Below are 57671 nucleotides of genomic sequence, written 5' to 3'. Positions count from 1 at the left end.
CCGCGATTCAGGCAACTGCTAGGAGACGGCTTGGATCTTGGGATTTCTTTGTCTTATGCGGTGCAGGCTTCGCCAGACGGAATTGCACAAGCCTTTATTATTGCCGAATCCTTTATTGGTAATGATCAGGTAGCCCTAATCTTGGGCGATAACCTGTTCTACGGGCAAGGGCTAACGCAGCTGCTGAAGCAATCCAGCAGCAGAGAGGCGGGGGCAACGGTGTTCGGTTATTACGTTAATGATCCGCATCGGTTTGGCGTCGTTGACTTTGATGATTACGGTAAGGTTGTATCGATCGAAGAGAAGCCTTCGGTGCCCAGAACGAATTATGCGATAACCGGGCTTTATTTCTATGACAACAAAGTCGTGGAGATTGCTAAGAGAATCAAGCCTTCCCCTCGTGGAGAGCTGGAGATAACGGATATTAACAAGGAATACCTGGCCCGAGGCGAGCTTCATGTGGAAATCCTAGGCCGCGGCTATACCTGGCTAGATTCAGGAACTCATGAGTCGCTTCTCGAAGCTTCACAGTTTATTGAAACCATCGAGAAAAGACAGAGCCTGAAGATCGCCTGTCTGGAAGAAATATCATTTCTTTTCGGGTACATTTCGAGAGATCAGCTGCTAAACCTAGCTGAGCCATTAATGAAAAATGAATATGGCAAATATCTCTCTAGAATCGCAACCCAAGAAAAATCGAAAAAGCCGATACATGCTTAATGGAGGGATTTAGATGAATGAAAAGATAAGAATCGGTGTCGTTGGCACAGGGTTGATAGCGAAGGGCTTAACTCTTGCATTAGAGAATCAGCCTGACCTAATCTTAACCGGAATTTTAACCCGGAGAGATATTGCAACCATGACCTCCCACCCAAGCAGCGAGCTGCTGACGAACTCTGTAGATGATCTTATTGATAAAGCGGACTTGATCGTGGTGAGCACTGGGGATGTTATCTATGGCACAGACGTTATCGATCTAGCGATAAAAGCCAATCTTCCTGTCGTTACAATGGACGCGGAGCTGCAAGTAACGACCGGTTCATATTTTGCCCGGTTAGGGCTTATTACCGAAGCAGAGGGCGATCAGCCTGGTTGTCTAGCAGCGTTGAAGGAAAATGCGGAGCAAATGGGCTTTAAGCCCTTGGTATATGGTAATATCAAAGGCTTCCTTAATCTAAATCCGGCTCAAGAGGACATGGAATATTGGTCTAAGCGAAACGGAACAAGCCCAGGGATGACAACTTCGTTCACGGATGGAACGAAAGTACAAATTGAGCAGGTGCTAGTAGCGAATGGCCTAGGGGCGGGTATTGCCCGAGAGGGACTTCTCGGATACGAATCTGAGGATAGTCATTCCGGCGGCGTACATCTTGCAGAGCAAGCCAAAGAACTTGGGATGCCTATCAGTGACTATATTCTTGCTCCGAAGGTGCCGCCGGGAGTATTCATTACTGCGGAGCACGACGGACGTCAAAAGGATGCTCTCCGTTATTACAAAATGGGAGAAGGTCCATACTACACACTATTAGTTAACTATCATCTTTGTCATCTTGAAATCCTCAAGACAATCAGAAGAATTATTAACGGCGGCGGGGTTCTTCTTAATAACAATACGGAACCTGCTTTCAGTGCTGCTGCAGTTGCCAAGCGTGATCTGAACGCTGGGGAGTTTGTTGAACGGGGAGTCGGAAGCTTCCAGGTTCGGGGAATAGCGGTGGAAATCGCCAGGAACTTAAATCACGTCCCGATCGGGCTCTTGTCCGATGCTGTTCTGCTTCGCCCGGTTAAGGAAGGCCAGACGCTTACGTTCGATGATGTGAAGCTTCCGGATAGCTTAGCGGTTCGGGCATGGAAGGAAATCATCGAGAGAGCATCGGTTTACTCAACGATCTAACAGAGTATCAGGGGGGGGCATCTTCATGAAGCAATACGATTATGTCGTTGTCGGCGCGGGAATTATGGGCTTGACCACTGCTAGAGAGCTAAAGGCGAGGTTTCCGGAGAGCAGTATCGTTGTGCTCGATAAAGAGCCGGATGTAGCCCGTCATTCTAGCGGAAGAAACAGCGGTGTGCTGCATGCGGGATTCTACTATACCGCAGACAGCTTAAAAGCTAAGTTTACCAAAGAGGGAAATCAAGCATTGACCCAATATTGCGAAGAGAATCAGCTCAAAATTAACAAATGCGGGAAAGTTGTTGTCGCAACGAACGAAGAGGAGCTGCGGGGTTTATACGAGCTGAAGAAGCGGGCCAATCGGAATGGAGTCGAGCTTCGGTGGGTAGATGAAAACGAGCTCCTGGCGATAGATCCCAATGTAAAAACCTATCAAAAGGCCTTATTTTCCCCTACTACCTCTACTGTAGATCCAGTTGAAGTATGCAACAAGCTCAAAGAAGAGATTGTGGCAAGCGGTGTGACTTTTCTCTTTAACTGTCCTTACCAAGAGGTCAAAGGAGATTTGGTTTACGCGGGAAATGAGACGATTAAATTCGGGTATTTGGTTAACGCTGCTGGATTATATGCGGATAAAATCGCTCATGATATGGGGTTCGGATTGAAGTACACGATAATCCCCTTCAAGGGAATTTATCTGAAATATGCCAAGAACAAAACAGATGTGCTGACGAATATCTATCCGGTCCCAAATTTGAAAAACCCCTTTCTTGGCGTACATTTCACAAAAACGGTGGACGGTGCGATCAAGATTGGTCCAACGGCAATTCCGGCCTTCTGGCGCGAGAATTATACCGGGTTCAAAAACTTCAAGCTTGGAGAATTTATGAGCATCGCCGGCTATCAATCGAAGCTGTTTTTTACGAACGCTTTTGGATTCAGGTCTTTAGCCTTCGAAGAAGCGAGGAAATATATCAAATCCTATTTCATTAACCTCTCCTTGAAAATGGTCAAAAATATCGATAAGGAAGGCTTTGGAGATTTTCTTAAGCCTGGCGTTCGCGCGCAGCTATTAAATAAGCAAACGATGGAGCTTGTCCAGGATTTCATCATTGAGGGGGATGACCGTTCTATGCACATACTGAACGCCGTTTCTCCGGCCTTCACGTGCTCCTTCCCGTTCTCTCGTCATGTCGTGGATACCATCTGCAGCAAACAAGGAGGTCAAAAGATTGAAGCTAGTTGAAACTAAATTAGACGGTGTACGGATTATCGAGCCAGATGTATATGGCGATTCACGCGGGTTTTTCATGGAAAGCTATAGTAAGCAGAAATTTACCGAACTAGGATTAGATTTCGATCTCATTCAAGATAATCATTCATTATCTGCACAAGCTGGCGTTATCAGAGGATTGCATTATCAGAGCAGCCCAAAAGCCCAAAGTAAAATCGTTCGTGTCCTAACGGGAGCGATTTACGACGTGGCAGTTGATATTCGCATAGGCTCTCCAACCTTCGGGGAGTGGGTGGGCGTCGTTCTTTCCGAGGAGAACAAAAGACAGCTGGTCGTCCCGAAAGGGTTCGCTCACGGTTTCTGTACAATTGTCCCGAATACTAATGTTCTGTATAAGGTGGATGAGTACTACTCCCCTGAGCATGACCGGGGGATCCTCTGGAATGATCCCGATCTGAATATTGATTGGCCGATAAGCAATCCCATTCTTTCGGATAAAGATAAGAACCAGCCGCTATTCAAACAATTGCAGCAACAATTCGAGGAGGTTAAAGCCTAATGAAAACAGTGTTGGTTACGGGAGCTGGCGGATATATCGGGAGCGTATTGGTTCCCAAGCTATTAGACAAGGGGTATCAGGTGATAGCGATTGACCGTTTCTTCTTCGGTATGGATAAGCTGCAAAGCCACGAGAATTTAACGGTCATTAAGGAAGATACAAGGCGGATTAAAGAGGAATATTTCGCAGGAGTGGATGCGGTCATTGACTTGGTCGCAATCTCTAACGATCCTAGCGGAGAAGTGTTCCATGAGGCTACTTATGAAATCAACCATCTCTCACGCGTAAATACAGCTAGCATTGCTAAGAGACTAGGTGTAAAAAGATATATTCTACCTTCCTCCTGCAGCATCTACGGCTTCCAAGAAACGGGAGTGGTCGTGAATGAACAGGCAACAACGAATCCATTAACGACATATGCGAAGGCGAATGAAAAAGCAGAGCTAGATATTCTTCCCCTTGCGGATGCGGATTTCACGGCAGTCATTATGAGGCAGGCTACCGTATTCGGATACTCCCCGAGAATGCGGTTTGATCTTGCGATTAATGGTATGACCTATGGGGCTTGGGAGACGGGTGTGATTCCTTTGATGCGTGATGGCAGCCAATGGAGGCCTATGGTGCACGTACAGGACACAACGGATGTTATGTGCATTCTCTTAGAGGCTGACCAGGAGAAAATTAATGGCCAGATCTTTAACGTAGGCTCTCATAACTATCAGTTGGGTCAGCTAGCCGAAGAGATCGTCAAAGCTCTCCCGATTGAAGTGAACATTGAATGGTACGGCGATGCCGACCATCGTTCTTACAAGGTTAATTTCGATAAAATCGAGTCAACCTTGCATTGGAGAGCCAAATATACAGCGGCAGACGGCGCAAAGGAAATCTATGACGCCTTGATAACCGGCAAGTTAACGAAGGATGACCAAACGATTACTTTGAAGTGGTATGAGGAATTAGCCAAATGGCACAAAATCATCAAAGAACGCGAGATGTATGGCGGCATCATTATGGGTATAAGCAGTTAGGATGTTTGTTCTCCAAGCTATGGAAAGGTTGAGGTAGATATGAAGCTTGTTCTGTTATCGGGAGGGTCTGGGAAACGTCTATGGCCCTTATCTAATGATACAAGATCGAAGCAATTTCTGAGACTGTTGAAAAGTCCGGAAGGGCAACCGGAGTCCATGGTACAACGAGTTTGGCGTCAGATAGGTGAAGCAGGCTTAACGAAAGATACGATGGTTTCGACGAGCAGCGCTCAAGCCGAGCTGCTGCAAAGCCAATTAGGCGATGTCAAGATTATGATTGAGCCGGAGCGAAGAGATACTTTTCCCGCTATTGCGTTGGCCGTGGCTTACCTGTACTCGAAAGATAACGTGGATTTGGATGAAACGATTGTAATAATGCCTGTGGATCCCTTTGTCGAAACTGATTTTATGAAAAAGCTGACAAGGCTTGATGAAGTTTTGCAGCATTCTCACGATCTTGCATTAATAGGGGTTAAACCGACCTTTCCGTCGGAGCAATATGGGTATATTGTACCTAGTCAATCTCGCAGGTCAGATGGTTCCATCATGCCGGTCCTGCACTTCCGGGAGAAGCCGGATTACAAAGAAGCCAACACGCTGATGGATATGGGAGCCTTATGGAACTGCGGCGTGTTTGCGTTCAAGCTGGATACCATGATTCAAATTCTAATGCAAAAAGGATATCCGATTTATTACGATCAAATGATAGAGCAGTATGGGAAACTTCCGAAGATTAGCTTTGATTATGAGGTAGTCGAGAGTATGAATTCCATAGGTGTCCTAAAGTATGAGGGATTATGGAAGGATCTTGGGACATGGGAAGCCTTGACGGAAGAGGTTCCCAACCACATTAACGGTGAAGTGAATATTTCGGCGGACTGTTGTAACACGCATGTCTTTAATGAGCTGGATATTCCAGTAACGGTGCTCGGATGCCCGAATCTGATCGTCGCTTCCAGTCCTGACGGAATCCTTGTCGCTGACAAAGCTCATAGCGATAAAATTAAGGAGATGATGAAGCATACTCACAAAAGGCCCATGTTCGAAGAAAGAAGATGGGGCTGGCACAAAATCCTCGCGATCTCTCAAAGCAACGGTCAGGATGTTGTGGTAAAGCAGGTGCTTGTGAAAGCGGGATGTCATCCGACCTATCATTATCATCTAAAGCGAGATGAAGTGTGGACGATAACAGTCGGAGAAGGAGAGTTCCTCATTAATGATAAGAGAAGCTACGCCAAGGTCGGAGATGTACTTGTTATACCCGCTGGATCAAGACATACAATTAGAGCGATAATCGATTTAGAGTTTATTGAAGTACAACGGGGAATTGAGATTACAGAGGACGACATAGAAGTGGTGCACTCAGAGTGGCCGGAAATCGTAAAACCCATTGCTAGGTAAGTTAGAGGATAAGGCATGCCCCTAATGATACTATATGTATCATTAGGGGGCGTATAGGAGGCTCGAAACCAATACGAAATAGTCGATTTTTGAAGCAAACAGCATTAACAAGTTTATAGGCAGAGGGGGTCAAGTAACATTTGAAATAACGTATTGACACGATACATAACGTATCTTAAAATGAGGATAAAAATGATACAAAACGTATCATGGAAAGAGGGATTTCCCTATGGGGTTAAGAGAAATGCTGAGTGTCGTATGGAGAAGAGCTTGGCTTATTGCAATTGTGGTTGTAATATCCTGTATTTCATCAGGATTAGCTTCCTATTATTTGATGAATCCAACTTATGAGGCCTCAACAAAACTGATCGTAAACAAGTCGTCAGAGGTTGAGGGTATCGGGAACATTGCTTGGGATGACTTGACAGTTAATATCCAACTAATTGCGACGTATAAGGAATTGATTCTAACGAAAGCGATCATGAATGTGGTCGTTCAAGAGAATCCAGACATCGGACTTACAAGCGAGGAATTGGTTAGTAAAGTGAATGTAAGCTCCGTCAACGATACGCAAGTCATGACTGTAAGTGTGATGGATAGCTCTTATGAGAGAGCCGCTCTGATTGTAAATGCAGTCTCGCACGTATTTCAAGCTAAAGTCATTGAAATCATGAAGGTGGACAATGTAACCATTCTTAATGAAGCTTCGGTAACGGTTGAGCCATCTCCAATTTCGCCTAACCCTGTAATGAACGTGATTATAAGTTTTATCGTTTCGACGATTTTTATCTTATGCGTCATTTTCTTAATGGCTCATTTGGACGATACGGTTAAGTCTGAGCATGAAATTATTCAAGCTATTGACGTACCGATTCTTACAATTATCCACCAAGTAAATAAAAAAGATTTATCGAAACACCGCGCATCACGATCAGCTAGAAAGGCGAGTGAGAAAACCTATGTCGCGACAAACTAGTGATCTCGTCCTCATCTCCGATCTTCCGGCATTTTCATTAACAACCGAATCTTTCCGTACTTTAAGAACGAATACACAATCTACCGCAACCAAAAGCCCGATTCGAATGGTCTGCGTTACCTCCTGCAATCAGGGCGAAGGGAAATCTATGACCGCGGCTAATTTGGCCATCTCTTACGCACAGCAAGGTATGAAAACTTTACTGATCGATGCAGATATGCGCAGCCCGGTATTACATAAAACCTTTAACATCGCCAACCGCGCTGGATTATCTTTATTCTTGTCACACCCTGGCGCGCTTGATCAGGTGTCGACGGAGACTAGAGTTGAGAACCTATCACTTCTCCCGGCGGGCCCCGTTCTAGCTAATCATATTGAATTACTATCTTCGTCTCGGATGGAAGCGCTTCTAAAGGAGGCTTTATCTGGCTTTGACAGAATCGTCATCGACACTCCCCCAATACTTCCGATAACGGATGCGCAAATTGTGGCGGCTCTATGTGATGGAGTGCTTCTAGTGGTCAAGGTCGCTAACAGTAGAAAAGCGGATTTGGTTAATGCCAAGAGTAAGCTGGAGCAAGTAAAAGCTAATCTCTTAGGAGTCGTACTGAACGGACAGAAGCGATCCTCGCGCGAAAAGCGGTATTCTGGCTATGGCGATAATCATTAGATGTTCGGCGAAGCGCCGCTAGTAAGGAGGACGCAATGGCAAAGTCGAATACGAACCCTAAAGTATCAATTATTATCTGTACTTATACGCGGGCAAGACTCCTGCGTCAAACGCTGCATTCCTTGGAACATCTGCAAGACATTAAGAATGCGGAAGTCATTGTCGTAGATAATGGCTCTAGGGATGATACATCCAGCGTGGTGAGGGAGTTTACTAGAAGGCTGACGCCGAAGGCCCATATTCGTTATGTATTCGAACATAGGAAGAGTTTATCGATTGCAAGAAACACAGGGATCGAACATGCTCGCGGTTCAATCGTCGCTTTTCTCGATGATGATGCTATCCCCACCGCAGATTGGCTGTCCAGCCTCTGTGCGGCATTCGAACGTTATCCGAATGCAGCGGCTGTCGGAGGAATGATTCAGCCGCACTTCGAGACCTTCAGACCTGACTGGCTAATCAAGCAATTGGAACAGCCCTTTGCCATTATTCATTTAGGGGACAAGGAACGTAAATATCCAAGGAAGCTATATCCATGCGGTGCTAATCTGGCCATTCGCAAGGATGCATTGGGTGACTCGCTCAGGTTCCCCGCATCGTTGGGAAGCAAAGGGAATTCTTTATTATCCAGGGAAGAATCGTGGTTATTCAGTCAACTCCGCAAGAAGGGAGGTGAGCTGTACTATATTCCCCGCATGAAGGTTACTCATTTCATCGGTGCAGAGCGGCTGTGTCCGGAATGGATTAAAAGCCGTTACTATTACCAAGGGGCCGCACTCGCAGGCGGCGAATTTAATTTGGTACAAAGGATAGGAATTAAATCTCGTTTAACCCTAAAAAAAATTAATATTGCTTTTAAAACCATGATAACAATCGCTCCGGGAGAGAAGCTTCTGAACGAATGCAGAATGGAAAGCATCCGGGGATCCATGGAAATGCTGCGGAGTGGGGGTACAGCACCCCTCCGTGAATAGATGGTCAGCACCTTATGTGCAGCCCTTGCCGCTGCTAACCTTACCCTTCTCTATCATTGCAGCGTTAGTTATTGGTTTGGCTATTGCAGGCGAACCGGTGCTCGCAGCTGCTGGTGTTATCGGAGTAACCTTATTCCTGTTTTCCGCCATGTCGCCAGAGAGAATGAGCTATGTCATCTTAATTACCTCGGTCATTTCTATTCAGTATTTAGTAGAAATAGAGCTTATGGGAATGGATATGCAGTCGCTATATAAAATCGGTATTCTTCTTATCAGCTTACCGGCTGTTATACGCTACGGTGTCTATCGCAGGTTGTCGGTTCCCATTCTTGCCTTCATGGCGATGGTGCCTCTGACCTATTTGTTTGCTGATATGCATCCCTTGCTCACCATGTCTGCGCCGTTAAAAGCTTTCATAGGACTTGCGTCGCCATTCGTCATCTTGATGATCCGTTGGCCTAGAGATGTAGCGGAGCTGCACATTCGTCTCCTTTGTTTTCTACCGCTTGTGAGCGTTGCATTCGGTGTAATGTTCGAGGTGACGGGAGTACAGCCGTTGTTCACGTCGGAATTCACGGGCGTATTGCGTCTGCAAGGAGCGAACATTCCGGCGCATCTTGCCTTTCTGGCCTTTATCGGCTTCGTTGTTTGTTTGATAGAAGTCAAGCGGAGTCCACACAGAATGACCTTCTCCTATATCATGATGGCGGTTAACTTTCTTATTCTCCTATTAACCGGTACGCGGGGGCCGCTCATCGCAGCATTAGCCATTATTCTTGTATTCTTGTTTGACCTCGCCAAACAGTTCTTGAAAGGGAAAACGGCATTATTTCTGCCACTTGTCGGATTTATTGTCATTCTTGTCGTATCCGTCTTTTTGCAGTTGGACAACATCAAAAAAAGATCGTTCGAGAGAGAAACGGAATCCGTCATAGATTTGTCGGGAAGGTCTGAGGCATGGGCCTTTTTTATAGACGGCGTTAAGGACTCCCCTTGGTTCGGCCGTGGACTTGGTTCTGTATTAGTTGGTAACGACGGCAGCCTCTATAAAGGATTTGTCGTTCCTCATAATGAGTACATCCGGTTTTACTTCGACGGAGGGATTGTCGGCGTTACTCTTGTTTTCGCCTCCCTGTTGTTCGTATTCGTCACCTTGTATAAACGACTCGCGTCAGGAATAAAGCTTTTCTATATCGCGTTTATATTAGGGTTCCTTATCTATTCGATTTCAGATAATACATTGTCAACCGTTCAGTTCATCTTGCCATTCTGTGCGTACTTGAACGCAATTGGTAATATGTCCCATGGGAATTATTCGGCAAAGAAGGGGATATGATGTCAAAGGTTCAACTATTTGAACTTCCGTTTGATAATTTCAATTACGAGGATTTGATGCTTTATATAGATTCTTTGATTCAAAGCGGCGAATCAGCTTATATTGTAACCTGCAATGTGGATCATCTGATCAAGCTAAAGAAGGATGAACATTTTCGCCGGGTCTATTCAGAGGCTGGCTCGATCGTGGCAGACGGGATGCCGATCGTGTGGGCTTCGAGAATTCTCCGTAAGCCTTTGAAGCAAAGAGTCTCAGGTGCGGATATGCTTCGCAAGCTCGGACGATCGCTTGAGGAGCGGAGCTACAGAATGTTTTTTCTGGGGGCGTCCGAGGGGGTAGCTGAGAAAGCTAAGCAGCAATTACTAACCGTATTCCCAAAGCTGCAAATTGTAGGTACTCATTCACCGTCTTATGGCTTTGAGAGGAACGAAGAGGAGAATGAACGGATTATTAAGATCATCCGCGAGGCAAAGCCGGATATTGTATGGGTAGGAGTAGGCGCTCCTAAGCAAGAAAAGTGGATCCATAACTATCACCGACGGTATGGGACATCGGTATCCATTGGCGTTGGAGCAGCCTTCGATTTTATCTCTGGAAACGTTAAACGAGCACCTTTACTCGTTCAAAAGCTAGGCTTGGAGTGGCTTTGGAGATTATTTCAGGAGCCGAAGCGACTATGGAAGCGGTATTTAATCGATGATATGCAGTTTCTAGGCTTATTGCTCAAGGAAATAAAAAAAGAGAGGGGAAGAAAGAGATATGATACCCAGGAGAAAGCGACGGGTACGGAGTGGGAGTCGGAACCTAGTCATAAGCAGCGGCATTAGGCTGGCGTCTAGGGAAAAGAAGTAGGAAGTGAATCTTTATTTAAGGGGAGATCGGAATGCAAAAGGTTAGAAAAGCAATTATTCCTGCCGCGGGCTTGGGAACCCGTTTCTTGCCCGCTACCAAGGCTATGCCCAAGGAAATGCTTCCGATCATCGATAAGCCGACAATTCAGTATATCGTAGAAGAGGCGGTAGAATCTGGGATTGAAGATATCATCATCGTTACGGGAAAAGGCAAGCGGGCGATAGAAGACCATTTCGACCATGCGTTCGAGCTTGAGCAACGGTTGTATGAGAAAGGTAAGCATGAGCTTCTGAATGCCGTGCAAAAAACTTCCAAGGTCGATATTCATTACATTCGGCAAAAGGAGCCCAAAGGACTCGGCCATGCCATCTGGTGTGCACGCCGCTTCATAGGCGATGAGCCTTTCGCCGTGCTGCTTGGGGATGATATCGTCTCTGCCCAAACTCCGTGCTTAGAGCAAATGATTCAACAGTTCCAGCAATTGGATAGTCCGATTATCGGCGTGCAGCCGGTTGCCGAAGAAGAGACTTCGCGCTACGGCATTATTGACCCCGGCGAGCAGCTCGGCAGACTGTTCTCGGTAAGAGGGATGGTAGAGAAGCCCCCATTCGGTCATGCGCCTTCCAACCTCGCGATAATGGGCAGGTACATCTTAACTCCCGATATATTCCCCTATCTAGAAATGCAGGAGATGGGAGCCGGTGGAGAGGTTCAATTAACGGACGCGATCCAAAAACTTAACGAGCTGCGTCAAGTGTACGCTTATCACTTTGAGGGCGTGCGTTACGATGTTGGTGAGAAGCTTGGATTTATTCTAACTACACTTGATTTCGCTCTGCAGAACCATGAGCTGCGTTATCCGCTGCTAGACGCTCTCTCGAATATTATGAAGCGTGAGAAATCCGTGAACAGTATGAGTCTCAATGGCTGAGATCAGGTTATCGGCTTCCGTTAAGCGGGTTACGTCTTCGTTCACAAGGCTATTCAGCGGAAAAGGCTTGATAAACGAAACGATCAAAACAATGTCTATCAGCATGGTGATTCTGGTCGTGAATATGGCGACTGGAATGTTGACGGCCCGTTTACTCGGGCCGGAAGGACGGGGAATGTTGACGGCCATGATTTTGTGGCCTCAATTCCTCGCGTTCGCCGGGACATTCGGCATACATGCCGCCTTGCTCTTCCATATGAAGAAATCACCGGATGAAGAAGCAGAATTATATTATTCTGCACTGGTGCTTACCGTCATAGCCGGTGTAGTTGCTCTGATTGCGGGTTATTGGTTTATTCCTTTATGGATGGCTGAACAATCACAAGAGATCATTAGAAGCGGTCAATGGTTTATGGCGTCCACGCCATTTATCCTGTTGTTCTTCATGCACAACGCTCTCTTCCGCGGGCGCGAGGAATTTCATCTGTTTAACCGGATGCGTTATCTTGTACCCGTACTTTCATTGGCTGCTATCGTATTGCTCGCAGGACTTGGCCAGCTAACGCCCTTTATAGCCGGCATTACCTATTTAGCACCCTATATTCCCGTCACTTTATTTGCTATGATTCGAGCTTTCAAGCTGTATCGTCCTAACTTGGGGAAGTTCAGGGTCGTAGCGAGGAAGATAATGAGATACGGCTTTGGATCCTATGGGATTGATTTACTGGGAAACCTTATTCTTTACATAGATCAAATTATTCTAGTCACTTTACTTGCGCCTGGTCCATTTGGGCTGTATGTAGTGGCTGTCAGCTTATCCCGGATGGTTAACGTGTTTTCCGCTTCTATAAATATGGTGCTTTTCCCTAAGGCATCGGGTCTTGAGAATAAGGAGGCGGCAGCACTCTCGCTGCGAATATTCAAAATAAGTACGGGAATTGCCATTATCTGCTCTCTCGTTATTATGCTTGCAGCGCCTCTCGTCATTCGTGTACTGTATGGCAGCCAATTTGTAGATTCCATTCCGGTGTTTCGCCTGCTATTGCTCGAAGTCGTAATCGGAGGAGCAGCGCTAGTGCTGGCCCAATCCTTCATGGCAATAGGCAAGCCGTTCATCGTTACAATTACGCAAGCTATCGGAGTGGTTCTTGTCATTCCGCTATTATATAAATTGGTTCCGATCTACGGGCCGCTTGGTGCAGCTATGGCGTTATTGATTCCTTCATTTATTCGACTGATCTATGTAATTGTTTCATTTCAAAGGAAATTCGGTGCGGGAATTCGTTCATTTCTCTTGACCGGTGAAGATATAGTTTGGGTAAAAAAAGCATTGATTAGCAGGAAAGGGAAGGTCAAGGTGTCAGGGGAATGATCTAAATCGAAAGGATGTGGATATGAGTAAACGTTGGAGATGGATTCTCGTGATTCTCATTTTATTCGGCATCATGGGTTATGTTAGTTGCGAGAAGGCAAAGGAAGTATGGAGAAACAAGGAGGCTGTTGCGACCCTCCCCATAAACGAAGAGGCTTCGGACGATGCGAAGAATCTATTAAAGTTTCTCTATGATATCAAAGGGAAATATACAATCGCAGGGCAGCATAGTTATTTGGAAGTTCCGGATCAGTACTCTGATAGACTTAAACAAATCACCGGTGATCATCCCGCGATGAAAGGTTACGAATTGGGTGGGATTCTGGATCAATCCGCGAGCCAGCTTGAGAAGGAACGGGATAAAGTGGTCACGAGCGCAATTAATTGGCATAAGACCGGCGGGATCGTAACGATGACCTATCATTTGCATCTGCCAGGAGACTGTTTCTGCTGGGGTAAGGTGAACAACGGCGGGATTACGAAGCAGGAATTTAAGGAGATTATTACTCCTGGCACGGATCAATACAAGAAGCATCTTGTAGATCTCGACACTGCGGCCGCCTATCTGAAGAAGCTGCGGGATGCCGGAGTACCCGTATTATGGAGACCTTTTCATGAAATGAATGGGGGTTGGTTCTGGTGGGGGAAGCAGCAGGAATTCGCCAAGCTATGGGATATCATGTATGAGCGATTTACCAGAGTGCATAACCTGAACAATCTGCTCTGGGTATGGAGTCCCAATGCTCCTGACGATTGGACAGACCCCTATGAAGCCTATTACGTGGGTCCTGACAAAGCCGATGTTCTTGCCGTCGATATTTATCACAACAGATACTATCAGGAGCATCACGACCAGTTAAGCGCACTTGCCAATGGTAAGCCGATCGCGATCGGCGAGAATGGCCAATTGCCCGCTCCATTCCGCCTGAATAACGAGCAGAAAAATTACGTGTGGTTTATGACGTGGGGCAAAGAACTGGAGGGGACAAACAGTCATCAAGCTATTCGATCTTTGTATGAGCAGGAGCGAATACTGACCTATAACAAATTACGTTCAATGGCAAAGTAGTCCGATAGAGAAGTATCTGTCCAATCGTTAGCGGTCAGGAATACACAGAACGCTTCTAACTTACCTTTATCTTAGAATCATAAAGATTTATCTGCTTTCCGTCTCTTGTTTGCAGGGGGGCGGAATTTCTTCTGATACTACCGACGAAGTACTTCCCGAATGAAAACTTATTTAATAAGTGTATAGCGATGATTGAACCTATAACAGATAACGGAAACATGATTATAACATTGAAATACCCCATATTTAATCCCAGCACGTTCATTACCTTTGATAACACTTGCAGGCAGAAAATATGGAGCAAATAAATACCGAATGAATAACGGCTGATGAAGCTAAGCATAAGCGGTTGCTTCTTTAACCTAGAAGTGACTAAGAATAGAACCAGGATCATCGAGGTTGTGAAAAGAACCATATCCATTCGCTTTGAGCCAAAGGGAAAAGAGTAGAATGAATTTATGTATGACACAATAGTGATAGCGAAAATAGGAGCTAAGAGAACAAGAAATTTATGCTTATATAGCACTTGAATGAAAGCATTGTAATTCCTGCCAATAGAACGAGCTAAACTAAAGTAGAAAATCCACCCGAAACACGGAATCCAATACCATCCATCCCAAAGGTAACTGATTAACCAGTTGTCGCTAGGGGCTTCGATTAGATTAAATAGGGCTAGATATGAAATGTTAATGACAATCGATATCCCTAACAGAAACGGTGCAGCTACATTGTTCAGGAATTTATTGAATAGATAGTGCAGGACATAAAACTGTAAAATGACCACGATAAACCAAGGAGCAGCGCCGCGATAATCACCTAATAAATTAAGGGAAAACTCCCGTACTAGAATAGGAAAGCTATTGTGATATTCGATAAAGGCATAAAAGAATGAAATAAAAACAAATGGAGCTGCCAGCGGGATTACTCTTCTCTTAAAAAATTGGTTAGGCATTCGATCTGGATAAGTTCGTGACAGTAGAAGTTCGGAAAGGAAAACGAATGTCGGTGTTCCAAAAGCGAGAAGTCCTACAATCGTCGCTAAACTTCTATCTAATGATGATGCGCCTTGCGGGAGTAAATAATCGGAGGAAAATTCCAAAACGTACATGATTGTGTGCAGCAGTACCACACATAAGCAAGCGATTGCTCTGATTGAATCAACTTCAAGAATTAACTTCTTTTGCAATTGCATACACTCCTAATTTGTCGGACTCCTGAAAAATCCGGAATAAATGAATGAACCGGAAGCGCCATGTGTCCATGGCGGCAACTGCGAACATCGTTCTTAGAAATGGAGAATAGGTGCTGCCCCCGTTGCTAATTTCTAGAAGGAATGCTTCATTCCAAAATCGGTATTTACTTGGGAAAGGTAATTCTAGAAATTTGTTTAGATTCGGGAAAAGCTGATAAGTGATGGATAAGGCAGCGATAACGCGATTTATCGTACCATCGGCTTTCGCTCGTTCCAGCATTTGCTCCATTCCGATTCTACCTGCATGCAAGCGAATGAATTGACATAAATCCAACGCATAACGAATAGAGTCCATCTGATGACTGACCCCGTGAACACATAAGGCGTAGAACGTATAGGTCGTGTCCATCATTCGTATATGGTTAAAGTTATTAAGCGCCTCAGAAGTAATCCATGCATGCTCCATAGCGATCTGAGAGCTCCCTGACGGAGCAAGGCTCCAGTGAAGCTCCACCACAAGCGGCTCCGGTTGTTCGGGTGCTTCCTTAATCCATTCAAAGTGATAATGAGCAGGATTAACCTTCAATAGCGTACGATATCCTTTGCTTTGAATACATTGAGTGGCTGCTTCCATATGTTCCGGCCGAATAAGCAAATCGATATTTGATGTGCCGCGCGCTGCAAAATGCTCGAAATAGCGTTCCGCGAGGCAGGTGCCTTTCATCGGGATAGCGGGTATGCCCATTTTGTCGAATTCCTGAAGAAGGTTTTCCGTCTCGTGTTTAATTAGGAGGTTCTGAACAAAGCAAGCATAGTAGATTTTTTGCAACTTCTCTCGGAAAAAGCGAGGCAGCTCCATTTGATATTTATTCGCTTTCATTAAATGATACACCTGAGCCCCGATAGAAGATTTCCTTATTTCGTTATAAAGCTTGGGGTAATTTGCTTGTGGTTGATCAAAAGGAATGCCTGGGTTAAGTAAGGAATTCAGGAAGGGAATGATCATAGAGGTTGCTTAGTCTCCTTTACGAGAAGCCATTTCTACAATCACTTTATGATACAACTTGTATCATGTCAAGCGAAATATGACCAGTCAATGCCTCTTGCAGCAACGTATTTTTCCACTTAATAATCTTACTTATATTTTCTTGACTGGATACAATATGTATCTTATAATGCGGTGTATTGATATACGATACAAATTGTATCATTAGGAAATATAAGGTTAAAGGAAGCAGGGAGTATATGAAGAGACCGAATCTGAAGCCGCAAGTGACGATTGTGATTTGTACGTATTCGCGGGCCAACATGGTAGGGCAAACACTGCTTTCACTCAAGCAGTTAACGGGCATCGATCAGGCAGAGGTGATCCTGGTCGACAACAATTCACCAGATAATACGGCTGAGGTCGTTTCACAGGCTATCGAGCAATTAAAGAATACGGTGAATATCAGGTATGTTTTTGAGCCGCGGCAGGGCTTGTCGGTAGCCAGAAATACTGGAATTGATGTGTCGAATGGATCAATCATCGCTTTCCTGGACGATGACGCGATACCAGCGATTGGATGGTTGTCCAATATTCGCGAAGCCTTCGACAAGTATCCGGAGGCCGCGGCAATCGGAGGGAGCATTAAACCCGATTTTGAAATCTCGAGGCCAGAATGGTTAGTGAAAGGGTTAGAATTACCTTACGGAATTATAGACTTGGGTAAGCAAGTGCGGCAGTATCCGCGCCGTTTACATCCGTTTGGCTGTAATTGTGCGATACGCAGGAAAATTCTTAATGAGCTTCGATTCCCTGAATGGTTAGGACGTAAGGGGCAATCGCTCTTATCCGGAGAAGAAACATGGTTATTCGGTCAGATAAGAAAAAGAGGGCAAAAGCTGTATTATATCCCGGACATGAAAATCAGCCATTTTATTCCCGTTAATCGTTTGAGCCCGGAATGGATCAAGAAGAGGTACTATTATCAAGGGGTTTCAAATGCCCTAGAGGGTAAAGGGCTGCCAGCACTGATACGACTTATAGCCGAATTAGCATTAAGGAGAGTCTACATTGCTTTCACTTCTCTTTCTGTGAAGGCTCCCAGTAAGCGGTTGGTGAGAGATTGCAGATTGGAAAGCATCCGAGGTTCAGTGGAGACGTTACGAAGCCGCGGGGCTGCCCCCATTCATGAATAGATCGCGCATGTTAGGATAGGGTAGAGAAGAGGGGAATTACGGTGAACCCAGACAATCATAGGCAAGGCCTAGTTAGCGTAGTCATACCAATCTATAACGGTGAAAAATATATTAGCGAAACAATACGAAGCGTAATGGATCAGACCTACGCCGATTTAGAGGTGCTGTGCATTATTGACGGTACCAAGGACCAATCCCTAAATCTAATTAAGAAGCTGGGTGATGAGAGATTTAAGATTTTCGAGCATGAGAACAGAGGAGCGACTTATACCCGTAATCGCGGACTGTCTTTGGCTGCAGGTGAATATATTATTTTTCTTGATCAAGACGATGTGATAAAGCCTGAGTTCATCCAAGCTGCAATTCAAGAGATGATTCGAACGGCCAGTACGGGAGTAGCAGTTAACGGTCACGTTATTGATTCAAAAGGCCAGATTATTCGGCGGATGTATCGGGTTAACAAACCAAAATTAACGCTTGGTTCACTGCTAAAGGGGAACCAAATGTATACGCCCTCACAAGTGCTGCTTAAACGCAAATCTGTTTCCGAGACGGGGGGGTTCGACATACAGGCGGATCAAGCGGATGACTGGGATATGTGGATCCATCAAGCCCGCAGCGGAAAGCTTGTTTTTCTAGATCGCGACTTGTTACGCTACAGGTTACATGATGCCAATCAGCACTGGGATCATGATAAGATGCTGCGAAGCGAGCTGCATATTGTTGAACGGAAATTGCTTGGCGAGCGTAATCCGCAAGCGATCAAAAGCTATAGCTATTTACGGTATTCGGAGCGTACCGCCGATTGGAGCGCTTTGGCTAAAGCCTTGAAGCTTAATGCCTTACTTATCTTTCAGCCTAGGTTTTACTGGACTGCTCTTCACATTGCCTGGACAAGACGAAAGTCAAATGCCAAACAAAATGGAGGAACCGGACTGTCCCAGAAGTGACCTTCTGGGCAGTCTCTTTGCTATTAACGATCATCATAATAAAATATTGACCTGATACGAAATGTATCATATATTGAGTATGATTAGGCTAAATTGCGAGGGAAATTCGGTGCGGGAATTCTTTCATCCTCACGACCGGTAAAAATAAGCTTGGGCACTAAAAATGCATAACAAAGGTGAAAGGAGTATACGATGAGGAATTACTTGAGATTTATATTAGCGTCATTGGTTCTCCTCTATCTCACAGGGTTTGTTGGATTCGATAAATCTCAGGAAATGATACGTAATCAACAATCCGAGAAACAGACGGTGAATAGAGGCTCTTCGAATAACGCTAAGAAATTGTTGAAGTTTCTTCATGAGATTAAAGGGAAGTATACGCTCACGGGAATGCATAGCTTCTTGGAAAAGCCCGATCTATATGCGGAAAAAATTAAGCAAATAACGGGTAATTATCCAGCGATAAAAGGGTATGAATTAGGTGGCATCTTGAACCAGCAGCCAAGCCAATTACAGAAAGAAAGAGATGGGGTCGTCAAGAGTGCGATCGGATGGCATAAATCCGGAGGCATCGTGGCAATGACCTATCATATCCATCTTCCGGGAGAGTGTTATTGTTGGAAAAAAGTTAATAATGGTGGAATTTCTCAAGAGGAATTCAAGAAAATAATAACTCCGGGTACGGAGCAATACAAGAAACACCTAAAGGATCTTGACGATGCGGCGATTTATTTGAAAAAGCTGAGGGATGCCGGGGTTCCAGTCTTATGGAGGCCTTACCATGAGATGAACGGGGGTTGGTTCTGGTGGGGCAGACAACCGGAGTTTACTAAGCTATGGGACATTATGTACAAGCGGTTCACCGAATATCATGATCTAAATAACCTTCTCTGGGTATGGAGTCCTGGAGCCCCTGACGAATGGTCAGATCCCTTTGAATCCTATTACGTTGGTTCGAAGAAGGCTGACGTATTAGCGCTGGATATTTACCATAACAAATACAAGAAGGAGCATCACGATCAGTTGATTGCGTTGGCTAAAGGCAAACCTATTGCGATCGGTGAGAATGGACATCTTCCTACTCCGTCGCTACTGAATAATGATCTAAAAAGCTACACTTGGTTCATGGCTTGGGGTAATTTGCTAGAGGAGACCAACAGTAAAGATGTTATTCAAACGTTATTCAAGGAGGATCGAGTATTGAATTTAAACGAAATGCTTACGAAGAGGAAAGAGACTAAATAAAGGGTTAACACTAGGGCTAATGCAAAAAAAAGTGCTTGCAGCTTGTATTGCAAGCACTTTTTTTGCCGTATTTACTCATCAATTTCAATTTTGATAGCCATTTCATCGATACGTTTTGTATTACACTATTTCGTAGCATTCGAGCCTTAGACCCTTTTTCTTACAAAAAACTAGTTGACAGGCACCTAATTCTATAATAAAGTGAGAAACAAATGATACAGTTAGTATCATTTAAACAATTCAAGAACGCTTCACTTGGAATTATTAAGCCATGCAGGATGCACGAATTAGTGTGAAGTGCTTGCGCAGCAGAGAGGTGTAAAATGAGTGCAATTCATGGCATATGCCACTTTAATCATGAACCTATCCCTCTAGAGCATGGGATGAATTTAATGAAGTCTCTTGACCGATACTCATTCGATGACACACATTGCTGGCTGCAAGGTTCTATATTCCTCGGCTGTCATGCGCAATGGATTACACCTGAATCTATTGGCGAAAAATTGCCTTACTATGATGCGAGCAGACAGTTAGCCATCACAGCAGATGCGATAATAGACAATCGGGAAGAGTTATTCGAAAGATTGCAGGTGGAGTATCCATATAGAAAAACCGTGACAGATAGCGAGTTGATTATGCTTGCTTATGATAAGTGGGGAGAAGATGCTCCGAAGTTTATTATAGGCGACTTTGCCTTCATGATCTGGGACGAGAGAAAACAGCTGCTTTTTGGAGCAAGAGATTTCTCTGGAAGCAGAACACTCTATTACTATCATAACTCAGAGCGTTTAGCTTTCTGTACGACGATGCAACCGATGTTATCGTTACCCTATATCAGCAATCAACTGAATGAACAGTGGCTGGCAGAGTATCTGGCCAATCCTGGAAGAATTGAAACAGTTGATGTTACTTCGACTGTATACCACAACATTAGGCAAGTACCTCCCTCGCATTCGATTACTGTAGAGAACGGTAAAGTTAAGCTTTCAAGGTACTGTACCTTTAATGAGGATAAGCCATTAAAGCTGAAGACCAATGGGGAATATGAAGAGGCTTTCCGAGATGTTTTTCGAAGAGCAGTCCAATCTCGATTGCGTACTCACCATCAGGTGGGATCATACTTAAGTGGCGGGCTCGATTCAGGTTCTGTCGTCAGCTTCGCTGCCAAAGCCTTGCTTAACGAGAATAAGCGATTGCATACATACAGTTACATCCCGGAGGAAGATTTTGTTGATTGGACACCGAAAAGCAGGATGGCTGATGAAAGGCTATTCATCCAATCGACAGTTCAGCATGTTGGCAATATTAACGATCATTATCTCGATTTTAGAGGGAAAAGCCCCTTATCTGAGATGGACAAGTGGCTGGATACGATGGAGATGCCCTATAAATTTGTTGAAAATTCATTTTGGCTGAGCGGCGTATATGAGAAAGCCAGACAAGAAGGCATCGGCGTTCTATTGAACGGGGGCAGGGGCAACTATTCGATTTCCTGGGGACCTGCCTTGGATTATCAAGCAACTCTCCTAAAACGCTTTAATCTCTTTCGTTTATATCGTGAGATGAGTATGTATAGCAGAAACAAAGGAATCGGCAGACGGCACTTGTTGATGGAAGTAAGGAAAAGGGCATTTCCCAAGGCCGTTAACTCCCAAGAACAATATTTATCACCTATGCTAATCAATCCAGAGTTTGCCGAACGGACGGAAGTCTATGCGATGCTTCAAAGACACGGTATCAATAGGACAGGGTTGAAATTATCGAGAAGCAACCCTATAGAAGAAAGGGGAAAGCAATTTGATGAGATCATCAATTGGACCACCAGCGGGGTTAGCGGGACGAAAATGTCTTTGCGTCATGGAATGTGGTACCGGGATCCTACGAACGATTTGCGGGTAGTCCGATTTTGCTTGTCCGTGCCAGTAGAGCAGTTCGTGCAGAATGGAATGGACCGAGCGCTAATTCGGAGATCTACTGCAGATATGCTTCCGGATAAAGTTCGATTGAACTATAAGATTAGGGGGATTCAAGGCGCCGATGCGATCCATCGGATGAATCGGGTATGGCCATCCTTTATGGATGAGGTTAGGCATCTGTGTACGGACACCCGCATGAAGGAGTATCTGAATATCACTGCCATCAAGGCTGCCATTTCCAAGCTAGGTGATAATCCGGATCCCAAAACGGTGTACGATGGAGATTATTCAATGTTAATGCGAGCGCTTATTGTTTACCGATTTATCAAAAATCTTGAGAGGAGGTGAATAAAATGAACAAAGAATGGAAAAAACCATCGCTGGAAGTGCTTGATGTAAAAATGACCTTTGCTGGTCCTGGCGTCTCAATCCCTGATTCTTTTGATCCAGATGAAGCAACTCAACATCACAGCTAGAACATGAATTTCTAGGGCCCTTATACGTAATCTGTATGAGGGTCCTTTCACTAAAGAAGACACTTTGGAGGATAATAATGATTCATACTATACATAAGTCCTTATACAGAGCATTTGGATTTCGAGTGGCAAGCGATATTAAACTACCGGAATTGCAGGGACTAGAGGACGAGAATATAACGGCGGATATTGTCATCGAAAGGGCGGATCTGTCCGAGGATTGGAGCCGTTTAGCCGTACCGAATCGAAAGACATTCGTGACAGTAAATCGGGTTATGTTCCAGATTGCGGATACTGCGACCTACTGCATCCAAGACGGCAATAAAATTATCGTTTCTCCAATGGCGGGAGCCGATGAGGATCAGATTAGGCTTTATATTCTGGGTTCCTGTATGGGTGCATTGCTATTCCAGAGAAGGGTTCTGCCCTTGCACGGAAGTGCCGTAGAAATCGGTGGAAAAGCGTATGCGTTCATTGGAGATTCCGGTGCCGGCAAGTCAACGCTTGCGTCTGCTTTCATCCAAAGGGGTTACCCGCTAGTAAGCGACGATGTAATTGCAGTCTCCCTTGCTCATGATCAAACCCCGATGGTTACACCATCATATCCTCAGCAAAAGCTATGGCAGGAAAGCTTGGATGGCTTTGGAATGGAGAATGCATCGTATCGCCCCATCTTCCAAAGAGAAACCAAATTTGCGGTTCCTGTACCCGGCATGTTCCATAAGGAGCTGCTGCCCCTCGCTGGAGTATACGAGTTGGTCAAATCAGATAAGGAAACGATACAAGTGGATCGCATTCGAAGCCTGGAAAAACTGTCTATTCTGTATTGTCATACTTACCGAAATTCTTTTATTTCTCGATTAGGGCTGATGGAATGGCATTTGAATATGACAGCCGGTATGGCGAACAAAATCGGCGTTTTTCGAATACAACGTCCTGTTACAGGATTTACTGCTCCAGAGATGGTTTCATTTATTTTATCTACTACATAAATAAGGAAGGTTGATTTTGATGATTACAAATCAGGTACTTACTATGGACCATATTCTCATTCAGGCGGAGGGAAATATCGTAAGCGACATGGATGGAGAAAAGGTGATGCTCAACATCAATAAGGGTAAGTATTTCAATCTTGGCGATGTGGGTGGAAGAATATGGGATGCCTTAAGCGCTCCGATATCCGTTCGTAAGCTCGTCCCGATTCTAATGGCTGAATATAACGTCGAGCAGAGTGTGTGCGAGGATCATGTTCTATCCTTCTTGGAAAGTCTGCTCAAGGAGAATCTGGTCTATGTCAATGTAGAAGGAAAGCGGCAATGAATGCGGTTAAATATATTCGTAAGCTTTCATCCTTAGATAAGGGCATGCTGCTGTTAATGATGGAGTCGTTCCTTTACTTGGCTTGGGCACGGATTCTCGTTGGGTTACCGTTTGCTAAGATAGCTCCTTCTCTAGGCTCTTGGATGGAGGAGACTTCCCATGCGTCCAGCATGCAGGAAACAATCCTCATCAAGCAAATATCAGTCGCTCTGCACAGGATGAGCAGACATACTCTATGGGATAGTAAGTGTCTTGTCAGGGCAATTGCGGTCTTGAAGATGCTTGAAAGAAGACATATTGATAGTACGCTTTATTTAGGAACCGCTAGAGATGCCAATAAGGCAATGGTTGCCCATGCTTGGCTTCGCAGTGGTATCTTCTATGTAACAGGGGCGGAAGAGATGAGGAAGTTTACAGTGGTTGGAAAGTTTGCTAAACGGATAGATAAAGCCGGACAAGAGGGATCATATGATGAATAGTTCTTTCCTGTATGATTTGGATTCCTTACCTAAGGAATTGAAATTGTTACTCGCCTTTATGCGAATTGAACAAGATAACAGGTCCATTAGCATTCAGCGTATTCTATCTAAAGACGTGGATTGGGATCATTTCATTCTTTTGGTCAGACATCATCGGGTTTCAGCTATTATTTATAGCCAATTAAAGAAAATGAATCCTACCTGGGTCCCGTCCTATGTTCTTGAAACGTTGCACCAGGAATACCACAAGAATGTATTCCGAATGCTGCACTTGAGCGGAGAGTTAGAAAGGATTTGCAAGCTGTTCGACGAGCACAGCATTCCTACACTGTTGCTGAAAGGACCGGCTCTTGCATTTGATTTATACGGTGATATTTCACATAGAACTTCAAGAGATTTAGACATCTTGGTAAATATAAATCAACTAACTGAAGTGATGCAGCTGGTCCTGGATCAAGGCTATGTGGCAGAGGATATTGAAATGAACGTGCTAGAGGGCTGGAGATGGAGACAGCACCACTTTACCTTTTATCATCCTCACAAGAAGATCTGTCTTGAAGTGCATTGGCGACTAAGTCCGGGGCCTTCGAAGGAACCAAGCTTCCAAGAATTATGGGAACGAAGAAGAATCAATTTACTTACTAGTTATTCTACATACTACTTAGGTGAAGCGGACATTTTCTGTTATCTGATTACCCATGGCGCAAGACATGGTTGGTTTCGGCTGCGTTGGTTGGCAGATATCGATATCCTAGTAAGACGACAAACGAATTGGAGCAATGTGAAATTATTGCTGAAAAAATATCATTCGTTAGCGGTGGGCGGACAAGCTCTGATTCTGGCATCCCTGCTTCTGGACACTCCATTAAACAAGGACATGCACAGCATTGTAAGCTATAGTGGTTCAGTGAAATTAGCACAGACAGCGCTTCAATTTGTTCGAGAAGTCGTAGACATGCATTCCAATCCGCCAGAAGATTTAGAACGTCATTATAGACGTTATTTATTTGCCGCGAAATCAAGACGGCAGAAGTTCGTATACATCCTCAGTCATTTTTACCCTTACCCCATCGATGCTCAGACTCTGCCGTTGCCAAAATATATTAATTTCTTGTATTTCCCACTACGTCCTATATTATGGACCTGGAGAAAAGCGAAGAAATTTGCTGTAACCTAAGGGGGCGTTTAATCTGAAATCTATTCTTTACTTTACAAAGCGATTATACGCTCACTCAGGAAGAAAATTACTCGTAAATCTCATTGGGATGGTATTGATTAGTTTCCTTGAGGGTATTGGAATCTTTCTATTAATTCCGATGCTCAGTATGAGTGGATTTGTAAGTGTTAGTTCAGAATCAATCCCCTTGTCTGGTATGTTTAATGTATTCAAGTTAATACCCGCAGATTGGGTATTGCCGCTTATATTGGGGATCTATGTGTTGCTAGTTATCGGTCAAAGTTTTTTGAAACGCGGTATTAGTATACAGAATGTGAAAATCCATCAGGGGTTTGTATTTTATTTAAGAGCAGAAACCTACCGGTCCATCTTACAATCCAATTGGGATTTCTTCATGAAGCGGAGAAAATCTGATTTCATTAATTCCTTAACAGCTGAATTAGGACGAGTCAGCAGCGGGGTGAATATTTCCCTGCAATTAATAGCCTCTATAATTTTCAGCCTCATCCAATTGGGCTTGGCATTCTGGCTGTCTGTTGAGATGACGATATTCGTCATTGTATGCGGTTCCCTTCTAGCGTTCCTATCTCGGAAATTTATTCGCCAGTCGAAAGATCTAGGTAAACAAACGATAGAATTATCTCAGCAGTATATGGCTGGGATCACGGATCAGATGAATGGAATTAAGGATATAAAAATCAATATGCTTGAACATTCCCGATTAACCTGGCTTCGTCTTCTTAACATCAGAATGCAGAAGGAGCAGGGCGAGTACATTAAGTTGAGAACAACATCACAGTTTTATTATCAAATGGCATCTGCGGTGCTCATAGCTGCTTTTATTTTTTTGTCGGTACAGATGTTTCAGGCTAGATTAGAGCAGCTCTTACTCATCATTATTATCTTCTCGCGATTATGGCCGAGATTTACAGGCTTGCAGTCCAGCCTGGAGCAAATAGCCTCTACTATTCCGGCGTTTAATAACATCATTAAATTGCAAGATGATTGTAAGGAAGCCGAAGAGTTTACCCTAAGCGACAAACATGATCAAAATATAAAAACTCTCACAATAGAGAAATGTCTTGAGGTTAGCAATGTAAATTTTCGATACAATCGGGAGGAAACGCAATTTGTACTTCAAAACATCAATGTGCAAATTCCCTCTAAACGAATGACTGCTATTGTTGGTAAGTCCGGCGCTGGAAAAAGCACATTAATTGATATCATAATGGGACTTATACAACCGGAATCCGGACAAGTCATTATTGACGGTATCCCACTGACAAGCGATCGGTTATTATCCTTGAGGCGATCCATCAGCTATGTTCCGCAGGACCCTGTTCTCTTTAATGCAAGCATAAGGGAAAATTTATTGTTGGTTAAAACGAATGCTAGCGAAGATGAGATTTGGGAGGCGCTAGAGTTTTCGGCTTCTGCTGAGTTTATTAGAAGGCTTCCACAGGGTCTCGATACGTTCATTGGTGATCGCGGGGTCCGATTATCTGGAGGAGAACGTCAAAGACTGGTTCTGGCCCGGGCGATCTTACGCAAACCCTCCATCCTTGTTTTGGATGAAGCAACCAGTGCATTAGATACGGAAAATGAAACAAAAATTCAAGAAGCGCTGGATAACTTAAAGGGAAAAATGACCATTATCGTCATTGCTCATCGGCTCTCAACGATACGCAATGCCGACCAAGTGATTGTCATCGATCAGGGGATTATCGTTCAGAAAGGGATGTTCAGCCAGCTAGCAAATGAAAAGAAAAGCGTGCTGAACCATCTGCTGCAATCTCAAGTCGTCGTTTGGCCACATGCTATAGAGAAGGTTGGAGAGTAATGGTTATAGCATTTTTGCAATCACTGTATCACCCTGAAACTGAGTTACCCCGAGATAACGATGATTATCATCGGCTTTTACAGGATATCGAGCTATTTATGATCTCCTCTCAGGTTTATCATTTGTTGTACGAGCAAGGACGGCTGGAGAAAACCCCCCTTTTCTTCCAACAGAAGCTTAAAGCCGATTACACGCGCGGTGTGCATCATAATTTCTATATGATGCAAAAAGAGGGAGCATTGTTAAAGGCTTTCGAACAGAGGCAAATCGATGCCATCCCTCTTAAAGGAATTCAATTTGCAGATCGCTATTTTGGTCATTTCGGAGCCAGAATCACCGGTGATATTGATATTTATATTCCGCTTAGCAAGCTAAACGAAGCAATTGAATGTGTTAAAGATCAGGGTTATAGGTTCCAGATCATAAAGGATCATCACGCCCGGCTGTATAAACACGAGCTGTCTGTTGAATTACACTGGACGTTTGATAAACAATATTGGTCTGATCTGAATCCGGCTCCTTTTTGGGAGTCATCAGAAACCTTTAAAAAGTACAATTTTATTAGGCAATTATCCACGCAATATACCTTTTACTTTATTTGTTTGCATGGTGCTAGACATCAGTTGGAGTCACTGAGATATCTGTTGGATATTGTTCAGATGTTATATACATGCAGTGAAAAAATAGACTATGACTTATTATTTCAACAAGCGGTTCGCGACAAAACATCAAGGAGAATAAAAACCGTGCTTTCCATTGTTTATCAGCAATTTCCTCATTTGCACGTGTTGAAGCCGCTCAACATTCCTTTGGTGAAAAGTCGTTGGAATTATGATTCAATAAGAAAGGCTAAGCTAGGAATTAAGGATCGACAATATTATGTTTATAAATTTTTTTTCAAGCATCTGATATTCGATTCTTGGAAACACACCTTGAAGTCAATAAGGAAGTCCTATTGAATAATAATCATAATGGACCACTTGGCTAAAGGTTAGCTAGGTGGTCCATTTAGAAATGATTAAGAGCTTATGGTCCCAAAAGTCTTAAACTGAACTGCATTCCCAACAAATTGCCAAGTAACGGTTCCATCTATAGCTGAGCCCGAAGTATGAGTAGGGGCTGCGGATCCTGAAGTGCCGGCAAGAGTGCTTTTGTATACTCTAGTTCCAGAGTAAACAAGCTTATTCAATGAGTAGGCTGTTTTTGCTGTCCAGGTTGATTCTGCGGCATATCCTGCAGTTGTGCATACCCATCCAATCGTCCCGCCAGCTGTTGGGGTAATATTAATTATCCTATCCCCTACAATAAACATGCCCTTGGTGGGTAGAGATGAGCTTTCAAATTCACGCCTGCCTGCATTTGGCACACCCGTATTATTGACAACAGTTGATTCGAAGTTATGAAGAAGCGGATAATTAGTTGTTGAATTTGTTATTTGGTTACCGCTAATAACATTATTTCGAGCGCCGCTTCCTTCATTAATTGCCGCTGTGGAGGTATTAAAATGATTCTGCATATCGATTTTGTTATTAGTAACGATATTATCTGAACCGCTGATAAAAATAACTGCTCCCCATGTATTAGCCCCGGAAACAGGAACACCAGATACCGTATTACCTGTGACTATGCTTCGATCACTGACACGTATTAGCCCTGTTTGATTTGCTGTCACGATAGAGCCGCTAGGAATTTTAACAACTTTATTTAAGGTGATATTATCTGTTATTACCCACCTATGATCCTGTGTATTGTTCGTCGCTATATCCAGAGCCGTATCCATATTTGGATTATCCGATGTTATTGAATTTCCTGAAAAAATAAGTTCTTTCAGATACCGCAATTCAACTGGCCGTTGAGTTACATTTTCATACTGATTAATGGAGTTATTCGTTATTCGAACTCTTTTGACATTTTCAAAGTTATTTGGATTAACAGAGAAACTAATGCCGCTAGAGCCAAATCCAGTTGTGGGATCAGAATAAATTGAAATGGCATTGTCACTAATGTTTAAGTCTGAACACGATTGCCCTACGGCAGGTAGTTCGAGTTTTATCGCATTGCCGCCATTCAAATAACCCAAGCTCTGAATCTTGATTTGATTACCTATAACATTAATATTTTCCATTATCCCGCCTAATCCTATAGCATTGTCATATCCTAAAATTTTGTTGTAGGAGATATTTATGTGTTTGTATCCATATTTCGCGCCTCCAAAATTTATTGTTCCGTAATTATTAAATGTGTTAAAGCTGATGTCGCCATAGGAGGTGACGTCGGTATTGCCAAAAGTTAAACTCCGCATGATGATTGCTTCCGCCCCGCCTACTTTTGTACCGCCATATCCCAGAAAAATATCGGAGAAAAGATTGTTATCTACACGATAACGATGCCCCCCAATACCTAAAGCATTGGAACATCCATGATGAAAATGATTTCCAGTAATTCGATAGTCCGAACAGTTTCCATCGTATGTGCTTATAAACTTGCCCCGAAAATATCTAAATTCACAATCCTTTATTAGGAAGTATGAATGTCCTTTAGTCCCCAAGGGATTAATCATAAGCTGCGCAAATTCAGTAGTATAGGTTCGATTGCCGCCATCCCAAATAATGCCTTCGAATGACCAATGGGAAGCACTGTTTCCTTTAGATACAAAGTAATACATATTGTCATTACAGGGGTTAACATGCATTAAAAATAAAGGTTTGTTTATCCCTTTCGTAGTAATGTTTGATGTGAAATATACTGATCTCGCTGTCGCCGGATCAAGTCTAAAATGGTAAACGCCTGAATCGACTTCTATCGTTCCGCCGCCGCATGTTTCAAGGTAATTATAGGACTTGTTATATGCATCTGCATTATCCATCATTACGACTCCGTTGCCGTTTAAGGTAGCTCCAGCATTGTCTTTGAGTGTAAGGGTTGTTGTTCCACCGCCAGAAACAATGGTCGTTACTAAAATGTTATTCAGCTTTACATTAGGTGCGGTTAATGGTATCCAAGGCGGGGTGGAAGCCGCAATTGAACCGTGCCCTCCATCTTCCCAATATGCGGTTACATCCCGAATAAGTCCAAGGATTCCACGAGAATTTGCTGGATTGCTCTCTTCGCCATAAATGGCATAACCATGACGTGATCCGCCGACAGGCATAGTAATTCGAATCTTATTTCCAGTCTTGAAACTCAGAATATCAGGTGCGTTGGTTATTGTCGTTACCGCACTTGCAGAGGTTATGCCGCCATATTTATCGAGAATAGCAATGCGATAACGATAGGTGGTTGATCCAGCCGTTCCAAATTTCGATAGAGTGGGTTGAGGGGCCGGGTTTGGGAAGGTGGAAGTAATATTGCTGCCTCCATGTAAGACCATTACAGTTTGTCCATCCCAGTATCTGAATTTATCCGTCTCGGGTATGCTCAGAAGATTTGAACCCTGGGTAAAAGACGCCTTTGTCGAAACAATTCCTCTTTTTTCATCCCCTTCGTTAGAAGCACCGAACCATTGAGGTTTAATCGTTCTCTTGTTAATAATGTCGCTAATAACCGTACCCTCTCCAGCAAAAAGGGGAAATGGCGCGGCTATAATTTTGGAGTTTACTGTCAGCTTGATCCCCTGCGACATATAAAGATAAGCATTCTTATCGAAAATAAGAGTTTTTTCCTCCGGGAATATAGTGTTTGCTGAGATATTATAACGACCTTCAGGAAAGTATATTGACGATTTGTCGCTAGCCATAGCGTTTTGAATAGCCTTTGTGTCATTAGCTACACCATCTCCAACAGCACCGAAATCGACAATACTGCTAGCATTAGACATTGATTATCCCTCTTTTCTCCATGTGATTTCTCAACCTTAAATCAACTAGTGTTTATTAGCTTATGCCAGTTATAAACAAGAAGTGTGGAGTGTTGACGGAGAGGATTTGACCAATTATCCCGCTTTAACATGGTTCAAACTACCTATAATACGATACAAAATGAAACAAATTGATGATTTTGTGACTAAATCACAATTGACATGTTACAGTATGTATCGTAATATGGGTAAGACAAAACATTAATTCTATGGAACTACTGGAGGGCACTGATGGAATTTGTAGATTACTTTAGAATCATTTTCAAACGTTTGTGGCTGATCGCTCTTATTGTATTCATTTCTACAATTGTTACGGCATACTACAGCGATGACCAATACAGACCCGTTTACGGAGCGACGGCCAAGTTAATCGTGAGTAAGACTTCAGACCAGGATCAATTAATCAATACCTATAAGGAAATCATTAGAACACCAGCGATAATGGATATTGTCGTCGAACGTTATCCTGCTCTACAAATTAGTTCAAAACAACTAATCAGAGATGTGCAAATCAGTTCGTTAAATGGTACTCAAGTCATGGCAATCTTCATTCAGGATTCTTCTTATGAAAGAGCGGCGAAGATTGTAAATGCAGTTTCTGCTGTTTTTCAATCCGAAGTTCGTAAGCTAGTAGAGGTAAATGATATCAAGGTATTAAATCTCGCAAATGAAGCAGAAAAATTTGCCTTACCGCTTAATGAAAAAAGTAATGAAGCTACCATTATAAGCTTTCTGATCTCCATCCTCTTTGGAATAGGAATCGCGTTACTGCTGGAGTATATGGACAATACGATTAAGTCGGAGAGCGATGTTTTGCAAGTCTTTCAATGTTCGACATTAGCTAAGGTAGCTAAAACAAAGGACAAAAGGCAACAACGCCCCTCAAGTAATAAATCAAGAAAAAAGGTCGGTGAAGTAGGTGGATCATCCTATACAGCTCTTAACCGGTAAATCAAAATCTAAAAAAGCATCAAAACTGAATTCAATTGCAACAGATTCCTATAGAGCCTTGAAGATTAACATCGAATTTAAGGCAATTGGTAAGGATATCAAGACATTAGTAATAACATCGTCCATGCGAGGCGAGGGCAAAACAATAACCTCACTAAACTTAGCCATTGCCTATGCCCAGTCAGGTAAGAAAGTACTGTTAATCGATGCTGATCTAAGGAAACCTGGAGTTCATCTGCTATTCGAGGGTGATTACGGTCGCGGACTAACCCATTTTCTTATCAACGAAAGCACGCTAAGTGAAACAATTCAGAAAACGAATATTCCAGACCTCTCTGTTATTACCTCAGGATCAACTCCATCCAACCCATCGGAATTACTCACCTCACCACAAATGGATATTCTCATAAATGAAGTAAAGCAGAATTACGACATTATATTGATCGACACACCACCTATCTTGGGATTCATTGAAACCAAGATGCTGGCAGCCAAATGCTGCGGAGTCGTCTTTGTAGTTGAACATGGCATAGTAAAAAAGTCGGTTGCTAGTAAGGCGAAAGACGAGATATTGAGTGTGAAGGCTAATCTACTAGGTGTCGTAATGAATAAAATGAAGAAAAAAGAGGCGTCTATTTAACCCTGCTTTACCTTCATAGGTCTTAGGTAATGTCTACTAACCTTTATCAATGTAGGCACTCGGCTATGCTGTGGGTGTTTGATACCTTAGACGTAGATCGTCAAGGGTGTAGCGTGAGGAGGGGTTTAATGCCCCTGAAATATTCTTTTCGAAATCAAGGAGGATAATAGATGAATAGAGTTAGGAAAGCGATAATTCCCGCAGCGGGCCTTGGAACAAGATTTCTTCCAGCAACTAAAGCGATGCCTAAGGAAATGCTTCCAATTATAAATAAACCAACCATTCAATACATTGTTGAAGAAGCAATAGAGTCTGGGATTGAAGATATCATTATTGTTACCGGCAAGGGAAAAAGAGCGATCGAGGATCATTTCGATCATGCATTTGAGCTTGAAACCAATTTAATGGAAAAAGGTAAGCATAAGCTGCTAGAGGAAGTAAGAAGATCTTCAAAGGTGGAAATTCACTATATTCGCCAAAAGGAACCGAGAGGCTTGGGTCATGCGATCTGGTGTGCAAGGAGATTTATTGGGGATGAACCCTTTGCAGTTTTATTAGGTGATGATATTGTTGATGCCCAGGAGCCGTGCTTGAAACAATTAATGAAGCAATATGATCTCACAGGAGCTTCCGTAATCGGTGTGCAGCCAGTTGCCGAGAATGAGACGCATCGGTATGGGATTATCGATCCAAGCGGCCGAGATGGAAGGTTATTTCAAGTGAAGAACTTTGTTGAGAAGCCTTCTTCAGGCCAAGCCCCATCCAATTTAGCAATCATGGGACGATATATTCTAACCCCTGAAATCTTTCGATTCCTTGAGCTTCAACAGCTAGGTGCTGATGGAGAGATCCAATTGACGGATGCTATTCAACAGCTTAATCAAATTCAAGACGTTTTTGGTTATCATTTTCAAGGTGTTCGTTACGATGTAGGAGATAAATTGGGTTTTATTCTCACTACATTGGACTATGCATTAAAGAATCCCGAATTTCGTCGTCCGCTGTTGAAGGTTATAGAAGAGATACTTATAAAAGAGAGATTGCAAGAAGTAATTGCATGAATCTTGGATATCCTCGCTTGTGCTGAGGGTATCCTTCTTCATTTAAAACATTATTACGAGGAGACGTTATATGAAAGTTGCTGTCATTGGTACAGGATATGTGGGGTTGGCTACAGGGATATCTCTGGCATTTCTTGGCCATCAGGTTAACTGCATCGATATCGCAGCAGGAAAAATAGAGCTGCTTCGGCAAGGAAAGCTTCCGATCTTCGAGCCGGGTTTAGAGGAGCTATTCCACAAGGCCAAACCTAATTTGCACTTTTCAACTTCCTATAGGGAGGGTCTAGTAGATTCGGATGTAATCTTTCTGGCTGTGGGAACACCTGCTAATGTCGATGGGTCTCCAAATCTTAAATACCTGTTCTCCGCAGTTGATGAAACAATTGCATGTCTCCGTAATCGTGAAGGGCTAACTGTATTAGTGAATAAAAGCACTGTTCCTGTAGGGACTGCGGATCAAATATTAGAAAGAGTAAATTCAGCATCGTTACATTCCTCTGTAACCATTGCTTCTAATCCGGAGTTTCTGAGTCAGGGTCGGGTGGTAAGTGATACCCTGTACCCGGAACGAATCGTAGTAGGTGGAAATGAAAGAGCTATTCATGTTCTACAGGAATTATACGCACCCATTATTTCTCAGACTTTTATATCGCCTGAGCAGACTCCTCGTCCAGAGACTACAAAGGGAGCAACCTTTATTAGTGTAGATACGAGGAGCGCTGAATTAGCCAAATACGCGGCAAACGCATTTCTTGCTATGAAAATTAGTTTCATTAATGAAATGGCCAATGTTTGTGATCGGGTCGGTGCTGATGTGACAAAAGTTGCAATGGTTATTGGCAAGGATCCCAGAATAGGTTCATCTTTTCTTCAAGCTGGCATCGGTTACGGTGGAAGCTGTTTTCCAAAGGATACAAGGGCCTTACAATTTATTGCGGATACAATCGATTACGATTTCAAGTTGCTTTCAGCTGTTATTGAAGTGAATAACAATCAGAAATATCGAATCATTGAGAAGCTTCGTGAGGAGATAGGAACCTTATATGGGAAGAAAATAGCTGTTTTAGGCCTTACATTTAAGCCTGGAACGGATGACCTGAGAGAAGCGCCAAGCATTCCAATCGTCAATGCCTTATTGTCTGAGGGAGCGGAGGTATATGTCCATGATCCGATTGCTATAGATACAGCGAGGGCAATACTGCCGAGAACAGTACATTTCAAGCATCAGTTATCGGATGTGTTGTTAGATGCGGAGGCTGCACTTTTAATTACAGAGTGGCCCGAATACCTAAATCTTAAAGCTGAACATCTCATTTCGGTTATGCGCCGGCCTTTATTTATCGATGGACGTAATGCATTGAATGCAGGAACTATGAATGGAATCGAATATATAGGATTCGGCCTAGGTGATCGCATCGGTTCGAAGCCTCTTCATCTCGTATGAAGATAAGTGTATTAATTCCAACATTTTGCAGGGTGGCCGATTTAGATCGCTGTCTGCAAGCTGTTATTTCACAGACTGTAAAGCCGCATGAGATTATCGTAATAATCAGAGAAGAAGATATAGAAACTTTACAGTATATCAGGAATCTCAATCCCTCAAGTATCCATCTAAAAATAGTTGAAATGAATATACCTGGTGTAGTTCAAGCAATGAATAAGGGTTTAAGTGTTGCTACAGGTGAAGTTGTGGCAATTACGGACGACGATTCCGAGCCGTTTCCCGATTGGTTAGAACGAATTGATAATGTCTTTGCAAGTAACAAGAAGGCCGGCGGAGCTGGAGGACGTGATTGGATCCATCAGGACGGTAACATTTTGGATGGAGAAGCTGCTTCTGTAGGGAGTATTCAATGGTTCGGCAGGAGGGTCGGTAATCACCATCTCGGAATAGGCGCAGCACGAGAGGTCGATTTCTTAAAAGGGGTAAACTGCGCATATCGTACAGAGCCATTAAAGAAAATTGGCTTCGATAATCGATTGTTGGGCAAAGGAGCACAGGTTCATTGGGAGCTTAGTGTCGGATTAACTATGAAAAGGATGGGATGGAAATTAATTTATGATCCCTTAATCGGAGTTGGCCATTATCCTTCTCAGCGGTTTGATGAGGATAAGAGGAATGAGTTCAACCCTATAGCATTAAGAAATGCCATACATAATGAAACATTAGTTATCCTGGATCATTTACCATCTATAAGAAAACTATTTTTTTTGATATGGGCGCTGCTGATCGGTTCAACTAGTTCACCAGGACTACTTCATTTACTTCGGGGTGTATTAATGAGAAAGGGAAAGGTAATATCAGCCTATTGTGCAACCTTGGAGGGTCGTTATATGGGGATTATCGGGTGGAAAAGAAACAAACGTATGGGAGGTGTTGAACAATGAAGGTCGGTATTGTCATGCCACTTGCGGAATTAGGAGGTGGAGCCGAATTTATGTTACTTCATCTTCTGCGCGCAAATAAACACACAAAAAATAGGGAATATACGTTATTTTTTTTTGAGAATGGTCCGTTAGTTAGTGAGGCTGAAGCACTAGGTTACACTGTGAAAGTAGTTCCATCCGGAAAGCTTCGACAAATAAGCAAATTATTCATGACAGTATACGCCCTATTTCGATGGATAAAAAAGGAGAAAGTTGACATTGTTTTATCTTGGATGAGCAAGGCACATCTTTATGCAGGTCCTGCGGCATGGTCGGCTAGGATTGACGCGATTTGGTTTCAACATGGGGCACCTGAAAAGAATTTTATGGGGCAATGTCTTAAATATATACCTGCAAGAGCTGTGTTATGTCCTTCGCAGTCAGCTAAGGAAATTCAGTGTCAATTTACACCTAATATTCCAGTAACTGTCATTTATCCCGGCGTGGATTTATTAGAGAACAATCCAATGATGCTTCCTCCGACCGAAGAGGTTAGAGTGTTGCTGGGTTTACCCACAAAAAGCATCATTGTTGGCATAGTTGCAAGGCTTCAAAGATGGAAGGGAGTGCATGTATTTGTCGAAGCGGCAATACGTGTCATTAAAGACCATCCAGATGTACACTTTGTAATCGTTGGAGGCAGTCATCATTCTGAACCAGAATATCGCACTGAACTAGAAGAACAGGCTATAGCTTCGGGGATTGCAGACAACATTCATTTTGTTGGTTATCAGCCGAAAGTATCAAGTTGGATTCAATCATTTGATATTCTCACTCACTGTTCAATTGGCATAGAGCCCTTTGGGATGATTATCGTTGAAGGATTGGCTTTAGGGAAAGCGGTAATTGCGTCCAAAGCAGGGGGGCCGCTTGAGATTATCAAGGATGGCGAGAATGGATTGTTAGTACCTCCTGATAATGTTGCACATTTGTCATTTGCAATTCTTAAGCTAATCGAGGACCGGGATTATTACAATGTATTATGCAAGGCTGGTGTGAAACGAGCAAAAGCATTCAGCACAGAGCGTCTATCGGATAATATGGCGGAGTTTATAGAATCATTGCGGATAGGAGCTTGAATAAGAGTATGCTGATTCAAAAAATTCATGACAATAAATGGTTTAGGATTATGGGAATCATACTCCTTGTTATGCTGATGGGCTACTATCTTGGTACTATGGCGCTTGATCCTAGCAAAACTAGGCTCTTAATAGCATCTTCGATTATTTTTATACTCCTTGTGCTTAGCATTCGTAAACCCACTTTAGCATTGTATTTGTTGCTCTTATACTTACCATTCTTAGGTTTTCTAAGGAGAGTATTAATTCCAGTCGCAGGTTGGAATACTCTCGATCCTTTAGTAATCGTCGGACCTGCGGTAATTTTGATTCTTGTGTCCAAGTGGTTTTATCGTAAGTATATTGATCGGGAAATGATAGCGAATGATACACGATTATTTCAGCTTATCCGATGGATGCTTATGGTAGACATTATTCAAGTATTCAACCCCTTACAAGGTGGTTTATTTACAGGATTCGCGGGAGTTATGTTTTATATTGTTCCTGTCTGTTATATGATACTTAGTCGTGAATACATTGACGAAAAAAAAATAAAAGTGATCTTCGCTTCCATATTTGTAGTTGGTCTAATAGCTGCACTATATGGGTATAAACAATATTTTTATGGATATTACTCATTTGAAGATATGTGGGTTGAATTATCCGGATATACGGCTTTAAAAGTTTACAGTGTTATGAGGCCCATCTCGTTTTTTACAAGCGCTTCTGAGTATGCCTGCTATCTTGGAGTAGCAACGATTATTTCTTGGGTATACGTACTTCGCAGCCGAGCGCTAGTTAAAGTAATAGGGCTACTGGGTTTGTTTTTGTTATACTCGGCTCTCTTTATCGAATCAGCCAGGGGAGTAATCGTAACCGTAACAGTGGCTTTAGTTATTATTTCTATACTTAATGCCAAAAAAGCGGCTAATAAGATAGCCATATCGATTTTAGCATCTATCGTAATGACGGGTCTATTCTTGGGAATTTCTAAGCTAAATGTAGAGAATGATTTGATTCATCACTCAGTCGTCGGATTAACAGATCCGTTAGGTGAAGAAGCAACTACAATCGGGCATTTAGAGCTAATGATTGTTGGATTTAAGAAAGGAATAATGAATCCGCTAGGGCATGGGTTAGGTGCCACAACAATAGCGGCAGGTAAATTTGATGGAGCGGCAGTAAGCTCGGAAGTGGATTTGAGCAATAAGTTTTTAGCTACTGGCATTCTAGGCGGCGGTCTTTATTTATTAATCATGATAAGGATTCTGTATATCGCATTTAAGCAAGCTAGTATCAGCAGTGTTCATCTAGCAATATTGGGAATTCTTATTGCCCAAGCAGCACAGTGGTTAAATGGAGGACATTATTCTACGGTAGGACTCATCTGGATCATGATCGGATATCTTGATAAAACTTATCTACAGAAAGGGGTAAAGCAATGAGAATAGCATGGATTGGCCCTATGCCAAACAATGATGGTGGAGCCACAGGTGTTGGCAGGCAGATTTTACAGGAACTATCTAGACAGGGGGTAGAAGTCGAATGTTTTTTTCCGGGTAAAGAGTCGGCTCTGCCTGAGGTTCTAGTAAAGGCGGAAAACTTGAAAATCTACAGCCAGCCCTCATCATGGAAGTGGAATCGATGGTACAGCCGTAATAACTTTTTAGCGTTTATTACAGGGCAAATCGCTAATCTGCGATGTGAAATGAAGCTTGTCGAAACATTGGTTAGCCTGCATAAAGCCAAGCCTTATGATCTGGTTTATCAATTTTCTCATATTGAACTCCATGCCTTAAAGCGGTACAAAAAGCAATTACCTCCGATCATACTTCATCCAAGTGTTCACGCAGCAGGAGAGCTCAAGTGGCACCGAAAGGAAACACATCTATCTAAGTTATCAGAACCATTTTTCAAGCGTGCAGCGGTCCGGATTCTATTAATAGCACGCGCAATTGTTCAGAAGCGTCATATAAAAGAAGCGGATTATGTGCTGAGTTTAAGTCGTGATTTCGCAGAAGAGGTCAGTAAAGACTATCAGCTGCAACCGAACAAAGTTTCCTACATTGTACCCAATCCAATTGATATCGAACGATATTCTCCAAAACCGGGTATTGGTAAATATGGGGCTGACGATCGAATCACCTTTCTATTCGTGTCCCGGATCGCGGTCCGAAAAGGCGTTGAAATGATGGTTGAGCTTTCACACCGATTAACTGACATATCGGATAAAGTACGTATTCTTATCGTCGGTAATCATTCGTTATGGTCTGACTACCGGGGTCTCCTGGGTCAAATGAACACAAATGTAGCTACATATGTGGGCCAATTATCCGGTGGAGAGATGGACAATCTCTACAATTCGGTTGATGCACTTATTCAACCCAGTCACTATGAGCCCTTTGGCCTTACAGTTGGAGAAGCATTAGCCTGTGGGGTTCCTGTCATCGCCAGCGATAAAGTCGGTGCTGCGGAACAAGTGAATAGAATATGTTGCAGAGTTTTCCCTGCAGGAGATATGGATGCGCTGGAGGTCAATGTTAGGAATCTTTTAAATGATCTAAGCTCACCTAAGCGGAAGGAAATTGCTGAATTAGCCCGATCAGAGGCTATACGTTTATTTTCTAATCCGGTTATCGTTACTGGTTTAATGACAGTACTTAGTGAAATTATCGATGCTCAAACGAACCCGAAGTACAAGGAAAACCCAGTCACCAAACCTAAAGTGGCAGTTGGTGGATAAGAATGGGGATTATTAACAGGGATGACAAACGCAGATCGTCCCTCTTGGCCAAAACGCTTCAAACCTTTGCAAGTATGTTCGGTGTTCTAGGCATCGGGGTGATCTCGGCAATCATATTATCTCGGGGCTTAACGCCTGATGATCGAGGAGTTTTTCTGGGGATTTCGATGTGGAACGGCTTTATTCTCGGACTTTGTGATGTTGGAATTTATATGGCTACGGTCTACCTTTGGGGAAAAAGCTTAGAACACGAGCGAAAGGACATCTTTAGGACACTTTTGATATGGGCGTTAGCAACCGGTGGAATTGCCGTTTTTGTTGTTATGTTAATAACCGGGTGGATGATCAAGGGGCATCTGGAAGGTGACGTAAAATTAGCCGCCTATCTATTCTTTCTATCAACGTTTACCGGTCCGCTTACAAGTATGCTTTCCGGAGTGCTGGCAGCGCAACAGCGCTTCTCGTTAATAAATATGGTTCGTATTGGGATTCCCGCCGTGTTAACAGCAATATGGATGATATACTTCCTACTCGGAATTCTAAGTGTCAGTTTGTGTCTGATCACATCAGCCATTATCGCTTTTTCCAGCGGAATTCCGTTTATCTGGCAGGCTCGTTCATTCCTTATGTCTTCCGGGCATTTTCGTCTACCCATTTTGTGGAGTGGTGTATGGTATGCCCTCAAGGGCTTTGGAGGCTCAGTGATCCAAGTGTTAGGAAGCGGTGGAACTCAGATTTTACTCTTCTCCTTAACACCTTCTGCTCTTGCTATGTATCAGACGGCAAGCAGTGCGACGGGTGTTCTTTGGGCAATTCCTAAGGCGATAGGAATTACTAGTTTTCCTAATATGGTGAATGAGGCGCGCAATCATTTACATGCGAAGGTATGTAAATTCATTAGACTTACCACCTTGGGTACGATATTAGGAGCTATTGGGTTGGGAACCGCAATGCCTTTTCTTATTCCATTGCTATTTGGACAGGAGTATATAGCTGCAATCTGGCCAGCTCTGCTGCTGCTTCCGAATGCTTTGTTTGGCGGATTATCAGAAATATTGGGGAATGCGCTTAACAGTATCGGACGCACCTTGCATAGTACGGTAGCTACAGCTGTTTTAGTAGGCACTACACTCGGCAGCATGACACTGACTATAGATGCTTGGGGCATTAGTGGAGCAGCAATTTCCTCTGCTATCGGTTTTTTCATGAGTTTTCTAGTGAGATTCTTGTGGTATAACATTAGCTTCCAGAGAATTTCATTTATGGAGTTATTACCTGGATCCTTAGATGTGAGAGAGATCGTTAACTTAGGAAAAGGGATTCTTAAGAAGGTTGATTATTTTATAAAAGGAAAAATTCCCATGAAGGGAGGATCGGTATGAAAAAGCTGAAAGAAAACCTCCAGAACATTCGCTTCTCAGTATGTATATGTACTAGAAACCGTCCAGATGATCTAAATCAAGCTTTGCAATCTTTGGAATACTCCGATACACCCATAACCGAAGTAATCGTATCCGATGATAGTACAGATGAAAGAACAGAACAGCTAGTAAAATCACATTTCCCAAGTGTGAAATATCTGAGGGGACCCAGGATCGGATTATCAGCAAATAGGAATAATGCTATAAAAGCCGTATCCGGAACACACCTCTTATTCATTGATGATGATGTAAAGCTATCGAGAGACTATTTCGTCCAAATCTTTAATGTTATCAAGAAGAATAATGAGTTATACGGAAACAAATTAATTGTTACTGGGCTGGAGAACAAGAATGGTTCAATCATTTTTCCACATGATCAAACCTTCTTAGGCTTCCAAAGTAGACCCTATAAAGACGGAGATACTATTAAAACCATAGTGATTAACAGTACTGTATTCCCAGTATTCTTGTTCAAAGAAATCTTATTTGATGAACAGTTAATCTATGGGTATGAAGAAGTGGATATTGCTACCCGAGCTGTACAGAAAGGGTATGCTATTGTGCTGGCACAAGAAGCCATTAACTTCCATTATCCTTCAGAAATTAATCGCGATTTTTATAAGCCGCACATTGTTACATCACGATTGTATGCAACCTTTAAACGTTATCTATTTACAGAAGGAAAGTGGCTTAAAGCCCTTTCTTTTTTTATTGCCGCAATTATTCATACTACGCTGCATTGTGCAAGGGTAGAAGGAGTAAGAGGAGTTTTAAGCGCGCTCCGTACGATAAGGAAATCTATTAATTACATCATGATAGATAGGAAGCAATATACTCTCTCTTTAAGGAGAAAAATGTGAGATGAATTGGAATGCGATTCGATTATTCCGTCTTTCGAATTTGTTTTATCGAAAAAATTTCAAAAAAATTGCCGCGTTTATTTCAATGTTTAATAGAGTGATAACAGGTGTAGAGATTTCCCCGCAGGCACAAATCGGGAAAAACTTTTTCATTGCTCACGGAAATGGCATCGTTATTGGAGCGGGCTCAAAAATAGGTGATAACTGTATTATCTATCACCAGGTAACCATGGGTGTGGGTAGAGATAGCAGATTTAATCCAAATGGAGCAGCAGATGATAAATTCCCTGAAATCGGAGACGGTGTTGTGATTTATGCAAGAGCAAAAATTGTCGGCGGTATAACCATTGGAAACAATTGTGAAATAGGGGCAAACGCAGTTGTATTAACGAATATACCAGATCATGCAATTGCTGTTGGTATACCGGCAAAGGTTGTGGAGATTAAAGCTCATTACCGTGATGGAAGGCACTATCCATGCTTGAAACTACGGAATTTCTGCCATTGGAATAGGGCTTCTTCTTGGTAAATACGGATTGCTATTATTTCTGATCTGGTTGCTAGGTACTGCTATTATCTTTCTACCTCGGATGAGAATTCCTCGAAGTAAAATTAATAGAATTATGGGTCTGGGCGGCCCTTGTATCCTGTTTATCGCAGTTTTAGCAGGCAGTGGTAGAGATAAAAGCTTTCTTATCAATTTTACTGTGGGATTAACCTTTGCAGCAGTCATTTATATGTTTCTCGTGTTATTTGATTACAAAGACATATCCAGGAATTCAATATTTAGAAGGTTCTGCTTATTGCTCGGGGGATTCTCTTACACTCTTTATTTAACCCATTATCCCGTACATAACTTTATTAAATCATCGATCGGTGACAACAACTGTTTCAACCAACTATAACAGGTGATGCTATATGCATGGTTGATCTCCCTCCTAACAGAGACCAATACCGAATATGTTAGGTCAATAACTGCCAAAGTGTTGAATTCCATTCAAGTAAAAAGACTTAAGACTAGCAAAGTCAAAGTAAAAACCAATTAAAAATACAATAATCAGGTGGGGACCAGATGAACATTTGTATCGTTACTCACAAATTACTAAAAGGAGACGGCCAAGCAAGAGTCAATTATGAAATCGTGAAGGAGGTACTTAATCGAAATCATAACGTGACTGTATTTGCTAGTTATGTAGCTCCGGAATTACTGTCGATGCCCAACCTCAATTGGATTAAGGTTCCGATAAAGGGATGGCCAACCCAGCTGCTGAAAAATCAGATTTTCGCCCTAATCAGCACTGTTCTGTTGTTAATTCATAGGAGAAAATTCGATTTAGTTATGGTGAACGGATTTATTACCTGGGCCAAAAGTGATGTTAATGCCGTTCATTTTGTTCATAGCTCATGGTTGAAGTCGCGGGCTCATCCATTTCGATTGAAAAAAAACGTGTTCGGATACTATCAGTTGCTGTTTACCTATATCAACTCTATTTTTGAGAAAATAGCTTTCTCACGCAGCAAACAGCTGGTCCCTGTCTCTGAGAAGGTAAAAACTGAAATTCAAGAATTCGCTAATTATCCTAATCTTCGTGTCATTATGAATGGTGTCGATACCCGGGAGTTCTATCCAGATCAGAGCATTAGTCGCGGGCAATTGGGTCTTCCAGAGAATGTAACTCTTGCCTTATTCGCAGGAGATATTAAATCATCCAGAAAAAATCTGGATTCTGTATTAAAAGCAATGGTAGATCTTAAAGATATACATTTAGTAGTGGCTGGTTCAACCAATGGCAGTCCCTATATTAAACTAGCAGAACAATTAGGACTCAAGGAGCGAGTACAGTTTTTAGGTTTTCGCAAAGATATGGCGAGCCTAATGAAGGCTGCTGATTTTTTTGTCTTTCCTTCCAGATATGAAGCTTGCACGTTAGTAGTAATTGAAGCTCTAGCCTCAGGATTACCGGTTATTACAACGTATCAGTCAGGTGTATCGGAGCTGATTACTTCCGATTTAACGGCCGGAATTGTACTTGATGACCCTGAAGATGTCGAAGGGCTGGGTCAAGCGATGAAGCAATTATCCGAATATCCAGAACTACGACAGCAAATGGGCATCAACGCTAGGAAAGTATCCGAGAGGCAGAGATGGGAAGATGTAGCAGGGGAGTACATAGCCTTATTTGAAGAAGTGGTGGAGGTTAAGAAGAAGAAAAAGGATCCTTATAAATTGTTGGGCTTCGCTACTCAAGGGAGCAATGGGGATGATGAAAATCGATTACGAGCTTTGTTATCTAATTTCTCTGTCAACTTTTATCCCTTTGGTCGCCAAAGGAAGCTGTTAAACACATGGAAGATATTCCGTTATATTTTTCGTGAACGTCCGAATCTGATCATCATGGAGGGAACAGGGATAGCGGGAGGAATGGCGCTGATAGCGGGAAATCTATTAACAAAGGTTCCCTATGTCGTCAGCAGCGGCGATGCTGTGGGGCCTTTTATTTCCAGCCAATTTCCGCTGCTTGGTCCCCTCTTTAATTTATATGAAAAGCTGCTTTATAAGCGTTCAATCGGTTTTATCGGCTGGACACCTTATCTTGCAGGCCGCGCGCTGACCTACGGTACAACGTTCGGGATGACTGCGGCGGGCTGGGCCCCATTCTCGTATTCGGAGGAGGAGTTAAAAAAGTCTAGAAGCAGAATCCGCAGTAATCTCGGAATACCCGAAAGCCAAATTGTAATTGGAATCGTTGGCACGTTGAACTGGAATCACAGAATCGGATACTGCTATGGGTATGAGCTCGTTATGGCGCTATTAAAGCTAAAGCGCCAAGATGTTACAGTGCTAATCGTAGGGGATGGCAATGGGAAAGCAAAACTGGAGGAATTATCCGGAAATCATTCAAACATCATTTTTACAGGGCGTGTGCTTCGTGAAGAGGTGCCCGCTTATTTGTCGGCAATGGACTTAGCGAGCTTACCACAAAGTGTAGATCAGGTAGGAAGCTTTCGGTATACGACGAAGGTAAGTGAATACTTGTCGGTGGGTCTCCCGATCGTCACAGGAAATATTCCTATGTCTTATGACTTGGATAAGAATTGGATTTATAGACTTCATGGGAACAAGCCTTGGGATCGAACATATACGCAGTCGATGGTTGATTTCTTAGAACAGGTTACTCTAAAGGAAGTGGAAGAGAGAAGGTTAAGAGTCCCGAGAAACCTATCGCTATTTGACAAAGAAAAGCAAATAAATAATGTAAGTGAGTTCATTAAGGATATTCTCATGTATAAAAGAGGAAGTTGAAACACTAATTCTATAAGGAGAATGGTAAATGGGGTCTATTACTCAGGGGGACAGCAAGTCGAGAATAGCATGGGTTGATATTGCTAAAGGAATTGGAATTATTTTTGTCATAACGGCCCACACCTCATTGGATTATACCTGGCTAGGAAAATTCATCAATTCCTTTCATATGCCGCTTTTCTTTTTTTTATCGGGTTATTTCTTCTCCTTAGATAAATACCAAAACTTTAGAGCTTTCCTAGTAAAAAAAGCGAATACGTTATTACTTCCCTATGTTATTTTTGCTGCCGTTTCCTATTTGTACTTTTTATTGAGATTTCATTTAGGGGACTCAAGCTATTATCAGGATCTCAATATATATCAGGTGTTTCTAGGAATCTTCTATTCTGCAGGAACAAGAGAATGGATGGATTTCAATCTTCCTCTATGGTTTTTGACTTGTTTATTTGTAGTCGAAATCATTTTTTTTGCCCTAAAAAAGGGGTTAACTAACAAAAAACACATCGTATACGCATTAATCCTATGTTCCTGCATCGGCTATTTAGATGGGGTAATGAATAGCTTCAAGTTGCCTTGGGGTATTGATGTAGCTCTCACTGCAATCGTGTTCTATGGACTGGGGAATTTACTGAAAGCCCAGCTTCAGTCTTTATTATCAAAACCCGCTTGGCTGAAGATAATGCTAGTAGTTGCATTAATCACTATAAACCTGGTTGTTAGTCAAAATCGGGTAAACTTAAATATGCAATTGCTTGGCAATTATTATGACTTTTATATTTGTGCTTTTGCGGGTGTCGCTTTTTGTATATTGATTGCGAGTTTAATCCATTCAAAGATACTGGTCTACTTAGGGAAGAATGTATTGATTATTATGGCGGTTCACATGCCGATGCTTAATATTACATCAAAGATTGTTGATCAAATTGGCATAATGTCGACTGAGTATGCAAGGGAAGGAATAAGGGTCTTATTAACGTTGCTTCTTCTAACCCCCATCATCTATCTCATCAATGCTTATATGCCATTCATTTTGGGCAGGAGCAGAAAACGGGCCAACCGAGCTTATGTGCAACATAACCAAATTTCTGAACCGACAATTCATAGCATGAAGCAATCCTCAAAAATATGATAGAGATAGGGTGGGTATGAGAAAAATGAAAATACTAGCAAGCGGCATGGAGTGGGCGAAACATCGGCCAGGCGGATTAAATCATTATTTTGCAGATTACTTGATGGCGATGAATCAATGCGGGCATACGGTGGAGGGGCTTATATCAGCTGAACGAAAAGAACTCGAGGCGCCTTCCTATATCCGGGATGTCATTACCGGCAGTGCAAAATTAGGCACCTATCAGCGGATGAAATTCTTTCATACTTCTATAAGAAATCGGACCTTGGCATTTCAGCCGGATGTATTTAATCCCCATTTTGGATTGTATGCTTCCCTGGTCTCAAGAAGAGTCATCCCCGCACATGTGCCGATTGTCAGCCATTTTCACGGTCCCTGGGCTCAAGAGTCACTAGTGGAAGATTCGGGAAATCAATTGACGAAATTTATTCGATACCAACTTAAGAAAAAAGTAGAGCACACCACTTATCGTCGATCCGATGCCTTTATCGTGTTAAGCAACAGTTTCAGAGACATATTATCACGAGAATTCGATATTCCCAAGGAAAGTGTCCATCGCATTCCTGGGGCTGTAGATATCGAAAGATTTCGGCCTTCAGAGGATCGGAGTTCTTTACGGGAGCAACTGGGCATCCGTAAGGAACAGAAGGTCCTCTTCTGCGCCAGAAGGCTGGTTCGCCGGATGGGGATTGATCAGTTGATTCTTGCAATGACACAGATTTTAAGAGAGGTTCCCGATACTTTGCTCTTCATTGCGGGACAAGGAGCGCTTAAAGATGAATATGAACGATTAATAGACGAGCATCATCTGCGTTCCTCTGTTCGTCTATTGGGAAGGGTATCCGAAGAGGATTTGGTCCGGTGGTATCAGGCTGCAGATGTGAGCATCGTCCCGACGAGAACGCTTGAAGGGTTCGGCTTGGTTACAACGGAATCGTTGGCTTGCGGCACTCCTGTACTCGGCACCCCTTATGGAGGGACGAAAGAAATACTCGAGCCCTTCTCAAGCGAGCTGTTGTTCCGCGACGGAACGCCTGCGGGTATTGCGGAGAAAGTCATATCGGTAATGAAGGGGGAATGTTCGATCCCCTCTCGCGAGGAATGCCGCAGGCATGCTCTTCAGCATTATACTTGGGACAAGGTAGCCCGATCCGTAACCTCCGTGTTTGAACAAGCGATTCAACAGCGAAAGGAACTCGTGAAATATGAGAGTAGCCTTCTATAATCATACGGGAGTTGTCAGCGGGGCTGAGATTAGTCTGCTCCTGATGGCGAAGAACATGCGAATGGCTGAAGCTATCCTGTTTGCACCTGAGGGGGAGCTGACGGAACGTGCTCGGGTAGCCGGGCTCCAAGTTGTCCCTATTAAGGGCTATAGAGCAAGACTTTCCAAAAATCCGTTAAGGCTCATGATAGATGTGATTGGAATGCTAGGGGCGGGACTGAGATTAGCTCGAATGATAAGATTCCATTCTATTGATATTATTCATGCCAACTCCCTGCGGGCAGGAATTATGGCTGCCTTGTTTATATGGCTTCACCGCCGTCCGTTAGTATGGCATGTGCGGGATAATCTGCCTAAGGGGCTGATCGGCAAGGGGATTGATCGTCTGGCAAGACTTACTGTTAAAGCAATCATAGGAATCTCGCAATCAGTCTTTATTGGATTTGATCGGAAGAAATTGGCGAATCGAATACACCTCGTACATAACGGAGTGGAAATTCACGAATGCTCAGATCAGGAGAGGGAGCGCTGGAAAGTGGAGATCCGGAAGGAATTAAACCTTCCGCTGCAGAGCAAGGTCATTCTCATTATAGGTCAAATTGCCCCTTGGAAAAGACAAGAGGATGCCATACGAGCGACGAAAAGATTGCTGGATAGCGGACATGATGTGTATTTATGCGTCGTCGGCGAACCCAAATTTGGTCAAGCATGTAATGACTATTGGGATTCTCTACAAGAAATAACTGCAAATATGGGGTTGGAAGATCGTGTGAGATTTACAGGCTTCCGTAAAGATGTGGTGGAGATCTGCTGTGCAGCGGATCTTCTTTTTTTGTGCTCGGACAATGAACCTTTTGGTCGTGTCATTATCGAAGCTATGTCGCAGTCCATACCGGTTATTGCAACCCGTGCGGGGGGAGTACCCGAAATCATTGACCATGAGCAAAGCGGATTATTGTATGAGGTCGGAGATCTTAATGGTTTGTGGGGCTGTGCAGAACGCTTATTAAATGACGATGACTTAAGGCTAAGAATTGTAGGCAATGCGGAGGAACGCGTGAATGACTTTTTTACCATCCAAAACACGGTGTACAAAGTTGAGACTCTATACACATCCATACTGAAAGGCAATCCAAAAGATAACACTTTGATAAAGGAGAAGAGATTCCATGAGCAGTAATCTTCGGGTAGCGATTGTCCACGATTATTTAAATCAAATGGGCGGTGCGGAAAGAGTAGTTGGAGTGCTTCACAGGATGTTCCCTCAAGCGCCAATCTATACAACAGTCGCAGACCGCAATAAACTGCTGCCCGAACTAACGGATTCCGACATTCGAACGACTTGGATGCAGAAATTGCCGGGAATTCGAAAGCGATACAAACAATATTTTTGGTTATACCCTTTTGCGGTAAGGTCTATGAATTTACGTGACTATGATCTGGTTATAAGCTCTAGCAGCGCATTTTCAAAAGGTGTAGTTGTGAAAGGAAACACGGTTCATATTTGTTATTGTCATACTCCGATGCGTTTCGCCTGGGATTTCTCAACCTATATGGAAGGGAGCGAAGTACCGGTCATTCAGAAACAGGTGGCTAAATGGGCGATGTTACCTCTGCGTGTGTGGGATAAAATGACCTCTCGAAAGATTCATCACATCGTCGCCAATTCAACAGTTGTTCAACATCGGATTGAAAATTGTTATGGGAGGCAAGCGGAGATCATATACCCTCCGGTTGATATTTCGCGATTCCAAATATCGGATGCGGAACCGGGAGATTATTTCTTGGTAGTTTCGCGCTTAGTATCGTATAAACGTATTGATCTAGCCGTCGAGGCCTGCACTAGACTCGGAAAACCGCTAATCATCATTGGAGAAGGACCGGACAGGAAGAGATTGGAATCCCTTGCCGGACCGACGGTCACCTTTATGGGACGAATGCCGGATGATCAAGTCGCGCAATATATGCAGCAATGCCGGGGGTTTATTTTTCCGGGGATCGAAGATTTCGGAATTACTCCTTTGGAAGCCAATGCAAGCGGAAGGCCTGTCGTTGCTTTCAAGGGGGGAGGAGCATTAGACACCGTAGTTCCGGGAGTAAACGGGATTTTCTTTGAACATCAAACGGCGGATTCTTTGGCTGATGCCCTTATGGAAATGAATCAAACAAGCTGGGATCCCGCGACTATAAGGAACCATGCAGAACAATTTAGTGTAGCCATATTCATGCGGACATTTACTCAGTACATAGAGAAAAATAGAGAGGAGTTTAAAGCAATATGAAGAAAAAGAATTTGTTTTCTTTCCGGAGGACAATAGACGTTTATGGGTTCTATCAATTTGATCACAATGATACAAAATGTATTTAAATAACTGAATTTTATTGACAAGTATACAAAATGTATCATAAAATGAGAACAGAAAAGCGAGGTGATATCTTTTGAAAAAATATGTAGCTCCAGAAATCATTTTGCATCAATCTGTCGTATTTGAGAGTGGCTTTGGAAGCGGCGGAAGCGGAAGCGGCAGCGGAAGTGGAAGTGGCAGCGGTAGTGGAAGAGGAAGAGGAAGAGGAAGCGGTAAAAAACCATAAACCGCCAGATTATCCTGCAGGTAAGATCAAAACGCAGTAAGGAAGAGAAGACAGGATATTATCTCCTCTCTTCTTTTCCCCTAATAAATAGTGAAACTAATTGGGAGGTCCATCAATGGAAGAGTTGTGGAAGCGAATTGGAGATCACACGGTTCGGTTTCGGTGTATCGGATCAGAAGCCATTTCGCATATTCACCAAATGTTCGGGGATCGTCCTGCTCCCATAGAGACGGATAGGCAGAATAGCTTTACGATCACCATTCAACAAGGGGGAACTCGAAATCCCGGGATTAACACGACGTTTAGCAGGGACAATCGAGAGAGGCTGCGATTTGAACGTCCGGATTACCTTCTAATCATCAGCCCCGATTACCTCGAAGCAGACATTCATTTCTATAATTTCGTCGGTCTTAGATGCGTATTAATGAATTGGTACAGTACGATCATTGCGCATTTTAATTGGGGTCTTATCGTTCATTCGTCCAGCTTGGTGCAAAAGGGTGAGGCGCATGTATTTGCTGGAGTGTCCGGTGCAGGCAAATCCACAGTCGCTCAGCTCTCACATCCAAGGATGTTATTGGCTGATGAAGCATCCCTTGTCAAGCTGTCTCCAGGCGGACAAGTGATGGTCTATGACTCCCCCTTGCGCAGCGATCTTCTGAGTCCATCTAGGGTGAACTGCGCCCCCCTTCGTGCAATCTACATGCTTAAGCAATCTCCTGTTATTCAGAAACATCCTCTGGAGAGGAGCAAAGCGTTAATATCCATTTTCGATAAAATATGGTATTGGCCCTATGATCATGAGGAATCCTTAAAGGTTGTCCGATTATGCAGAGCTTTAGTAGAACAAGTGCCGGTTTACAAATTAGAATTTCAAAACAATGACCTGTTCTGGGAGGAGATCTCATGATTGAGACTTATCGTCGATTGGAAGCGGCAGAAATCATAGAATTGGATGGAGATACGCTGATCCTGAACGAGGATACTTTGGCCGTAACAAAACTAAATGAAGCCGGAGGATGGATCTGGCAATCACTGGCAGAAGACATAACGGTTGAGGAGCTTGCGACTCGGATGACAGAAGTATATTCGGTGGACCGTACGCGAGCAAGTGAAGATTTGAAAGGCTTTCTAAGCCGAATGGTGGACATGGGGCTGGTTGTACGTGCGTGAGGAAAATATACGAACCTTCAAGGCTCTAATGGAGAGAAAAGGGGAAGTCCGTCTTCGCGCGTCTGGTTACAGTATGTATCCGTATATTTATCCTAGTGATATATGTCGATTCGTACCTTTCAAGGAACCCCCGAATATCGGAGAGGTTTATTTAGTAGCAAGTGACTCAGGTATCTTGTATTCTCACCGTTTACACCGAATATCAAAGGACAATAGAGGCACTCGTTATCTTTTTCGCGGTGATACCAATCGTTTTTTCGATCCCTCTGTTAACCCTCAGCAAGTAATCGGTGTTCTTATTGATATGAAGAGAAAGGGAACCACACAACTAGAGAGCCGCAAATTTAGACAAGTATGGTCATTCATTGCCGTACGGTGGACATTGTTAATGCTGCCGTTCGTTGTTCTTGGCCGCTGGAAAAAACGAGTTTCCCGCAACAGCGAGACAGAAAAGAGGAATACCTCATGGCATCTGATCTATTATCGCAAAGAAAAATCCAGACGGTAACGGATTTATCTGAGCAGGGAAAGCTAGTAAACCGCACGATCTTGTTAACCGCAGTACAATTAGAGGTTCGGGACTCTAATGGGACACTGCTTATGGCCGCAGAGCGCCAGGAGCTATCGGGAGCAACTGTTGTGGAGACTGGCACAGGGGCTTACATGGAGCTTGGATTACTCCGCGGCGTATCAAAGCGAATTGCTTTCTGCCCTCTATCTGGGATGAAAGAGCTGTATAGATGCAGGGAAATGATCAACGATTGGTGTAATGAAGCATCTAAAGCTCTAACAAGAAGGGCATCCGCTGACGAAGAGAGTTTGTCTGACAGAGAGAAGAGCACAAAACCACTGACCTGGCGGCAGAGGATATCCATCATACTCCGCCTTGCGCATTATGCTTTTCCTTATCGCAAACAAATCATTTTATCTAGCATTGTGCTTCTAATGACAGTCGGATTGCAAATCCTGCCTCCATACTTATTTAAGCAAATCATTGATGGTGCCGTAATGTCCTCCTCTGTATCCAAGTTTGCGGGACTGATCGGACTATTGCTGTGTGTATATGTGTTTCAAGCCATCTTCCAGGTGATCAGGGCATCTATCGGAATACGGATCGGAAGCATGATCATGAGCCATATACGGAAAGATATGTTCGACAAGCTGATCAGCTTGTCTATACGTTTCTATGAGCGAAGGAAAACCGCGAATTTCATCAGCCGGATTAAACATGATGCCAATGGGATTCAAGGATTGTTGACCGAAGGAGTTACTAGAATCTTAGTTCAGTTATTAATGGCTGCCTCCGTTCTGGTTATAATGTTTCTTCTGAATTGGCAGATCTCTCTGTTGATCGTGGCGGTTCTTATCATTAGCTCAACATTGATGTGGCGGGTATTCCCCGCAATGCGGTCTCTCATGAACAGGAAGTGGAATGCGGATTATTGGCTCCAGCAATACATCTCGGAAACGCTGCATGGAATGCGAGTTGTCAAAGCATTTCATAGGGAGGAGAATGAAAAGGTTCTGTTTCAGGAGTTTAATTCAGCATCCGTGCGTCGCATGGTCGATCAACAGCGCTTTACGTTATGGTTAAGTCCGTCCATTCATCTTGCCATATCCGCTGGCATTGCTATGGTTTGGTTTGTCGGCGGCCGACAGGTGATGAACGGGTCCATGAGCTTGGGTACGGTCATCGCTTTTACCTCGTATCTCTCAATGTTCTTAGAACAGCTCCGAGGCAACTTCCGCGTAACGAAAGCCTTTAACTCATCGATGGCTTCGGCGGATCGCATATTGGAGCTATTGCATACGCCGACTGAGGTTAACGAATCAAAGGAACCTGTTTCTTTGCCATTCATACGTGGGGATATTCGGGTTAAATCCCTTTCGTTCGGGTATGAGAAAGGCTTGAATGTGCTTAAGGATATTTCCATGCACGTTCGTGCGGGAGAAAAGGTGGGGATTATAGGTCGGTCGGGAGCCGGGAAAACGACTCTCATCCATTTGTTATGCCGTTTTTACGATCCCGATGAAGGAAGCATTGAAATCGATGGAATTGATCTTCGGCATATTGCCATAGCCGATTTGCGAAGGCAAGTAGGGATTGTGTTTCAGGAGACGTACCTCTTCGACGGCACAATCGCGGATAACATTGCCTATGGATGCCCGGATGCGGCTCCTGAGCAGATCATTCAGGCTGCCCGCCAAGCGAATGCGCATGCCTTTATTTCCCGTCTGCCTTTTGGTTATGACACAAGCGTCGGAGAACGCGGCGTGCACCTCTCAGGCGGAGAGAAGCAGCGGATTTCCATAGCAAGGACTCTGTTGCAGAATCCATCCATCCTCATATTAGATGAAGCGACCTCTTCCGTGGATTTAGAAACGGAACGGGAAATTCAGGAGGCGCTTGATCGGTTATGTAAAGGTCGTACTACGATAGCCATCGCGCATCGACTCAACACCTTGAGCAACGCAGATCGGATTATCGAACTGGATCACGGACGTATTGCAGACTCTGGTAAGCAGATTAAAGTAATGAAGGAGGGAGTTCGTTGAGCATACTTAATGAATGGTTATGGATTGATCCTCAGCACATTCAGTTCAGCAGGGATGAGGGAGGCGTATTGGTTGCCGTTTGGAATGGAAAGATAGATGCCGTTAAGGTAAGCCGGTTATTCCCAATCACCCGAGGTGAATCTTGCATTAGAGTCGCCGACCTAGATGGAAACGAATGGGGAGTGCTTAGAACAACTTCAGGCATGGAAGCTTCGAGCAGGGCGGCGCTGTCAATGGAACTGCGAATAAGTCCGTATCTCCCCTGTATGGAACGGATTTCGATGATTCGCCGCCGGTTTAATCAATTCATATGGGAAGTCGATACCGATTACGGCAAGCTCAGCTTCTTCACGGGGCCGATCTATGAAGCGGCTGTTAATCTGCAGAACGGAATTCGATTGGTTACCGACTTGGAAGATCAGAGGTATATTGTTCCTGCCGATCACAACTTGGATAAAGCCAGCCGCAGGATGTTAGCCAAATGGCTATAGAGAGTTACCCTGCCTGCTTGCCTTTCTTATCGGAACTGCTGCCCGAGTCAGAATCCGACCCCGAGCCACCTGAACCTAAGCCCGACCCCGAGCTATTCAAAGAGCTTCCCCCCTTTTTTTCCTCCAGCCGTTCCATCGTACTCGAGCCATTCAGAATACCACCTTCTTGCACAATGAGAATCGCGGCAAACGCGTTGCCATGAAGCTGTCCTGCAGCGGTAATGGTTAATTTACCTCGTGTATGTACATCCCCGTAAACCTTGCCGGCGATCGTCACATCACGTGCGATAATATTGGATCGCACCACGCCGCCTTCACCGATAACGATATCCCCTTTACTGTCGATTTCTCCTTTGTACGTACCCTCAATCCTGACACCTGTCTGTGATTTCAGATGACCATCCATTTCCGTGCCTGCCCCGATCAAGGTGTCCGTTATGTTGGGAGAAAGCTTCTTATTGTTCTTAAACATGGCTTATTCAATCCTCCTTCACCAGTTTCAAATAAGGAAGCGGATTAACAGGTTTCTCGCTGAGAACAACTTGGAAATGCAAGTGGGGCCCCGTGCTGCGACCGCTATTCCCTAATTTGCCTATCGATGCTCCACGCTCAACCAGCTGCCCCGTTTTCACTGCGATTTTACTCAAATGCAGGTACCATGATTCCAAACCGTTACGATGGGTAATGATGATATAATTACCACGTGTATAATCGAATTCAGCTTCCTTGACTCTGCCTTCGCCTGCAGCGTAGATCGGGTCTCCCACTTCACCGGATATGTCGACTCCCTCGTGAAAAGTGGATTTTCCCGATATCGGATCACGCCTGTAACCGAAGCTGGAAGTTAACTGCCGCGATACAGTTGGCCACTCGGAAGGGAATGTATCCACTTCAGTACGCTTCTGCTCTGCTGTTCGAAGGCTGAATTCCATATTAACCGCCATTTCATCTAGCATTTGTGATAATTCCGAGAAATCGGTAACGGTATGCGCCAGTTTGGCAGTAGATGAGGTGCCTTGTGGAGATGATAGTGTTAATGAGCGTGGATCGGACGAGCCTCCTCCGTACGTCTTAATGAATTGCTGGAGCTGATGCTCTAATTCATTCATTCCGTCCATTCTTTTTTTCAAAGCCTCGGTTTGCCCGTTGAGGACTGTGAGCTCTTGCTTTAGAAAAGCGATTTCTTCATTCTTGCCAGCAACAGTGCTCGTAAGCTGAATTGAATCGTTCTCCAGACGAGCTTCCAAATCGTGAATCCGATAAAGTGCATGCAGCTCCATAACCACGAAACAGGCCGTAATGGTTATCGCAACCGCGGCGGGCAGGATCATAGCCGTTCTTGCAGACACTCGGAACTGCTTAACACGCTGTTCAGCATCCCGGATCAGGAGTAACGTCCATTTCGGTTTCCGATTACTTTGTGTCATTAGCGCTCCTTTCGGCATAGAACCATTATTGGATTTAAATTCTTCTATTGCTATCTATTCTAGAAAGCTTTCGATCATTCCTTTTAATCGATTCAGAGATTTCGGGGGTACTTGAATGATTGTGCTGGTTCTGAGTATCATTCTGTTCGTCTTTATCTTCCAAGCGGCTACAATATTGCTGCTGGAATTTCGTAGGCCGGCCCATGCAACCGCGTGGTTATTCATTTTGTTTATTTTTCCGCTTGTTGGTTTTATCTTGTATTACTTTTTGGCCCAAGAATATCGCAGGAGCCGCAAAGCTAGACGTTGGGGAGTCCTCGAGGAGAAGCGGCGTAAGCAGATGTTAAGCCGCAGTACTCTGCTTACAAATCCATCCGATTTGCCGGATCCGGAATTCGCGGATCAGCATCGCTTGTTCCGAGGGCTGATCAAAGGCGGGACGTTGCCCATTCTGGGCCGAAATCGATCTGAGATTTATAGCAATGGAGAAGATACCTACCGTTCGATGCTGCAAGCGATTAAAGCGGCCAAGCATCATATCCATATGTCCAGCTACATTGTCAGGGATGACGACACGGGAAGAATGTTCCGGCAGGCGCTTATAGAGAAGGCTCAAGAAGGTGTTGATGTGCGGTTTCTATATGACGGAATCGGCAGTATAACGCTTAAGGAATCCTACGTACGAATCATGCGGGAGGGGGGCGTAAACATTGCCTGTTTCTTTCCGCTTAAGCTGTCTTTTATGAAGAAAAGAATGAATTACCGGAATCATCGAAAAATCATCGTCATAGACGGGTTAAAAGGTTTTGTAGGCGGAATTAACGTGGGGGACGAGTATATTGGCAAACACCCGCGGTTAGGCTTCTGGCGAGATACCCATCTGCAGCTTGAAGGGGATTCGGTGTATCGGTTACAGGAAGTATTCCTTAAGGACTGGGAAATGGCTACGCGGGAGAAGCTGGATCACCCGAGCTTCATGCCGCCGCATCAATGTGAGTTTACGGAACCCTTACAGATTGTACCTGCAGGGCCAAATCGAAGAGGGGACACTTTTCATGATTCCGTCTATGCGATGGTGACATCCGCTCGGAAGCGAGTATGGATTACGACTCCCTATTTTATCCCAAGCGCGAGCATTGGAATGGCACTTCACGACGCGGCGTTAAGCGGCTTGGATGTAAGAATACTGATCCCGCATGAACCCGATACTTGGCTCGTGCATTATGCAACGCTGTCCTATGTAGAAGAAATGATGAAGTCAGGGGTGCGGGTATGGCAATATCGCAAGGGCTTCATTCATGCGAAGACATTAATAGTGGACAATTTAGTCGGAGTCGTTGGCTCGGCGAACATGGATTTACGGAGCTTCTTCAGCAACTTTGAGATTAACGCTCACTTGTTTGATCCGAAAGCGGTCGCCCGGCTTGAAGCGGACTTTCTTCAGGATATTAAGGATAGTACGGAAATTGACTTGAAGAAATTCCATAGACGCTCGAAAAAACAGAAGGTCAAAGAAGCGCTGTCCCGTATCCTGTCCCCTTTGTTGTAGGTTGAACAGTTGGAGTTCTGTCAAGAAAGTAGACACAAACTTATGCGGCCTGCTGCTGCTCGTAGTACCTCTTTTCGCATAAATGCGGGGTTAAGTAACCAATGGAAGAATGAATGCGGATTCGATTGTATTCGAG

At 43.6% G+C, this 57671-nt stretch carries 53 protein-coding genes (1 of these 53 running past the window's edge); 48 read left to right on the top strand and 5 right to left on the bottom strand.

What is annotated here, in order from left to right; genetic code table 11:
• The 14 genes from rfbA to ACESLK_RS19025 all read left to right on the top strand — a co-directional run.
• Positions 1 to 720: the 3' portion of a glucose-1-phosphate thymidylyltransferase RfbA gene (rfbA, locus tag ACESLK_RS19090; protein ID WP_373231297.1), read on the top strand. The gene continues 174 nt to the left of window position 1, outside the view; the window shows 720 of its 894 coding nt (coding positions 175-894); the start codon falls outside the window, past its left edge; the stop codon is at positions 718 to 720.
• A 13-nt stretch (positions 721 to 733) separates the two neighbouring features.
• Positions 734 to 1894 (top strand): NAD(P)-dependent oxidoreductase, encoded by a 1161-nt coding sequence (locus ACESLK_RS19085; protein WP_373231296.1) that lies wholly within the window; start codon positions 734 to 736, stop codon positions 1892 to 1894.
• Positions 1895 to 1919: 25 nt separating this feature from the next.
• Entirely contained in the window at positions 1920 to 3140 is a 1221-nt protein-coding gene (gene lhgO, locus ACESLK_RS19080; RefSeq protein WP_373231295.1) for an L-2-hydroxyglutarate oxidase, read from the top strand.
• A complete protein-coding gene (rfbC, locus tag ACESLK_RS19075) occupies positions 3127 to 3687 on the top strand; it encodes a dTDP-4-dehydrorhamnose 3,5-epimerase (RefSeq protein WP_373231294.1) in 561 nt (186 codons plus the stop codon). The genes lhgO and rfbC overlap by 14 nt, the downstream gene beginning before the upstream one ends.
• Complete coding sequence (locus tag ACESLK_RS19070; protein WP_373231293.1) at positions 3687 to 4715, top strand: NAD-dependent epimerase/dehydratase family protein; 1029 nt, start codon at positions 3687 to 3689, stop codon at positions 4713 to 4715. Before rfbC ends, ACESLK_RS19070 begins: the two co-directional genes overlap by 1 nt.
• 39 nt (positions 4716 to 4754) lie before the next feature.
• Entirely contained in the window at positions 4755 to 6116 is a 1362-nt protein-coding gene (locus ACESLK_RS19065; protein WP_373231292.1) for a sugar phosphate nucleotidyltransferase, read from the top strand.
• A 229-nt stretch (positions 6117 to 6345) separates the two neighbouring features.
• Positions 6346 to 7092 carry a YveK family protein gene (locus ACESLK_RS19060; protein ID WP_373231291.1) on the top strand — a complete coding sequence of 249 codons (747 nt, stop codon included), beginning with the start codon at positions 6346 to 6348 and terminating at the stop codon, positions 7090 to 7092.
• Positions 7076 to 7762, top strand: a complete 687-nt coding sequence (locus ACESLK_RS19055) for a CpsD/CapB family tyrosine-protein kinase (protein ID WP_373231290.1) — start codon at positions 7076 to 7078, stop codon at positions 7760 to 7762. The genes ACESLK_RS19060 and ACESLK_RS19055 overlap by 17 nt, the downstream gene beginning before the upstream one ends.
• A 35-nt stretch (positions 7763 to 7797) precedes the next feature.
• Positions 7798 to 8736 carry a glycosyltransferase gene (locus ACESLK_RS19050; protein ID WP_373231289.1) on the top strand — a complete coding sequence of 313 codons (939 nt, stop codon included), beginning with the start codon at positions 7798 to 7800 and terminating at the stop codon, positions 8734 to 8736.
• Positions 8729 to 10072 (top strand): O-antigen ligase family protein, encoded by a 1344-nt coding sequence (locus ACESLK_RS19045; RefSeq protein ID WP_373231288.1) that lies wholly within the window; start codon positions 8729 to 8731, stop codon positions 10070 to 10072. The genes ACESLK_RS19050 and ACESLK_RS19045 overlap by 8 nt, the downstream gene beginning before the upstream one ends.
• A complete protein-coding gene (locus ACESLK_RS19040; protein ID WP_373231287.1) occupies positions 10072 to 10899 on the top strand; it encodes a WecB/TagA/CpsF family glycosyltransferase in 828 nt (275 codons plus the stop codon). Before ACESLK_RS19045 ends, ACESLK_RS19040 begins: the two co-directional genes overlap by 1 nt.
• 56 nt (positions 10900 to 10955) lie before the next feature.
• Positions 10956 to 11855 carry a UTP--glucose-1-phosphate uridylyltransferase GalU gene (galU, locus tag ACESLK_RS19035; RefSeq protein ID WP_373231286.1) on the top strand — a complete coding sequence of 300 codons (900 nt, stop codon included), beginning with the start codon at positions 10956 to 10958 and terminating at the stop codon, positions 11853 to 11855.
• Complete coding sequence (locus ACESLK_RS19030; protein WP_373231285.1) at positions 11848 to 13227, top strand: lipopolysaccharide biosynthesis protein; 1380 nt, start codon at positions 11848 to 11850, stop codon at positions 13225 to 13227. Before galU (ACESLK_RS19035) ends, ACESLK_RS19030 begins: the two co-directional genes overlap by 8 nt.
• 22 nt (positions 13228 to 13249) lie before the next feature.
• Positions 13250 to 14296: a glycosyl hydrolase gene (locus ACESLK_RS19025; RefSeq protein WP_373231284.1), complete on the top strand. Its 1047-nt coding sequence runs from the start codon at positions 13250 to 13252 to the stop codon at positions 14294 to 14296.
• 55 nt (positions 14297 to 14351) lie between these two features.
• Here ACESLK_RS19025 and ACESLK_RS19020 read toward each other — a convergent pair whose 3' ends face one another.
• Both ACESLK_RS19020 and ACESLK_RS19015 read right to left on the bottom strand, forming a co-directional pair.
• Positions 14352 to 15482 (bottom strand): acyltransferase family protein, encoded by a 1131-nt coding sequence (locus tag ACESLK_RS19020; protein WP_373231283.1) that lies wholly within the window; start codon positions 15480 to 15482, stop codon positions 14352 to 14354.
• Entirely contained in the window at positions 15460 to 16494 is a 1035-nt protein-coding gene (locus ACESLK_RS19015) for a nucleotidyltransferase family protein (RefSeq protein WP_373231282.1), read from the bottom strand. Before ACESLK_RS19015 ends, ACESLK_RS19020 begins: the two co-directional genes overlap by 23 nt.
• Before the next feature lie 239 nt (positions 16495 to 16733).
• Between ACESLK_RS19015 and ACESLK_RS19010 the strand changes: the two genes are divergently transcribed.
• The 11 genes from ACESLK_RS19010 to ACESLK_RS18960 all read left to right on the top strand — a co-directional run bounded on the left by ACESLK_RS19010 (position 16734) and on the right by ACESLK_RS18960 (position 28031).
• The gene (locus ACESLK_RS19010; RefSeq protein WP_373231281.1) at positions 16734 to 17669 is read left to right on the top strand and encodes a glycosyltransferase; all 936 of its coding nucleotides are present in this window, start codon (positions 16734 to 16736) and stop codon (positions 17667 to 17669) included.
• Between the two features lie 41 nt (positions 17670 to 17710).
• On the top strand, positions 17711 to 18619 hold the full coding sequence (locus ACESLK_RS19005) for a glycosyltransferase family 2 protein (RefSeq protein ID WP_373231280.1): 909 nt from the start codon (positions 17711 to 17713) through the stop codon (positions 18617 to 18619).
• A 192-nt stretch (positions 18620 to 18811) separates the two neighbouring features.
• Positions 18812 to 19864, top strand: a complete 1053-nt coding sequence (locus ACESLK_RS19000; RefSeq protein WP_373231279.1) for a glycosyl hydrolase — start codon at positions 18812 to 18814, stop codon at positions 19862 to 19864.
• 323 nt (positions 19865 to 20187) lie between these two features.
• A complete protein-coding gene (locus tag ACESLK_RS18995) occupies positions 20188 to 22128 on the top strand; it encodes an asparagine synthase-related protein (RefSeq protein ID WP_373231278.1) in 1941 nt (646 codons plus the stop codon).
• Between the two features lie 5 nt (positions 22129 to 22133).
• Positions 22134 to 22256, top strand: a complete 123-nt coding sequence (locus ACESLK_RS18990) for a paeninodin family lasso peptide (protein ID WP_373231277.1) — start codon at positions 22134 to 22136, stop codon at positions 22254 to 22256.
• A 77-nt stretch (positions 22257 to 22333) separates the two neighbouring features.
• Entirely contained in the window at positions 22334 to 23248 is a 915-nt protein-coding gene (locus ACESLK_RS18985; RefSeq protein ID WP_373231276.1) for an HPr kinase/phosphorylase, read from the top strand.
• A 19-nt stretch (positions 23249 to 23267) separates the two neighbouring features.
• A complete protein-coding gene (locus ACESLK_RS18980) occupies positions 23268 to 23576 on the top strand; it encodes a lasso peptide biosynthesis PqqD family chaperone (RefSeq protein ID WP_373231275.1) in 309 nt (102 codons plus the stop codon).
• On the top strand, positions 23573 to 24055 hold the full coding sequence (locus ACESLK_RS18975) for a lasso peptide biosynthesis B2 protein (RefSeq protein WP_373231274.1): 483 nt from the start codon (positions 23573 to 23575) through the stop codon (positions 24053 to 24055). Before ACESLK_RS18980 ends, ACESLK_RS18975 begins: the two co-directional genes overlap by 4 nt.
• On the top strand, positions 24045 to 25232 hold the full coding sequence (locus ACESLK_RS18970) for a nucleotidyltransferase domain-containing protein (protein ID WP_373231273.1): 1188 nt from the start codon (positions 24045 to 24047) through the stop codon (positions 25230 to 25232). The genes ACESLK_RS18975 and ACESLK_RS18970 overlap by 11 nt, the downstream gene beginning before the upstream one ends.
• 13 nt (positions 25233 to 25245) lie before the next feature.
• Complete coding sequence (locus ACESLK_RS18965; protein WP_373231306.1) at positions 25246 to 27072, top strand: ABC transporter ATP-binding protein; 1827 nt, start codon at positions 25246 to 25248, stop codon at positions 27070 to 27072.
• On the top strand, positions 27072 to 28031 hold the full coding sequence (locus ACESLK_RS18960) for a nucleotidyltransferase family protein (RefSeq protein ID WP_373231272.1): 960 nt from the start codon (positions 27072 to 27074) through the stop codon (positions 28029 to 28031). Before ACESLK_RS18965 ends, ACESLK_RS18960 begins: the two co-directional genes overlap by 1 nt.
• A 59-nt stretch (positions 28032 to 28090) precedes the next feature.
• Here ACESLK_RS18960 and ACESLK_RS18955 read toward each other — a convergent pair whose 3' ends face one another.
• Positions 28091 to 30889: a glycosyl hydrolase family 28-related protein gene (locus ACESLK_RS18955; protein ID WP_373231271.1), complete on the bottom strand. Its 2799-nt coding sequence runs from the start codon at positions 30887 to 30889 to the stop codon at positions 28091 to 28093.
• 270 nt (positions 30890 to 31159) lie between these two features.
• On the opposite strand from ACESLK_RS18955, the gene ACESLK_RS18950 reads away from it, so the two are divergent.
• The 22 genes from ACESLK_RS18950 to ACESLK_RS18845 all read left to right on the top strand — a co-directional run bounded on the left by ACESLK_RS18950 (position 31160) and on the right by ACESLK_RS18845 (position 54559).
• Positions 31160 to 31879, top strand: coding sequence for a YveK family protein (locus ACESLK_RS18950; RefSeq protein ID WP_373231270.1), 720 nt, complete (start codon positions 31160 to 31162; stop codon positions 31877 to 31879).
• On the top strand, positions 31848 to 32519 hold the full coding sequence (locus tag ACESLK_RS18945) for a CpsD/CapB family tyrosine-protein kinase (protein WP_373231269.1): 672 nt from the start codon (positions 31848 to 31850) through the stop codon (positions 32517 to 32519). The genes ACESLK_RS18950 and ACESLK_RS18945 overlap by 32 nt, the downstream gene beginning before the upstream one ends.
• Before the next feature lie 170 nt (positions 32520 to 32689).
• Positions 32690 to 33580, top strand: coding sequence for a UTP--glucose-1-phosphate uridylyltransferase GalU (gene galU, locus ACESLK_RS18940; RefSeq protein WP_373231268.1), 891 nt, complete (start codon positions 32690 to 32692; stop codon positions 33578 to 33580).
• A 70-nt stretch (positions 33581 to 33650) separates the two neighbouring features.
• Positions 33651 to 35024 carry a UDP-glucose dehydrogenase family protein gene (locus tag ACESLK_RS18935; protein WP_373231267.1) on the top strand — a complete coding sequence of 458 codons (1374 nt, stop codon included), beginning with the start codon at positions 33651 to 33653 and terminating at the stop codon, positions 35022 to 35024.
• Positions 35021 to 35968, top strand: coding sequence for a glycosyltransferase family 2 protein (locus ACESLK_RS18930; protein WP_373231265.1), 948 nt, complete (start codon positions 35021 to 35023; stop codon positions 35966 to 35968). Before ACESLK_RS18935 ends, ACESLK_RS18930 begins: the two co-directional genes overlap by 4 nt.
• Positions 35965 to 37086 (top strand): glycosyltransferase family 4 protein, encoded by a 1122-nt coding sequence (locus ACESLK_RS18925; RefSeq protein WP_373231264.1) that lies wholly within the window; start codon positions 35965 to 35967, stop codon positions 37084 to 37086. Before ACESLK_RS18930 ends, ACESLK_RS18925 begins: the two co-directional genes overlap by 4 nt.
• Before the next feature lie 8 nt (positions 37087 to 37094).
• A complete protein-coding gene (locus ACESLK_RS18920; RefSeq protein WP_373231263.1) occupies positions 37095 to 38510 on the top strand; it encodes a hypothetical protein in 1416 nt (471 codons plus the stop codon).
• The gene (locus tag ACESLK_RS18915; protein WP_373231262.1) at positions 38507 to 39808 is read left to right on the top strand and encodes a glycosyltransferase family 4 protein; all 1302 of its coding nucleotides are present in this window, start codon (positions 38507 to 38509) and stop codon (positions 39806 to 39808) included. Before ACESLK_RS18920 ends, ACESLK_RS18915 begins: the two co-directional genes overlap by 4 nt.
• A gap of 167 nt (positions 39809 to 39975) precedes the next feature.
• Positions 39976 to 41190, top strand: coding sequence for a lipopolysaccharide biosynthesis protein (locus ACESLK_RS18910; protein ID WP_373231261.1), 1215 nt, complete (start codon positions 39976 to 39978; stop codon positions 41188 to 41190).
• Positions 41187 to 42089 (top strand): glycosyltransferase family 2 protein, encoded by a 903-nt coding sequence (locus tag ACESLK_RS18905; protein WP_373231260.1) that lies wholly within the window; start codon positions 41187 to 41189, stop codon positions 42087 to 42089. Before ACESLK_RS18910 ends, ACESLK_RS18905 begins: the two co-directional genes overlap by 4 nt.
• A 1-nt stretch (position 42090) precedes the next feature.
• Positions 42091 to 42618, top strand: coding sequence for a serine O-acetyltransferase EpsC (gene epsC / locus ACESLK_RS18900; protein WP_373231259.1), 528 nt, complete (start codon positions 42091 to 42093; stop codon positions 42616 to 42618).
• A gap of 543 nt (positions 42619 to 43161) precedes the next feature.
• The gene (locus ACESLK_RS18895) at positions 43162 to 45393 is read left to right on the top strand and encodes a glycosyltransferase family 4 protein (protein ID WP_373231258.1); all 2232 of its coding nucleotides are present in this window, start codon (positions 43162 to 43164) and stop codon (positions 45391 to 45393) included.
• Positions 45394 to 45421: 28 nt separating this feature from the next.
• Complete coding sequence (locus ACESLK_RS18890; protein WP_373231257.1) at positions 45422 to 46522, top strand: acyltransferase family protein; 1101 nt, start codon at positions 45422 to 45424, stop codon at positions 46520 to 46522.
• A gap of 25 nt (positions 46523 to 46547) precedes the next feature.
• Positions 46548 to 47747 carry a glycosyltransferase family 4 protein gene (locus ACESLK_RS18885; RefSeq protein ID WP_373231256.1) on the top strand — a complete coding sequence of 400 codons (1200 nt, stop codon included), beginning with the start codon at positions 46548 to 46550 and terminating at the stop codon, positions 47745 to 47747.
• Positions 47728 to 48927 carry a glycosyltransferase family 4 protein gene (locus ACESLK_RS18880; RefSeq protein WP_373231255.1) on the top strand — a complete coding sequence of 400 codons (1200 nt, stop codon included), beginning with the start codon at positions 47728 to 47730 and terminating at the stop codon, positions 48925 to 48927. Before ACESLK_RS18885 ends, ACESLK_RS18880 begins: the two co-directional genes overlap by 20 nt.
• Entirely contained in the window at positions 48917 to 50029 is a 1113-nt protein-coding gene (locus tag ACESLK_RS18875) for a glycosyltransferase (protein WP_373231254.1), read from the top strand. Before ACESLK_RS18880 ends, ACESLK_RS18875 begins: the two co-directional genes overlap by 11 nt.
• A gap of 206 nt (positions 50030 to 50235) precedes the next feature.
• Positions 50236 to 50379: a hypothetical protein gene (locus ACESLK_RS18870; protein ID WP_373231253.1), complete on the top strand. Its 144-nt coding sequence runs from the start codon at positions 50236 to 50238 to the stop codon at positions 50377 to 50379.
• Positions 50380 to 50454: 75 nt separating this feature from the next.
• Positions 50455 to 51249: a hypothetical protein gene (locus ACESLK_RS18865; protein ID WP_373231252.1), complete on the top strand. Its 795-nt coding sequence runs from the start codon at positions 50455 to 50457 to the stop codon at positions 51247 to 51249.
• Positions 51246 to 51512: a PqqD family protein gene (locus tag ACESLK_RS18860; protein ID WP_373231251.1), complete on the top strand. Its 267-nt coding sequence runs from the start codon at positions 51246 to 51248 to the stop codon at positions 51510 to 51512. Before ACESLK_RS18865 ends, ACESLK_RS18860 begins: the two co-directional genes overlap by 4 nt.
• Before the next feature lie 304 nt (positions 51513 to 51816).
• Positions 51817 to 52020 (top strand): hypothetical protein, encoded by a 204-nt coding sequence (locus ACESLK_RS18855; RefSeq protein WP_373231250.1) that lies wholly within the window; start codon positions 51817 to 51819, stop codon positions 52018 to 52020.
• Entirely contained in the window at positions 51978 to 54068 is a 2091-nt protein-coding gene (locus ACESLK_RS18850; protein ID WP_373231249.1) for an ABC transporter ATP-binding protein, read from the top strand. The genes ACESLK_RS18855 and ACESLK_RS18850 overlap by 43 nt, the downstream gene beginning before the upstream one ends.
• On the top strand, positions 54065 to 54559 hold the full coding sequence (locus ACESLK_RS18845) for a DUF1854 domain-containing protein (RefSeq protein ID WP_373231248.1): 495 nt from the start codon (positions 54065 to 54067) through the stop codon (positions 54557 to 54559). Before ACESLK_RS18850 ends, ACESLK_RS18845 begins: the two co-directional genes overlap by 4 nt.
• Before the next feature lie 4 nt (positions 54560 to 54563).
• Here the strand turns inward: ACESLK_RS18845 and ACESLK_RS18840 are convergent, their stop codons facing one another.
• Together ACESLK_RS18840 and ACESLK_RS18835 are read right to left on the bottom strand one after the other, a co-directional pair.
• Positions 54564 to 55031, bottom strand: coding sequence for a bactofilin family protein (locus ACESLK_RS18840; RefSeq protein ID WP_373231247.1), 468 nt, complete (start codon positions 55029 to 55031; stop codon positions 54564 to 54566).
• 7 nt (positions 55032 to 55038) lie between these two features.
• Positions 55039 to 55986, bottom strand: a complete 948-nt coding sequence (locus ACESLK_RS18835) for a M23 family metallopeptidase (RefSeq protein ID WP_373231246.1) — start codon at positions 55984 to 55986, stop codon at positions 55039 to 55041.
• Between the two features lie 115 nt (positions 55987 to 56101).
• On the opposite strand from ACESLK_RS18835, the gene cls reads away from it, so the two are divergent.
• Positions 56102 to 57535 carry a cardiolipin synthase gene (gene cls / locus ACESLK_RS18830; protein ID WP_373231245.1) on the top strand — a complete coding sequence of 478 codons (1434 nt, stop codon included), beginning with the start codon at positions 56102 to 56104 and terminating at the stop codon, positions 57533 to 57535.
• Positions 57536 to 57671 lie beyond the last annotated feature (136 nt).

This window comes from Cohnella sp. (assembly GCF_041640265.1).
Taxonomy (GTDB): domain Bacteria; phylum Bacillota; class Bacilli; order Paenibacillales; family Paenibacillaceae; genus Cohnella.
This window is presented reverse-complemented; position numbering and strand designations above follow the sequence as displayed.

Bases quoted from the DNA above. Each gene is read 5' to 3' on its own strand.
- ACESLK_RS18955 (WP_373231271.1), bottom strand. From the start codon at position 30,889: ATGTCTAATGCTAGCAGTATTGTCGATTTCGGTGCTGTTGGAGATGGT.
- ACESLK_RS19015 (WP_373231282.1), bottom strand. From the start codon at position 16,494: ATGATCATTCCCTTCCTGAATTCCTTACTTAACCCAGGCATTCCTTTT.
- ACESLK_RS19000 (WP_373231279.1), top strand. From the start codon at position 18,812: ATGAGGAATTACTTGAGATTTATATTAGCGTCATTGGTTCTCCTCTAT.
- ACESLK_RS19050 (WP_373231289.1), top strand. From the start codon at position 7,798: ATGGCAAAGTCGAATACGAACCCTAAAGTATCAATTATTATCTGTACT.
- ACESLK_RS18860 (WP_373231251.1), top strand. From the start codon at position 51,246: ATGATTGAGACTTATCGTCGATTGGAAGCGGCAGAAATCATAGAATTG.
- ACESLK_RS18855 (WP_373231250.1), top strand. From the start codon at position 51,817: ATGAAGAGAAAGGGAACCACACAACTAGAGAGCCGCAAATTTAGACAA.
- ACESLK_RS18875 (WP_373231254.1), top strand. From the start codon at position 48,917: ATGAGCAGTAATCTTCGGGTAGCGATTGTCCACGATTATTTAAATCAA.
- ACESLK_RS18960 (WP_373231272.1), top strand. From the start codon at position 27,072: ATGGTTATAGCATTTTTGCAATCACTGTATCACCCTGAAACTGAGTTA.
- ACESLK_RS19070 (WP_373231293.1), top strand. From the start codon at position 3,687: ATGAAAACAGTGTTGGTTACGGGAGCTGGCGGATATATCGGGAGCGTA.
- galU (WP_373231286.1), top strand. From the start codon at position 10,956: ATGCAAAAGGTTAGAAAAGCAATTATTCCTGCCGCGGGCTTGGGAACC.
- lhgO (WP_373231295.1), top strand. From the start codon at position 1,920: ATGAAGCAATACGATTATGTCGTTGTCGGCGCGGGAATTATGGGCTTG.
- ACESLK_RS18970 (WP_373231273.1), top strand. From the start codon at position 24,045: ATGATGAATAGTTCTTTCCTGTATGATTTGGATTCCTTACCTAAGGAA.
- ACESLK_RS19060 (WP_373231291.1), top strand. From the start codon at position 6,346: ATGGGGTTAAGAGAAATGCTGAGTGTCGTATGGAGAAGAGCTTGGCTT.
- ACESLK_RS18890 (WP_373231257.1), top strand. From the start codon at position 45,422: ATGGGGTCTATTACTCAGGGGGACAGCAAGTCGAGAATAGCATGGGTT.
- ACESLK_RS18935 (WP_373231267.1), top strand. From the start codon at position 33,651: ATGAAAGTTGCTGTCATTGGTACAGGATATGTGGGGTTGGCTACAGGG.
- ACESLK_RS18980 (WP_373231275.1), top strand. From the start codon at position 23,268: ATGATTACAAATCAGGTACTTACTATGGACCATATTCTCATTCAGGCG.
- ACESLK_RS19025 (WP_373231284.1), top strand. From the start codon at position 13,250: ATGAGTAAACGTTGGAGATGGATTCTCGTGATTCTCATTTTATTCGGC.
- ACESLK_RS19030 (WP_373231285.1), top strand. From the start codon at position 11,848: ATGGCTGAGATCAGGTTATCGGCTTCCGTTAAGCGGGTTACGTCTTCG.
- ACESLK_RS18975 (WP_373231274.1), top strand. From the start codon at position 23,573: ATGAATGCGGTTAAATATATTCGTAAGCTTTCATCCTTAGATAAGGGC.
- ACESLK_RS18950 (WP_373231270.1), top strand. From the start codon at position 31,160: ATGGAATTTGTAGATTACTTTAGAATCATTTTCAAACGTTTGTGGCTG.
- ACESLK_RS18990 (WP_373231277.1), top strand. From the start codon at position 22,134: ATGAACAAAGAATGGAAAAAACCATCGCTGGAAGTGCTTGATGTAAAA.
- ACESLK_RS18895 (WP_373231258.1), top strand. From the start codon at position 43,162: ATGAACATTTGTATCGTTACTCACAAATTACTAAAAGGAGACGGCCAA.
- epsC (WP_373231259.1), top strand. From the start codon at position 42,091: ATGAATTGGAATGCGATTCGATTATTCCGTCTTTCGAATTTGTTTTAT.
- ACESLK_RS19040 (WP_373231287.1), top strand. From the start codon at position 10,072: ATGTCAAAGGTTCAACTATTTGAACTTCCGTTTGATAATTTCAATTAC.
- ACESLK_RS18985 (WP_373231276.1), top strand. From the start codon at position 22,334: ATGATTCATACTATACATAAGTCCTTATACAGAGCATTTGGATTTCGA.
- ACESLK_RS18835 (WP_373231246.1), bottom strand. From the start codon at position 55,986: ATGACACAAAGTAATCGGAAACCGAAATGGACGTTACTCCTGATCCGG.
- ACESLK_RS18915 (WP_373231262.1), top strand. From the start codon at position 38,507: ATGAGAATAGCATGGATTGGCCCTATGCCAAACAATGATGGTGGAGCC.
- galU (WP_373231268.1), top strand. From the start codon at position 32,690: ATGAATAGAGTTAGGAAAGCGATAATTCCCGCAGCGGGCCTTGGAACA.
- ACESLK_RS18905 (WP_373231260.1), top strand. From the start codon at position 41,187: ATGAAAAAGCTGAAAGAAAACCTCCAGAACATTCGCTTCTCAGTATGT.
- ACESLK_RS19010 (WP_373231281.1), top strand. From the start codon at position 16,734: ATGAAGAGACCGAATCTGAAGCCGCAAGTGACGATTGTGATTTGTACG.
- ACESLK_RS18910 (WP_373231261.1), top strand. From the start codon at position 39,976: ATGTGGAACGGCTTTATTCTCGGACTTTGTGATGTTGGAATTTATATG.
- ACESLK_RS18885 (WP_373231256.1), top strand. From the start codon at position 46,548: ATGAAAATACTAGCAAGCGGCATGGAGTGGGCGAAACATCGGCCAGGC.
- cls (WP_373231245.1), top strand. From the start codon at position 56,102: ATGATTGTGCTGGTTCTGAGTATCATTCTGTTCGTCTTTATCTTCCAA.
- ACESLK_RS18850 (WP_373231249.1), top strand. From the start codon at position 51,978: ATGGCATCTGATCTATTATCGCAAAGAAAAATCCAGACGGTAACGGAT.
- ACESLK_RS18865 (WP_373231252.1), top strand. From the start codon at position 50,455: ATGGAAGAGTTGTGGAAGCGAATTGGAGATCACACGGTTCGGTTTCGG.
- ACESLK_RS18925 (WP_373231264.1), top strand. From the start codon at position 35,965: ATGAAGGTCGGTATTGTCATGCCACTTGCGGAATTAGGAGGTGGAGCC.
- ACESLK_RS18920 (WP_373231263.1), top strand. From the start codon at position 37,095: ATGCTGATTCAAAAAATTCATGACAATAAATGGTTTAGGATTATGGGA.
- ACESLK_RS18840 (WP_373231247.1), bottom strand. From the start codon at position 55,031: ATGTTTAAGAACAATAAGAAGCTTTCTCCCAACATAACGGACACCTTG.
- ACESLK_RS19065 (WP_373231292.1), top strand. From the start codon at position 4,755: ATGAAGCTTGTTCTGTTATCGGGAGGGTCTGGGAAACGTCTATGGCCC.
- ACESLK_RS18880 (WP_373231255.1), top strand. From the start codon at position 47,728: ATGAGAGTAGCCTTCTATAATCATACGGGAGTTGTCAGCGGGGCTGAG.
- ACESLK_RS19085 (WP_373231296.1), top strand. From the start codon at position 734: ATGAATGAAAAGATAAGAATCGGTGTCGTTGGCACAGGGTTGATAGCG.
- ACESLK_RS19055 (WP_373231290.1), top strand. From the start codon at position 7,076: ATGTCGCGACAAACTAGTGATCTCGTCCTCATCTCCGATCTTCCGGCA.
- ACESLK_RS18930 (WP_373231265.1), top strand. From the start codon at position 35,021: ATGAAGATAAGTGTATTAATTCCAACATTTTGCAGGGTGGCCGATTTA.
- ACESLK_RS18995 (WP_373231278.1), top strand. From the start codon at position 20,188: ATGAGTGCAATTCATGGCATATGCCACTTTAATCATGAACCTATCCCT.